A 48431-nucleotide genomic window follows, 5' to 3' on the forward strand; every position below is an offset into this window, starting at 1 on the left:
ACAAGATAAAAACAGAGTCAAACAACCTAATCACGCTGTCAATAGAGCGATTTTGAATACCATTGTCATTAACCTGATGACAAAGTATTACAAACAAACAATCAATCACACACAGCCAAATTTTATTCTGTTCTCATTTTCAAAATATCCTAACTATGAATAGAACTTAACATTACTGCCCTATGGGGGCGGGGTTTGGGGCAGTAATGTTAAGTTCTGTAAAAACCTTGTTTTGTCAAATTAGAAACGAAATAAAATTTGGACTTAAACCCTAAGGGTCTTGAAGACCCTTAGGGTTTGGGGCATAGGAAAAGGCAATGCCTTGTCCCTACATTTGCATTTGATTTTTAGAATTTAACATCACTGGGGTTTGGGGTGGGGTGCATTTAAGGCTTTTATTGTTGTAACAACGCCTCTCACTTCGGACAAGGCAATGTCTTGTCATTATATTTTTATTAAAAAAACACAAAATTTATTCACAAACGTTTTTATTTTTTATGTCATCTTTAAAATTCATAATATCGACAGCCCTACTTTTCGAAGGACTTGTCTTTACTTCGATGGCACAGGTGAGCGAAGTCAAAAGAAGGCATCAATTTTCATTTTACTACAATCGCAGTCAGCCCTTGGGCAAATTCAACCGCCAACAGCAGGGCAGGATAGAAGGCGTAGAGCTTAACCTTTTAAAATGGATAGGTAAGAAAGACCCCAACGACCCTATTTGGATAGGTTTGCAAGTGGGATACTACACCCTTTCCCAAAATAGAGAAAATTTTAGTGGCAATATGAGCGTGATTGCGCCCAATGGTAGCGTTATTGGTGCTTTTCCTGCCGATTTAGACTTGCACGTTGTCAATAGTCTGATAAGCCTGATGGCGCAAATGCGCATCACTTCGGCACAGTTTGATTATCGCCAAAGGCAGAAACTCTGCCCCTACTTCGATTTTAAATTGGGCTATGCTTTTTTGGCTACCAATGTTGCCGTTACGGATAAGGCACAAAATCCATTCCTGCAAGATAGCCCCCAACTTGTAGGGGAGGTATCGGGCGTGCATCTCGATTCAGGCTTACAAGCCTATTTCGGCTTAGGGCTAACCCGTCGCGTTTGGAAAGTAGTCAATTTTAGCATAGGCGGCGGCTTGTATCATACGGCAAAGATTGACTATTACAGCGGTAGGGAGTCTAATTTTTGGGTAGCACGCAACACAAGCAGCCGCTTTGAAAGCCAACAAATGACGGATTATCAAAACTTAGCCCTGCGCAATTTGGCTGCCCCCAGTAGCTCGCGTTTCAATCGCCTGACGGCAAATGTAGGCTTGACGCTCGATTTTTAGGTGCATTTCTTATTTTTTACTAACTTTGCTTTTTAAAATTCCACAAAGTTGTTGTTCTACCGAATATGATGACCTCGCAAGAAATCCGACAAACCTTTTTAGACTTTTTCAAAGAAAAAGCCCACCAAATCGTGCCTTCTGCGCCCCTTGTTGTCAAAGACGACCCTACGCTGATGTTCACCAATGCGGGCATGAACCCCTTTAAAGACCTCTTTTTGGGAAATAAGCCCATTACAGTACCGCGCATTGCCAATACGCAAAAATGCTTGCGCGTTTCGGGCAAACACAACGATTTGGAAGAGGTAGGACACGACACCTATCACCACACCATGTTCGAGATGCTCGGAAACTGGTCTTTTGGTGATTATTTTAAAAAAGAAGCCATCGAATGGGCTTGGGAACTGCTTACCCAACGCTACAAACTGCCCACCGACCGACTCTACGCCACTGTTTTTGGAGGAGATGCCGCCGACAACCTGCCCCAAGACACCGAAGCCGCCACACTTTGGGCGCAATTTCTACCCAAAGAGCGCATTTTGCAGGCTTCGAAAAAAGATAATTTTTGGGAAATGGGCGATACCGGTCCTTGCGGTCCTTGTACTGAAATTCACGTGGATTTGCGTTCCGAAGCCGAGCGAAAAGCCGTTGAAGGAGCTACCTTAGTCAATCAAGACCACCCACAGGTTATCGAAATTTGGAACTTGGTCTTTATGCAATTCAATAGAATGGCAGACGGCTCATTGGTGAAATTGCCCAAGCAGCACGTAGATACAGGCATGGGCTTCGAGCGGCTAACGGCAGCCTTGCAGGGCAAAAAATCAAACTACGATACCGACATTTTTCAGCCTACAATCCAGCATTTGGGCAAAAAAGCGAACCTTTCTTACGGTCAAGATACAAAAGCCGACATCGCCTTGCGCGTCATTGCCGACCACATTCGCGCTGTCGCCTTTGCCATTGCCGACGGAGAAATGCCTTCTAACAACAAGGCAGGCTATGTCATTCGCCGCATTTTGCGCCGAGCAGTGCGATATGGTTATACTTTTTTAGGCTTTCGCGAGCCTTTTATGTATGAATTAGTAGGGCTTCTTGCTATGCAATTTGCCGACGTTTTTCCCGAACTAAAATCGCAACAGGCTTTTGTAGAAAAGGTCATTCAGAGCGAGGAAGAAGCCTTTTTGCGTACCTTAGAAAATGGTTTGCGCCGTTTGGGTCAGATTTTCGAGCAAAATCAGAACGCTACTGCCAAAAAAATCGAGGGCGAATTAGTGTTCGAACTCTACGATACTTTCGGTTTCCCTGCCGACCTTACCGCCCTTATTGCGCGTGAAAATGGCTTTGACATCGATGAAAAAGGCTTCGAAAAAGCCATGCAAACCCAAAAAGAACGCTCACGTGCAGCCGCTTCTTCGGATAAGTCCGATTGGCAGGAATTGCAAGTCAGTGAGGGCGTGCAGGTAGAATTTTTGGGTTATGAAAGATTAGAAAGTCAGGCTAAAATTTTGAAGTATCGCCAAATCAAAGAAAAAAACAAAACTTTCTACCAAATCGTTTTAGACCAAACCCCCTTCTATGCCGAATCAGGCGGGCAAGTGGGCGATACAGGTCTGCTTGTGAGTGTAGAAGATGCCAGCGATACTATTGAAATTTTCGATACCCAAAAGGAAAATGATTTAATCATTCACCTAAGTACAAAACTGCCTAAAAACCCTTCGGCTACCTTCCGCGCTACGGTCAATGCCCAAAAACGCCACCACACAGCCAACAACCATTCGGCTACCCACCTTTTACATGCCGCTTTGCGCGAAGTCTTGGGCGAGCATGTGCAGCAAAAAGGCTCTTTGGTGAATGAAAATCTATTGCGTTTCGACTTTTCGCATTTTGCTAAAATGAGCGAAGAAGAAATTTTGAAGGTAGAAAGCCTTGTCAATCAGCGTATTAGAAAAAATATACTCTTACAAGAGATGCGCAACGTGCCGCTCGAAGATGCCAAAAAAATGGGCGCGATGGCTCTTTTTGGTGAAAAGTATGGCGAATTTGTGCGCGTCATTGTCTTCGATAAGGACTATTCCGTAGAGCTTTGCGGTGGCACACACGTAGCCGCTACAGGGCAGATTGGCTTTTTCAAAATCGTAAGAGAAGAATCGGTAGCGGCAGGCGTGCGCCGTATAGAGGCAATTACAGCCGAAAAAGCCGAGCAATTTGTACAGGAACAAAATCTTTTGCTCAATACGCTTAAAGAAACGCTTAAAAATCCGAAAGACTTAACCAAAACGGTTCAGGATTTGATAGAAGACAAAAAGCGTTTGGAAAAAGAAATTGAGCGTTTGCAGGCAAAAGAAATTGCGCAGGTTAGGGAAGCACTTCTCACGAAGGTAAAATTGCATCAAGGCGACATCAATCTAATTGCCGAAAAGGTAGAAGTTCCCCATGCGGAGGCTCTCAAAACCCTTGCTTTTGGCATTAGGCAGCAAATAGACCGCCTTTTTATGGTCTTGACCGCTGAAATTGAGGCGCGTCCGCATATTGCCATTGCCATTTCCGACAAACTGGTAGAAGATAAAGGCTTAGATGCTTCCAAAATCATCAAAGATTTGGCAAAACACATACAAGGGGGCGGCGGCGGACAAAAGTTTTTCGCCACTGCCGCAGGAAAAAATGCCGCAGGACTGAAAGAAGTTTTGGAAAAGGCGAAGGATTTGGTCTAATCTCAAAACAGAAAAAACTAACAGTTTTCAAAAGCTGTTAGTTTTTTTTATGTCCCTCGCCGTTGTCTGTGTCCTTCCTTGCCGTTGTCTGTGTCCCCACAGACGACTTGTAGGTTGCTTGTGCGACACAAGCAACGGCGGGGGGAAGTTTTGGAAAAGGCGAAGGATTTAGTATAATCTCAAAACAGAAAAAACTAACAGTTTTCAAAAGCTGTTAGTTTTTTTTATGTCTTAGTCTAATTTTGTGGTGCTAATCTTCCGCAGGCATCAGAAACGCCAGACCGATATAGATAAGGATAGAGGGCAGACCGATAGTGAAAAAAGAGGTGAGTACGAAAAGTATGCGAACAATGTTGGCTTCCCAACCAAAAAAATCAGCTACTCCGCCACAAATGCCCGCCAAGATACGATTGCTTGTAGATTTTTTCATGCGCAAAAATAAATAAGGATAGTAGAAAGACACTCAATAAAAAACGGTCTGAAAATAAGAAAAGTGCTTATACGGCTTTTTTCTAAACGGATAGTTTGCCAAAAGGTTGCGCCCCGAAGCAGGAATCTGAAAATCAGGCAGCTTATAGGTATGATGTTAGATTTTGGCTGAAAATGAGCTTGACAAAGACTCTTTTTTTACCTATCTTTGCAGGCTCAAAAAGTTTGCCTGCATAGTGGGCAAAAGCGATACACTGCCCCAATCGCCTCTGTCGAGATGGTCTTACCGCGCTTTTTTATTTTTCCAATCGCTCACCCTTTTCTTTTTCCAAATCCTTGAAAGACTTTAATCATATCCCCAACTATAAATCTACTAAGCGGCACAAGTTATCGAGCTTTAAGTTCAATTTACCCGACGAACTTATTGCCAAGTATCCGCTTCCTAATCGCGACGATTCGCGCATGTTGGTCTTACATAGGGAAACAGGACAAATCGAGCATAAGCAGTTCAAGGACATTCTCGATTATTTTGATGAGGGCGATGTCATGGTTGCCAATGATACGCTGGTCTTCCCTGCGCGTTTGTATGGGACAAAAGAGAAAACAAATGCCCGCATCGAGGTCTTTTTGCTGCGCGAACTCAATTCGCCTTCGCATCTTTGGGACGTTTTGGTAGAGCCTGCACGTAAGATTCGAGTTGGAAATAAACTTTTCTTCGGCGACGGGGAATTAGTGGCAGAGGTCATAGACAATACCACTTCGCGTGGCAGAACGATTCGTTTCCTTTTCGACGGCACAGATGAAGACTTTTACAAGACCTTAGACACGCTGGGGCAGACTCCTCTGCCGCGCGATTTGGGCAGAGAAGCCGAAGACGACGACAAGGAACGCTATCAGACCATCTTTGCCAAACACAAGGGCGCAGTGGCGGCACCTACGGCAGGTTTGCACTTCACCCCCCAAATTGTCAAGCGTTTGGCACTCAAAGGCATCGACATGGCAGAGCTAACCCTGCACGTGGGCTTGGGAACTTTTCGCTCGGTAGATGTAGAAGATTTGACCAAACACAAAACCGATTCGGAAAACTACAACATTCCACAGACCACCGCCGAACGTGTCAATGCCGCCTTAGACCAAAAAAAGCGCGTCTGCGCTATCGGTACAACGGTGATGCGTGGCTTGGAATCCTCCGTTTCTGCTATGAACCGCCTCAAACCCGTCAATGGCTGGACAGATAAATTTATCTTTCCCCCTTACGAGTTCAAAATCTGTAACGCTTTGATAACCAACTTCCATCAGCCCCAATCTACTTTGATGATGATGGCTTGCGCCTTCGGGGGATACGACTGCGTCATGGAAGCCTATCAAAAGGCAGTAGAAGAAAAATATCGATTCCTAAGCTATGGTGATGCCATGCTTATTATCTAAGTTTTTGTCTGATTTTTTGCCTAAGTTTTTATCTGATTTTTGGTCTAAAAACTGGATAAAATCCGCTCAAAAAGAACCTACCAAGCAGTTTGACTCTTTGGTAGGTTCTTTTTTTTGGATAACACCACAAAAAAATTTTAGTTTGGTTTAAAATCTACTTATCAAGATTGTAGCATAAACTCTTCATAAACTATCAGACCTAAGAAAAGAACCCAAATTAGAAGCGATACCACAAGTAGGAAAATTTGTCCGCCATTGAGAGATTTTCTATCCACTACCTCAAATTCGTCAGACGATTGTAACAAAGCAAAATTAAAGGCTTTCAGTGGCGGAACAAGCAAAAAAGTGCTTAAAAAAGAAACCATATTGTAGGGGAAAGATACATTAGCCAAAAAATAAAGAACGATAAAGCCCGCCGCAAATGAGTCGGCGGGATAATGCTTTTGGTAGCCCTGCTCCTGCGCAAAGGCTAAAATTCTTTTGAGTAGGGAGTGGAAATAAAAGAAAGCGAAGATGGTTCTTAGTACAGGATAAATATTTAGGTTGTCTTTTTGTTTGAGAAAACGCCAAGCCTTATACATCCACCAAAAATCGTATAAGCCAAATGTAGCAAATGAAAGTAGAATAAAAATCGAAACGCTCGTTGTCTGTTGTCTGTCAATAGAAAAGTGTTTTTTTCCTATTGTTCCACTGTCCAAAAAAGATTTTTCCTCTGCCATGACAATAAAATTTTAGAAAGTAAGATTATTTAAAGGCTGCAAACTTACCTAAAAAAAGTATTGTTGCAACAATAAAAGTCTAAAAAATGTATCCTACCCCAAATGTTAGAAGGTTCAAACCAAATTTTATTTCGCTCTAAATTTGAAAAGTCCGTACTACGTTTGTAGTACAGACTTTGTTTCTATACAAAAACCTACTTTTTGGCTTGCTGCAATGCCAGCAAAACCGCCGCTATGACAAAAAAAACGATTTCTATCAAAAGCCACTGTTTGCCAAAATCGCCCAACGCGCCTTCTACCCACTGCGTCAGCAGGCGCGAAAAAGCATACAGCCCCCAAATGAGCATCAGAAAAACAAGGGCTTTCCTTTTTTCTGTGCGTGCCAAAAAGATAAGATGTATCACAATGGCAAGCCCCACGCCCCCATAAATGCCGCGAATAGAGCTAAATGCGTCAGGATTAGGCAGGCTTACGCTGACCAAATCCATGACCGCCTGCGGATTGAAAAAAGCCAATAGGCTTACATAAAGAAAACTCAAAGCAGATAAGGCAATAAACGCCAAAGAGAGATAATTTACCGTTTTGTGAGTAGCAGACATGTGAGATAAAATTTGAGGTGAGAAAAAATGATACCCCAAAATTAGCGCGTAAGGGCGGCTAAAAAGTTGGCATTTGCCAAGATTTCGTCGCTAATCTTTGCTACTCAAATTTTAAGCAGGAAAAAAGCAAGATTTGAAAAAATAGATTTGAAAGAAATGACGTTGTTACAACGATAAAAGCCTTAAATACACCCCACCCCAAACCCCGCCCCCATAGGGCGAGGCTTTGATTCGGAATATTTTTTTTTGCATTTATGCAAAAAAAATGATTTGGTTTTCGAACCCTCCCCTATGGGGGCAGTAATGTTAAGTTCTTTAAAAAGCCTTGTTTTGTCAAATTAGAAACGAAATAAAATTTGGGCAGAAGCCTTTTTTTAGGTCTGAAAATCCTTTTTTATTTCAATCTTGCTGCGGACAAGGCAGTGCCTTGTCCCTACATTTGCATTTGATTTTTAGAATTTAACATCACTGCCCCAAACCCCGCCCCCATAGGGCGGGGCTTTGATTCGGAATATTTTTTTTTGCATTTATGCAAAAAAAATGATTTGGTTTTCGAACCCTCCCCTATGGGGGGAGGGCAGGGTGGGGGTTCAGCAGGTTTGCACCAAGCACAAAACCCCGTTTTTTGACCTTCTGACCGTTGTAACAACGGCGAAAAAAAATTGCTATCTTCTCTTTCTAAATCATAAACTTATTAAAAATTTTGCTAAAATTAGTCGCATCTATTCCCAAATAACTTGCTAAGTATTTATGTGGCACTAATTGTAACAAGTGAGGACTTCTCTGCAAAAGCAATCGAAACCTTTCCTCTGCATTGCATTGCAGTTGTTCGGCAAGGCGTGTGAGTACGCCCGAAAGAGCCATAAGTGTCGCCTTTTGTATCAGGGCTTGAATGGTGGGGTAGTCTTGCTGCAATTTTTCTATGCTTTCGATAGGGAAGCGCAAAAAATGAGATTCGGTAAGGGTTTCTAAATAAAAACGCGCCTCTTTTTTTAGCATCAGCGCATCTACGATTCCCGAAAAAGAGGGGGCATAGGTAAAAATGAGGACATTTTCCTGCCCATTTTCTTTTAGGTTGTAAATGCGCTGCACCCCATTCAAGACAAAATAGAGATATTTTTCCGATTCTGCCGCCCTTGTGAGCAGCGTTTTTTTAGCAAAAACGACCCTTTCGCCTGCCGCACAAAAAGCCTGCGCCGCTTCTTCCTCCAAAGGTTGGAATTTATCTAAGAAATGAAAAAACACCTCGCGCTCGGCAGCAGAAATTTTCATAATATTTTCAGGGCGTTTTCGTAACATTTTCAGAGCAAGTTCAAAACAAACTTCTAAGAAAGAGAAGGGCAATTATTTTCTTTCGGCAGGAATAGACAAAAATAAATTAGACTAAACATAATTTAGGCTAAAACAAGCGCGTCGCCCTTTAATACAGGCACGACATCGAAGCGGTCTGTTTCCAAACAAAAACGCATGTCCTCTTCGGCGTTCTCATTAGTGCGAACCAGTCTTTGATAGTGTGAAGCGGGTCTTAATGCCTCTAATAAATCGTGCTTTGCCTGCCCATAAAGCGAAAGACAAGCTAAGGCATCATCGCCGTCGGAATGAAAAAGCGAATTTTGCTCCTTCGTTAGGGCTTCGACCACTGCACCAGCAAAGAGCGCGTCTTCCATATTGAAGCGTCCCTTCCAACCTGCACAAAGCACCAAAATTGGCATCTTTTGCTGTTTTAAATAGCCTGTGAGTGCCGCCAAATTGAGGAAAGCCCCGATAACGACCTGCTGGGCATGGTGACGTGAGTATTGAATAGCCTGCGTGCCGTTGGTAGTGGTCATGACAATTTTTCTGCCGCGCTGTGTCATGTGTTCGAGTGGGGAATTTCCGATGTCAAACCCCTCTACTTGGATACCATTGCGCTCACCTGCCGCCACATAGCCTTTTTCACGCCATTTAAACGCCTCTAAAACGGTTGCGACGGGAATTACCTCGCTTACGCCACTGCCCAAACCTGCGACCATGCAGGAGGTGGCCCGAAAAATATCTGCCACTACTACGATTTTTCCTTTCAAATCATATAGGCGCAATAGGTCTGGAGTCAGACACACTTCTAAGGGAAGAGAAGACGTTGGGGTCATAACTTTATAGAAAGAAAAAACCCACAAGGCAATCAGAAGAAGCACTTGTGGGAGCTTGTGTATAAAACAAGTTGTATCATCAAAACAGTTGTGCTTACAAAAAAAAAGGACACAAACAAAAAGCTGCTTGGCGTGCGCATTTGCACTCCGCACAGGCTTGGGCTTAGTCTTGACGCTTCAATACGTCTGCCACTAATTGTTCTGCCACAATTTCCTCTCTGAAAGTGTAAGCACCCGTTTTGGGTGAGCGAATGGTGCGAATCACTTTGGCGTATTTTTGAGCACCTTCCTGACGAAGTTTCGCAACTACTTTCTTTGCCATAGTCGTATCAGATTTTGGAGATTTCGGATAATAAAAGTCGAGCCGCCATGAGCCTACTCGAAGGGTGCGCCTATGATAGCAGGGTGCGCATAGGAGCAGGGGAGCGCGTAAGGTATGGGCTACAAAGAGCCGCAGGCTTTACTTAATCTCGCGATGTGTGGTATAACGCTTCAAGATAGGGTTATACTTGCGAAGCTCTAAACGCTCGGTTGTGTTTTTGCGGTTCTTGGTTGTGATATAACGCGAAGTACCAGCGACACCGCTTGTTTTATGTTCAGTACATTCTAAGATGACCTGAATACGGTTTCCTTTTTTTGCCATGATTGTAGAAGATGAATAAAAGGGTTCTTCTTTTGAAAGGGTAAGAAGATTCGCCTGCATTGCCAATCGAGAAGGGGACTTGCAACGGCTTTGTGCTGCCGCGCTACACAAGTCTTTGGCAAAGGCAGAACGACTCTATAATGAAGGCTATGCCAACACGTCTTTGAGGAGCGTGCCGCGCTCTTTCGCGTCTTTCAAGACAGCTAAGATGCCTTTTTTGTTGATGGTGCGAAGCGCAGAGGTAGAAACGCGAAGGGTGATGTAGCGGTCTTCTTCAGCGATATAAAAACGCTTCTTTTGCAAGTTAGGGAAAAAACGGCGTTTGGTCTTGTTGTTTGCATGGGAAACGTTATTACCAACGCGAGGTCTTTTGCCTGTAATTTCACAAACTCGTGCCATTTTGCTTGGTGGGTTATCCGTTTTTAAAATAAGACTGCAAATATAGCAGCTTTTTTTCGAACCTACAAGCGAAAGACGGCTTTTTTCAGCCTTTTGCCGATAAAATTATTTTCTCTGAAAAATGTTTGAAAAAAAAAGACCAAAAGTAGGATTATCCAAAAATAAGCCGTATCTTTGTTGCAGGCATCAAAGCCTGTCTTACACGTTAATTTAACTTACTCAAATGAATCTCTATGTATCTAATCTACCTTACAGTGCTTCTGAGCAAGAGGTAGAGTCTCTATTTGCCGAATACGGCGACGTGGTATCTGTAAAAATCATTCTTGACCGTGAGACCCGTCGTTCGCGCGGATTCGGTTTTGTAGAGATGCAAAACGAAGAAGACGCATCTGCTGCTGTGGAGCAGCTCAATGGCTTCGAAATGAAAGGTCGTGAAATCCAAGTCAAAAAAGCTATCCCACGCGAGGAAGGCGGACGCGACGGCGGATACCGTTCTACATCACGTCGTCGTGATTACTAATCCGAACCAAATCCGAAGGCTTCATACAGAAAAGCCCGCGATTTTTTCCACTACGAAACCAAGGCAATTCTGAATATATTGCATTTGATATAGGCAAGAATTTTTCTCGTTTTGTAAAAAAGGGTTGTCTTTCTGAAAAGAAGGCAACTCTTTTTTCATGCGCCTGCCCTTCAAGCCTACATATTATCAAAGCATTGTCAAGGCATTGTCAAAGTATTGTCAAATTGAAGACAAAATAAAATTTGGATTGAACCCCATTTTTAGGTCTGAAAGCCCTTTTTTATTTTAATCTCACTGCGGATAAAGATAATGACAACGCACCGCGTTGTCCAAGTTGTCTAAACTATGCACGCATGAAACAACAACCTTTTTCAATTTTGCAAAGAGGACAAGGCAATGCCTTGTCCTACGTTGTTTTCGGTCTTCTCTATTTTATTTTTTGCTTTTGTGCAAATTTTCCCAGACAAAAGCCCAAATATCAGCCCATTCCTCAATTACTTTTGCCGTAGGCTTGCCTGCGCCATGTCCTGCCTTTTGGTCTATGCGAATCAAGACGGGATTTTCGCCCTTGTGTTTTTCCTGCAAAGTGGCGATAAATTTGTAGGAATGAGCAGGCACAACGCGGTCGTCATGGTCGGCAGTCGTAACCAAAGTAGCAGGGTAGGATACGCCCTCTTTGAGGTTGTGCAAAGGCGAATAATTGAGCAAGTTTTGAAACTCTGCCTCGCTGCGCTCGCTCGACCCATATTCCACTACCCATGCCCAGCCGATAGTAAATTTGTGAAATTTGAGCATATCCAAAACGCCAACCCCGGGAAGGGCTACGGCGTACAAGCCAGGGCGTTGTGTCATGCACGCTCCGATAAGCAAGCCCCCATTAGAGCGTCCCGAAATGGCTAATTTTTGAGGCGACGTATATTTTTCTTTGATGAGGTATTCGGCAGCGGCGATAAAATCATCAAATACATTTTGCTTTTTCAAGACCATGCCGCCTTTGTGCCATTCCTCACCATATTCGCCGCCGCCGCGCAAGTTCGGCATTGCATAAATGCCCCCTGCTTCCAAAAAGGGCAAAATTGTAGGGTTGAAAGAAGGCGTAAGGCTAATATTGAAGCCCCCATAAGCATAGAGGTAGGTAGGATTTTGACCGTTTTTCTTCAAACCCTTTTTATGAACGATAAACATAGGGACTTTTGTGCCGTCTTTGCTGGTATAGAAGACTTGATGCGTTTCATAGTCCGAAAAATTAAAGTCTATCTTGGGTTGTTCATACAAAGTAGAAGTATTTTTTTCTACTTCATAACGGTAAGTAGTGTTGGGATAGGTAAAAGAAGTAAAGCTATAAAAGATTTCCTTTTCGTCTTTTTTGCCCCCCAGCCGCGCAGTGTTCCCAAAGCAGGCAGCGCGAGGTCGCCAATTTTTTTGCCTTTGAGGTCATAGATAATCCCCTTTGAATTGGCATCTTCCAAATAAGTAGCCAAGATGCGGTCTTTGAGAATAGAAGCCGAAGTGAGTACGTTTTTGGTTTCCGCCACTACCGTTTCCCATTGGGTAGGATTAGCAGGGTCTATCAATACGATTTTATAGTTGGGCGCGTCTTTGTTTGTCATCAAATAGAGTTTGCCCGACTCGTGTTCGGCAATAATGGCAGGTTCGGTTTCGAAACCTGAAACAAGGGTCTGAAAGTTGGCGTTCTCCTCTTTTAAAGATTTGACGTATATTTCATTTCCCGAAGTGCCTTCGGAAGCAGACACGACTAAATAGTTGCCTTCTTCGGTTACGTAGCCGTAAAAATTGCGCAAGGGTTTTTCTTTGTTTTCAAAAACGACGACATCTTCGCTCTGTGCCTCACCCAAACGGTGAAAATAGACCTTGTGAAACTCGTTTTTTTGCTCTAAGGCTTTTCCTTCTTTGGGCGCATCATAGGCACTATAAAAAAAGCCATCTTGATGCCAAGAGATGCCCGAAAACTTTACCCACTCTATTTTGTCGGCTAATTTCTTTTTGCTCTCTGCGTCCATCAAATAAATGGTATTCCAATCCGAACCGCCTTTGGAAAGACTGTAAGCACAATATTTGCCATCTTCGGAAAAAGAAAGATTGCCTAAGGATACTGTTCCATCTTGGCTAAAAGTGTTCGGGTCTAAAAAGACTTCTGCCTTTTCTTTGTCGTCCTGATAGCGGTATAAAACGCTTTGATTTTGTAAGCCGTCATTTTTGTAGAAATAGTAGTAGCTACCTGCTTTGAAGGGTGCGCCAATTTTAGGGTAGTTCCATAATTTTTCCAAACGCGCCTTGAAATTTTGGCGTGAAGGCAGTTCCTTCAAATAATCCTGCGTTACGGCATTTTGCGCTTCTACCCAATCGGCAACCTGCTGCGCGTCAGAATTTTCGAGCCACTGATAGGGGTCTGCAATGGTTTTGCCAAAATAACTATCCTTGTGGTCTGTTTTTTGGGTAGTCGGATAGACAATTTTGCGCTGCTGTGCGGTAAGAGAAAGGCTTGTGCCTGCCCCGAAAAGGAAGCACAAAGTAAGGAGGCGCGAAAACTGCGCATAAGAACGGTGGTATGACATCTTTGCTATCTTGGTTTGTGGTTTGATGTGTAAAAGTTGTGTTATCAAATTTGAAGCGAAATAAAGTTTGGTTTTGAAACCCTCCCTGTGGGGGAGGGTAGGGTGGGGTTCATTCCTTTTTTATTTCCCTCTCACTGCGGACTCACTTCGGACAAGGCAATGCCTTGTCCCTACATTTGCATTTGATTTTTAGAATTTAACATCACTGAACTACCCTTTGAGGCAGGGTAGAGTTTTGGCAAGCGTTTTTTTAAGCACTTGAAATTGCTGGTGTTTTCTTTCCTTTTCAATAGGTAGGAAAAAAGTCTTCAAACTTTCAAAGGCTTGCGAAAATAGCTTTTTTTCGCTATAAATTACCCGCTTCTTCGGATAAGGCTACTTAGAAAGTATGAAATTTTGTAACTTTGTGAAAGTTGCCGTTTTTTTAGGATACCCAAAAAGAGCGGCAAAGCGAAAAATGGTCGCCTTGTTTTCTTTATTCTTGATGCTTACTTGTGCCTACCTTCAAATATGCCAAATCGCACCGCTTCTATTCGCCTACCCCTGATTGTGTTTTCTGCCTTAGCCATAGGGCTTTTTTTGGGTGCTAAACTGTTTCAAAATCCCACTTCCGAGCGCAAGAGTTTGAGTGCCGAAGGGGGCGGCAAAAAATTAAAGGAACTGCTGCAATTCATAGAAAACTACTATGTCGATACCATAGCCGTAGAAAATCTTACCGACGAGGCAATCGTGGCAATTCTAAAAAAATTAGACCCCCACTCTTCCTATGTGCCACTCAAAGACCTCGAATTTTATCAGGCACAACTTCAAAATGGCTTTGACGGCATTGGCATAGAGTTTAGAGTGGTAGAAGATACACTTCGCATCATGGCGACCCTACCCAATAGCCCTGCCGAAAAAGCAGGCTTGCAGGCAGGCGATAGGCTTGTCGCGATTGATGGCGAAAACATTACTGCCAAACAATTAGAAAGCCATGAAGTCTTCGACCGTTTGCGCGGAAAAAAGGGGACGAAGGTAGTTTTGAAAATAGAACGTTTCTATCCGACCAGAAAAATACTGACCCTGCCCGTTGTGCGCGATAGAATCCCTACCAAAACCGTAGAAGTAGCCTATCTGCTTGATGCCAAGACAGGTTATATGAAAGTGAGCCGCTTTGGAGAGGATACCTACAAAGAATTTAGGGCGCAACTAAGCACTTTTGTAGTGGAAAATAAAATCGACCGCCTCATTTTAGACCTGCGCGACAATAAGGGCGGCTATTTAGACCGCGCCGTCAAGATGGTAGATGAAGTATTGGCAGGCGAGGAGCTAATTGTTTATACCGAAGGCAAAAATAAGCGTTTTAATAACCGCGAATATGCCCAAGAAGAAGGGCTTTTTGAGAGCGGAAAACTTATCGTTTTGATAGATGAAGGCAGTGCCTCCGCCTCTGAAATTGTGGCGGGTGCGCTACAAGACCACGACCGCGCCCTTTTGGTAGGGCGGCGTTCTTTTGGAAAGGGTTTGGTACAGAAGCCGATGGAACTGCACGATGGCTCGGAAGTGCGCCTGACCATTTCGCGCTACTACACCCCCAGCGGCAGGAGTATTCAGAAGCCTTATAGCGATAGTAGCGACTATGAGGCAGAGTATTTGGGGCGTTATGAAAATGGCGAACTCTATCATTTGGATAGCAATAAATTTGATAAAAATCAGATTTTCAAAACCAAAAAAGGGCGAACCGTTTATGGCGGCGGCGGCATCACGCCCGATATTTTTGTGCCTGCCGATAGCACTTGGTTTTCGCCACTCCTACAAAAAATACACGAAAAGGGCATCTTGCGCGATTTAGCGGTGCGCTATTGGATAGCAGAACGGCAGCAATGGTCGGAAAAAGGTTTCGAGGCTTTCAAAGAGAACTACCGCCTCCCTGCCGACTTTAAACCGCACCTCTTGCGCTACCTAAGCGACTACAAAATAGCGGCTACGCCCCAAGAAATAGAAGTGCTTTTGCCCAAGATGCACTTAGAAATACGCGCTGAAATTGCCTATCTGCTTTGGCAATATAGCGGCAAACTACAAATTTTGCACCCTCACGACCCTATCATGGAAGCCGCCCTACAAAATTGGGACGCTGCCTTTTAACGTCTGCTTTCTATTTGAACCACAATCAGCCTTAGGCATGCAAGCAAACTATTTCAAAATCTCTTGGCGAAGGCTTTGGCGCGAAAAGTTTTATACCTTTATCAATATCTTGGGACTTTCGGTAGGAATTGCCTTTTTTACGGTGCTTTTTGTGCTTGTGAGGCGCGAATTTCAATACGATACGTTTCACAAGAAAAAAATCTATCGCATTGTAGAAAACATCGAGCGCAACGGAATCGGCGAGCGAGCCGCCACAGTGCCTTATCCTTTGGGGGAGAAATTGGCACAGACCTATCCTACTCAAATACGCCAAACGGTACGCCTTTTCGATTACCAAATCCCTTTCACAACCCTCTTTGTAGAAAATCAGAGCTACAACGAACGGCACTTTTTCTTTGCCGATAGCAATTTTTTCGACTTCTTCGAGCTGCCACTCTTTGCACCCCAAGACCCCAATCTGCGCCGTAATTTATTGTCAAAGCCTAATTCGGTTGTGATTTCATATCAAACGGCACTCAAATATTTCGAGACACCCGACTGCATAGGCAAAACCATTTCCTTTCAAGGCGACATCCCCCTTACCATTACAGGCGTTTTAGCCGACGAGCAGCCACTTTCTCATTTAGAACTCGACTTGATTGCCTCCTTTTCCTCTTTGTATCAATATCCTATCTACAACCACCTCAATCAATGGATTTGGAATCCTTGTTGGACATATATAGAATTTCACGAAGGCTATAGCCCACAAGATTTAGCCTTGCTGCCCAAAGGCAACTTGTCGCATTTTATTAAGACTCACTTTCCCGAAATTTTAAAAAACTTTGTAGAATTAGAATGGCAGCCCATCGAGGAAATTCACCTACATTCACACCGCGACTACGAAATGGTAGGCAATGGCGACATTCGCTATGTCTATATTTTTATTGGCATTGCCTTTTTGGTGCTTGCCTTAGCAGGCATCAATTTTATGAACCTCACAACGGCAAAAGCCTACAAACGCGCCCCCTATGTCGCCATTCAAAAAGCCTTAGGTGCAAGCCGCTCAACCCTGATGGGGCAGTTTTTTTGTGAAACTTTTTTTGTCGTTCTGATTGCTACTTTTTTTGCACTTATTTTAATAGAACTTTTCTTACCCCTTTTAGAACTCTATTTTACGACACAAGGTTTTTTCCTTTCCTCTGATTCCTTTTTGAAAAGCAACGACACCTACGCCGACCAAACCCTAACACGCCACCTGCAAAACTCGAATTGGATACAAATTGCCCTGCTAACGGGCTTGCTCTTGGGCTTGGAATCGAGTATCTACCCTGCTATTTATTTTTCTTCTTTTCGTCCGAATTGGTTTTTGCAAAAGACGGTTTCTATCCAAAGGCGAAGCCGCTTTTTTAGAAACGCCTTAGTAGTGATGCAACTTACGATTTCTTTCTTTCTGACCCTTAGCACCCTTACGACCTATCAACAACTTACTTTTTTACAAAATAAAAGTTTGGGTTTTGAAACCAAAAATATTATCGTCATCCCTATCGCCCATACCAATTTGGCACTGCAATATGAAGCCTTCAAAGAGGCTCTTTTGAGTGAGGAGGGCATCGAGTATATCACAACGGCAGAGGAAATTTTGGGAAGTGCGCATCAAACACGTGCCTACAAAGCGAGCTATTTTTCTGATATACAACAAGATAGCGATTCTAATTTTATCTTTTTCCCGTCCTTGGCGGTGCGTCCCGATTTTATAGAAACTTTCAACATCAAAGTTGTGGCAGGGCGGAGTTTTGATAGAGAGAATCGCTACACTACGCGCTCTTTTAAGGCACTCGATAGCTTAGGGCGTTTTTTAGTGCCTGTTTCTCACGACGATACCACAGCCGTTATCGTCAATGAGGCAATGGTGGCACATCTGGGGTGGCAGTCGCCAGAGGCGGCGATAGGCAAAAGTTTTTCGAGCTTGCGCGGGCAGGAGCGTATCGTGGGGGTGGTAGAAAATTTCCACTTCGCTTCTTTACACAGTCAGGTGCAGCCCTTCGTTTTAGACCTACTTTCCGAAAATGGACGTTTTCGGTCTATGAAATATCTTTTCATTCGGATAGACCCCAATAAAGAAAGCGAGGCTTTGCTCAATATTAGCAAAATTAGGCGGCGGTATCTATCCGAAACCCTGCGCTTTACCTCCCTTTCATACAGTCTGGAAAAACTCTATCAGCAGGAGGAGCGATTGGTGAGCGTTTCCAAGATTTTTGCGCCCCTTTCCCTTTTCCTTTCAGGATTGGGCTTGTTTGGGCTGGCAGCTTATATTAGCGAGCAGCAAAAACGAAATATTGCCATTCAGTATGCCTTAGGTGCAACTTTTATTGAAATATTGATTTGGCTAAATAGCGATTTTTTCAAAGTCATTGGGCTTAGTTTGCTCTTGGGAACGCTTAGTTCATTTTTCATTTTAGAAAATTGGCTTACTTCTTTTGCTTACCACATCGAACAAAGTTATCTCTTTTATCTTTTTACGGCGATACTCATTGCCTTTCTCTCTTTGCTCATCATCAACCTCAATGCTTGGCGCGTAGCTTTGCGCCCACCTATTGAAACGATAAAAAAGGCTTCCTAAGCATTTGGGTTCATTTTTTTGAGTACCTTGTTTTGGGTTTGATGTTTTAATCTTGAAAACATAAAATTATACAAAAATGAAAACTTCTTTTTTTCCTAAAAACGAAAACTTTGTAGCCGATACGGTCTTGATGGTCAGACCCCTGCATTTTGGGTACAATGCGCAAACGGCAGAAAGCAATCACTACCAACAAAAACCAGACGAGGCGGCTACCGAAATTGCTCAAAAAGCCTTAGCCGAAGCCGACCTTTTTTGTCAGCAACTCAAAGAGGCGCAAATCGAGGTGCTTCGCTACGACGACTTGCCCGAAACCCCTGACGCGCTCTTTCCCAATAATTGGATTGTTTTTCACCGTTGCGGCAAAATTTCGCTCTTTCCGATGGCTGCCCCTAATCGCCGTTTGGAAAGGCGTTTGCAAGTAGTGTTAGATATTTTAGAGGAAAATAATTTTTTCTATCAAAATATTTTTGACTATACAAGTTATGAAAATGAAAATCAATTTTTAGAAGGAACAGGCAGCCTTCTCATCGACCGCCAAAATCGAGTCGTCTATGCGGCACGTTCCGAGCGCACGCAGGAAGCCCCTTTGCTGCATTTCTGTAAAGATTTTAACTACAAACCCATTCTTTTTGATGCCTTTGTAGAGCCAAATTCGGAAAATAGGGTCTATCATACCAACGTCCTGATGGCTTTGAGTCCGAAAGTGGCAGTCATTTGTTTAGAGGCAATTCCCGAAGGAGCAGAAAAGACGCAACTTTTAGAAACCCTTGCCGATACAGGAAAGCAGGTTCTACCTATTTCCTTTGCCCAAAAGCAAGCCTTTGCAGGAAATTTACTATTTTTAAAAAACAAAAAAGGAAAACACTTTTGGGTGCTTTCTCAAACTGCTTTTGAGGCTTTGCAGGAAACACAAAAAGCAACTTTGGCGCAGGAAGGCGATTTTATTGTGGCTGCCATTCCGACAATAGAAAGAATAGGTGGCGGCAGTGTTAGGTGCATGTTGGCGGAGGTTTTGAATCCTAAAAAGTAAGGAGATAAAAAACTATTTTATTGATTATTTATCAAGAAGTTTTTAGTAAATAACTGCCAATTTCTTTTTTCTATGTTTCTAACACAAATTTTATCTTTTAGAAATAGAAGATAAAATTGTAATAAATTTAATTCGTTATCATCAAAATTTCCTACATAAGGCGTAGGGTAGATGGCGTTGCCAAAATTTTGCTTCACCTTTTCAGGAGTGTCATCTACTATTAAAACCCTATCAAGATTGTAACCTTGTTTTTTTACTTTTTTTAAATTTTTAATTTGATAATAGTAATCGTTTTCTTTATTATTTTTAAAATAAGCGTCGTGATAGAATCTGTATTTGGTAGTACAGCGACTTCTGCCCCAGACAAAAGAGAGTGGAAAATTAGCAGGAAAAACACGCTCAACCATTTGTTCTACATAATCGTCGGAAGCAGACGACCATACAGCTACCTCGAAATGTGGTTGTATAGTAGCTAAGAAAATTTCCAGATAAGGTCTTTTGTAGACTTGATAGTCGCCAAGCAAGAAATCAGCAGTAATGCCTATCTCTTCTCGACTTGCATGGATAAGTGTTTCATCTAAATCGAGAATAAGAAGCGTTTTATCTTCGTTTTTGTATTTCATTTTAATAATTAAAATAAATGAAACAGTTATATTAGCAAAATAAATCCTAAAAAATAAAAATCAAAAACTAACAGTTTTTGAAAACTGTTAGTTTTTGCAACAACTAAACGCCAATCCTGCGCTCCCTATTTTTCCCAAGGCTTTTGCTTATTGTCGCCTTTTTCCATTTCGCGGACGCGGTCTTTGTCTTTGAGCAGCTTCGAAACGGTGTTGTAAGGTCCTGCAATGATGGTCTGCCCTTCTTCTAAGCCTGAAAGGATTTCGATGTTGTCAAAATCATTGATGCCCGTCTTGACCTCGACCATCTTAACGGTATTATCCTCATTTTTCACAAAAACAACTTCTAATAAGTCGTCGGTGCGTGTTTTTTCGGCGGCAGGGTCTTTTTTGTTTTGCAAAGCCTCCTCTTTTTCCTTCGGCAGACGCGCCGTAACTGCCGAAATAGGCACAGTTAGGATATTATTTTTGCGCTCGGTAATGATTTCCACACTTGCCGACATACCAGGGCGCAAGGGGTAGCGATTTTTTTCCGTAACCAAATGTTGGTAAGATTCGGCTAAAACCTTGACGCGCACCTCAAATTCGGTAACGCCATCTACCGAAGCCGCCGCATTGAGGCTATTATTGATGGCACTATTGCCAATAGAAGTAACAACGCCCCTAAACTTTGTATCGGGGTAGGCATCAATTTCGATGATGGCGGTATCGCCCGAAGTGATGCGCACCACACTGTTTTCATTTACTTTTACGCGCACTTCCATGTTTTGCATCTCGGCAATGCGGAGCAGTTCAGTACCTGCCATTTGCGCCGTTCCAACTACGCGCTCGCCCTTTTCTACCAAAAGAGCCGAAACAATACCACTTTTAGGCGCGAAAAGTGAAGTAAAAGAAAGGTTCGTTTGGGCTTCGCTTACAGTAGCTTCTGCACTCTGTACGGTGTAGCGTGCCGCTTCTACCGACTCTTCGGCAGCCCTTATATCGGCTTGCGCTACTTCAAAATTAGTCTTGGCGGTTTGAAATTCTTGCTCGGAAATGACTTTTTCTTTGAAAAGTCCCTCGCTGCGGGCAAATTCTGCCTTCGCACGCAAATACTGCGCCTTAGTTTGCTCCAAACGGGCATTTGCCTGCGACACGTTTGCCCTTTGGCTATTGAGGGCGGCTCGCGCTCGCTCTACTACATTGACGTAATTATCAGGACGAATTTTTAGTAAAAAATCGCCTTGTTTTACCGAATCGCCTTCCTGAATGGCTAACTCTATAATCTCTCCGGGTACGTCGGGTGAAATTTTAATCTCCATTTCGGGCTGGATTTTCCCTGATGCACTGACACGCTCGATGATGTCGGCTTTTTTGGCAGTTGCGAAAGTAACCTCTACACCCTCTTCGGTCTTGATGACCCCGCTTTTACGCGCGACCACCGCCAAAACTATCAAAAGCACTATCACACCAAGCGCATAATAAAGTTTTTTATTGTTCTTTTTAGGGGAGTTTGCCATAGAAGGAAATAAGTTTTGTTCTTTGAAAATAAAAAAGAGGAAAAGAAAGTTTTTTTTGTGGTAAAATGAGGGTAGCCTCACCGCTTTTCAATAGGTAGTCATAATTTTGATTTTATTACGATGCCTACACAACTTGTGGGGCAGCCGCAAAAACGCAAAAAGCGCGATTGCCTTTTCTATGAAAAAATGTATTTTTGTGCAAAAAAATGGATAAAGACCAAACTTAGCTATCTCAAAAAAAGTATAAGAAAAAAGCAAAGTGAGATAGACTTTGGCGTTGTTGCAACGGACAGAAGGTCAAAAAATGGGGTTTTGTGCCTGCCGCAAACCGCCTGAACCCCCACCCTGCCCTCCCCTCATAGGGGAGGGTTCAAAATACAAATCATTTTTTTGCATAAATGAAAAAAAATGATACCAAATCAAAGACCCGCCATATAGGGGCGCAGTGATGTTAAGTTCTGTAAAAAATCTTGTTTTGTCAAATTTGACACAAAATAAAATTTGGACTGAACCCATTTTTGGGTCTGAAAACCCTATTTTATTTCAATCTCACTTCGGACAAGGCAATGCCTTGTCCCTACATTCGAACCTGATTTTTAGAATTTAACGTTACTGCCCTGCAAAGCCGCCCCCTGCGAAAAAACACTTCATTTTTTCAAAAAAATAAAAAAGCAAACTTAAAATCTACAATGTTAAACTATTATGCCTTACTCGGACTTAATTTTAATGCCAACGCCGAAGAAATCAAAGCCGCCTTCAAGCGTTTGGCAAAAAGTTATCACCCCGACCGCAATCCAGAAAACCCTGACGCAGAGGCACAGTTCAAACTTATCAATGAAGCCTATCAAACCCTATCAGACCCTTTCCGAAAAGGTATGTACGATATGGAATTGTTGGCTTTTGTGCAAAATCTAAAAGCCCAACAAGCCCTTGCCGATTACCAAAAGGCGCAAGCGCGTCCCACACAAGCCTATCAAAATCAGGATTCCGCGCAGAGTAGCCCACAGGAAAGAAAGTGGGAACGGAAAGCCTCGCTCTATACCCTGCTTGGCTTTATCTTTATTTTCGGACTCTCTTGGTTTTTGCATCACTATATTCCACGTTGGGCTTCGCAGCACAAACTGACACAGGCTCGCTACTGGTATTACGAAAAGCAAGACCCTTTGGAGGCAGTCAAATGTATTAGTGATGCCAATTATTATTTGGAAGATAACGCAGAAGCAGACTATTTATTCGCGCTTATTTTGCAGCAACACTACAAAGACTACAAAAATGCTATCGCATACTACACACGCGCCATTGCGCATAGTGAAAACAGCAGCCAAAAATCGGTCTATTATCAAGAAAGGGCATTTTGTTATGTCCAACTTCGCCTTTTTAAAGATGCCGCCACCAATTACGACTTTGCCATCAGACATGCCCCAAACAAAGTGGAACTTCTGCTCACACTTGCCGATTTGTACCTGCAAAAATTACACGAATACGAAAAGGCGCAACATTATTACGAACGCGCCATTTCAAAGGCAAAAGACGACCCTGCCCCCCTTATTGGCAAATTAGTATCGCTTTTAAAACAAAAGAAATACGAAGAAATGCTCCCTTTATTTCTACAAATAGAAAAACTCCCGACACCAGAGCCTGCGCTCTACTATTACAAGGGCTTTTATTTCTATGAGCATCAAATGAATCACGACCAAGCCTGTTTTTATTGGGCAAAGGCGCGTCAGATGGGCTACCAAGCGGCAGAGCGTCCGTATCAAAGCACTTGCATGGACAGAGAATAGCCAAAAAAGTTTGGCTTTTTTTCGACCTTTTCTCGACCTTTTCTCAATATTTTGGCAACATTTTTTTCTGTTGCGTATTTTTTGTATCTTGTCCGTATCTTCAAATGTTATTCGAAAGCGCATGAGCGATACAAACTACCACAAAGAAATTGCCTTTGAAACCGATTGGGCAACGGTTGCGATTCTAAGAACAACGCCCCACGAGGACGTGCCTGAACAAAAGGCAATTTACCTCAAATGGAAAGGAGTCGTTTCGCGAGAGGACTTTCAAGCTACCTACGAAAAGGCAGGCGAGATTATGATTGCCCATAAATGCAAAAACGTGCTTATCAATTCGCGAGAGTTGCTCTCCATCGACCCTTTGGCACGCGCCTGGACAGCCTCGCGCTTCTATCCCAAAATCATTCAGGCTTTGGGGAAAGGCTGCAAAGGGGCAGTGATTTCGCCCAAATCTTTCTTTGCAGGCGCGGTGAGCAAGATTTTGGTAGCCTCCTTCAAAAGGCAAGATGAGCATTTTCAATTCCAATATTTTGAAGGCGAAGAAGAAGCGATTTTATGGATTTTAGGACTTATTTAAAAGAAAAAAAGAGCTATTTTTTAAGCAAAAGATGTTCTATATCCTGTTTTACGCCTTCTTGGGCAGGCGTGCGCATGCGCTGATAGACAAGTTTGTGGTTTTTGTCTAATAAAACCGCCGTAGGGGTATGCGCAAGATTATAGGCACGCACCACCAAATCGAAGGGTTCGGCTGTGCGCAAATGCAAACCTTTCCATTCGATAGGCGCAATAAGTTTTTGCCAAATGCTTTGATTTTCATTTAAAAAAACACTGACAAAAACAATCTCATCTTTTTCAAATTCTTCCTGCAAACGCCGCAACGCATAAAGTTCGGCGCGACAGCTTGTGCAGCCATACGACCAAAAATAGAGATAAACAGCCTTCTGCTTAAAATTTTCTAAGGTATAACGCCTACTTTGGATATCGAAAAGGGAAAAATCGGGGGCAGCACTTCCTACCTTCAAACGGTTCTGTTTTTGGTAAAATTCTTTTAAATCTTTTCCATATTCGTGATGTTCATTTTTTTGTAAAAAAAGTGCAATCTCGGCAGATAAAGACTTGGAAAAGCCATTGCGAATGGCTTCGGCTAAAAGGCTACTTTGCAAAAAAAGACGCACCTGCTGATTTTTGATTTTGGCTTCTGCCTGCTGCAATAAAAAACGGTAGTAAAATTGCGTCTTGGGTGCATAAAAAATGGGGTACGCTTTCAGATATTCCCAATGCAAGAAATTTTTTAGAAAATACAAATAGCTATCAGAATACAAAATTTGCGGACTTTCTAATGCAATCTCTTCCAAGAAGAGATAATAAAGGCTATCGGGCAATACGGGATTTTTTTCGTTTAGAAGGGCATGAAAATAAGGAAAATGAAACAACTCATTTGCCCAAAGGTAGTCTATTTCTGCCGTTGCGTAGAGGGCAAAAGAGGTAGAAATGGGGTTGTTTTTTTCGTAAGTATTTAAAAAACGCTGCTGCTCTTTGCGCTTTTTATCTACATATTGTCTAAACTGTTTAGGCGCAAGTTGTTGATACTTAGTGGGATAGAGGCTTTGATTTTCACCTGCAAACTTCTGCTCAAATTCTTGTAAATAACGGTTTTCTTTCGCACCCAAACCCTCGAAACGCAGGCTATAACGCAGCGAACTATCGCCTTGTAGGTCTATCCAGAGGCTATCGCCAGGGTGAATAAAGAGTTTGAGCGGCTTTCCCTGCCAATAGAAACGGGCGAAAAGCGGCTGTCGTAGGCGAAACTTGATTTTAAATTCGGAAAGCGAGTCGAGATAAAAAGGAATTTGGACGGCTTCGGCAAAAGGCGCGTCAGGGTTATAGACCAGATAGCCGATAGGCTCTTTGGCTTCTTTTTTAGTCGGCGTGGAAAGTGCCTGCTTTTGAGCGACCTTATCTTCGAGGAAGCGGATTCTGCCTTGCAAAAGTGTGGGCGTTTGGGCAAAAAGTAGGCTATTTTTTTCCGAAAAAAAAGAAAATAGTATCAGAAATAGACAAAAATAAGAATAGGTTTTGCAGATTGTCGCGGCGTTTTTGGCACTGAAAAAAGACCGCGTAAGATAAAAATTCATAAAAAGAAACATAAGGGCAGAATAGAAAGAAAGGGGATTTTTTTGGGTATCAATTTTGAGCAGGTTTCAAGGCACTACGGGCAGCTACTTTTTAAGGCAGGCTTTCGAAGCCCAAAATACGCTAAAAAAAGTGAAAAAAGCCTTGTTTTCCTACTTATCAATCTTTTTTCATACCTTAGCGACAACAAAAATGCCGCAAAATCAGTATCTTTGCTTGGTCTTTTCTTTTCATTCACCTTAGTTATACCTACAAATGTTGAAACAAATCACCTCCATATTATCCCTTTTGTTTGTAGTAGGTTTGCTCGCTACCGCCTGCGCCTCCTCGGATAAAAAAAATAACACTGTCAGCAGCGGAGAAAATCAGCCTACCAAAGAAGAAGCCACCGCTTCTATCGCTTCTACCACGACGCAAACAGCCGCCACAGAGCAGGCAGCCCCAAAAGATGACGACCACAAAATCTTTATCAGCGATACCAACGAAGATGGCACGCCTCGCACCTTCGAGCAGGCTTTAGCCTCTTTGAAGGGGAAGGTAGTTTATGTCGATTTCTGGGCAAGTTGGTGTCCGCCCTGCCGCCAGCAAATGCCGTATGCCAAGACTTTGCATGGGCAGTTCGAGGGCAAAGAAGTTGCGTTTCTCTACATCTCCTTCGATAGAACAGGCGATGCTTGGAAAAATGGCATCAAGCAAATGGACATCAATGGGTATCATTTTTATCCAAAACCTGAACAACTTTCAGCAGTAGCCCAAACCTACAACGTGATGGGGATTCCGCGTTATATGATAGTTGATAAGTCGGGCAAGATTGTCAATGCTGACGCGCCGCGCCCTTCTTCTTCTGAAATTGTGGGACTTCTGAATAAGTTGTTGTAAGATTTTGCCACTTTCCCTTCTTTGAAATTTGAGATAAAGGCATAGTGGAAAAAAATTCGCTATGTCTTTTTTTATTTTTAAATCGTGCAAACAGATTCAAAATTATTTTACAAATCATTAAAAAGTATCTTTATGAAAGACTTATTTCAAGACCTGCTGACTTATAGCCATCATTTCAATCAGGCTTTTTCGGCTCTTTTGGCAGAAAATCAAGCACTTATTTCTCAAAAAGCCCACCTTTTGCAGAGCCATCTGCTAAATGCACATCAGGTTTGGAACAACCGCATCTTACCACAAGAAACAATCTTTGGGGTGTGGCAGCCGCAAGCAATGACAGACTTCGCCGCCATAGACCGCGCCAATTATACCCACTCTTTACTTATTCTCGATACCTTTGATTTAAACCAAATTATTTCCTATCAAAATAGCAAAAGTGAGCCTTTTTCCAATAGCGTGCAGGAGATTTTCTTTCACATCATCAACCACACAACGCACCACCGCGCCCAAATCACGACAGAATTAAAAAATAGTGGCATAAAAACCCCTATTACAGATTACATTTTTTACAAGAGGTAGTTTTTTTTAGGCGTTAAAAATACTTTGAAAATCGACAACTGGATTCAAAGTTTTTTTCCTATCACCTTTAAAAGCATATTTTTTAATGTAATCACTTGTAAAAAAAGTCATTTTATCTGTACGAATTTCAAACTGATTCCGATATATAGGATTGCTCTTGATGACGTTACGTGCCTTAGGCTCATATAGATAAAATAAGTAATACCTCTCTTTACCTACTTCAATATCTAAATGGCGTAATGAACGTAGCAAATTAATAAGATATTCTATAAAAAGAAAACTGCTTTTTAGTTGAAACTCATAGTCATTAGGACTTGGATTAAAAGATTTTATTTCGCAACAATGAATATCTATTTTATTTTTTGATTCTACTATTACAACAAAGTCAGAAGCTTTATTTCCTATATCAGAACTTTTATTCAAAAATTGATTGCGTAGTTCTCCATCGTCAAGCGTAAAGACCAATATCTCACTTGGTGTTTCTTGAAAAGTAATTTGTTTGAGCAAAGCGTCTTTCTGTTTTTCCTTGACTTGGAAAAAAGAGGTTTGTATTTCACATTTTCTCAAAAGTAGTTCTTTGTTGATAAGATTTTGTATCTCTTCTATGGCTTTTTTCATAAAGAAGGTAAGTTTATTTCAGGATAATTTATATCATCGATAGCATCTGCTAAATAGTTTGCTATATGATTTATTTTGTCAGCTTCAGCGTCGAAGGTTGTCATGAGCATGCCATACTCGTTGAAAGATACAGGAACGAGCGTTCCTTTTTTTTCCGCTTCTGTATAAGTGAGATAAGCCTTAATTTCTTGTTCATATAGGACATCATTTTCAGAATATCCCATTTTTTTTAGGATTTCAAATCTCTGGCTTTCCTTTATTTTAGATAACATAAGACAATTATTTATTTCTTTTACTAAATAATCGCTATGTGTTGTTATCCAAACTTTTATACCTAATCTAACCATCTTAACAAAAAGGCGTGCCATTCGAACCTGATTAGCAGGGTGTAAGTTCAATTCTGGTTCGTCTATAAACAAAAGACTATCCTTTTGCGCTTGATGCCTGAGCCAAAAATAAAGGTGCTGCAACGAGCGTACCGAAGTAGATGCTAAATAAGAAGGCATTTTTTGCTTGGATAATAACTCTTTTATCCAAACTTCATCTCTTAATATTTCATACTTAACTTCTAAAATATTTTCTATTTCTGTTAAAATTTCATTTTCGTTTTGTGTATTTTTATCAACTAAAAAGCTACTGTTTAGTATAATATTATTTGTCAGATTGCGTGCAAAAGATATAAGTTTTTCTATTGGCAGGGGATATCTGGGCTTATTTTCCAAGAGTTTTAAGTCCTTCGTATATTGTAACTTTTGTAGTAAATAGGCGTTGTGTTCGTCAAGAGCTTTGTAGAAGAGTTCTATACTGTCTCTTTGAGCAGGCAGTAAGAAAGTCGTATTTTTGTGGGGCAGAAAACTACTGAATAAGAAATAAAGTCCCCAAGCTGGCGAAAGGCGCGTTGTTAGGAATACAAACTCATACAAGCCTGCCTTTTTAAAAATGCGTAGGTCAGAATTTTGAAAAATCAAGCCATCCTCTGGTTCTTTGTACTTGATTTTCAGATGAGTCTGCGAGAAGAAGTCAGGCTCAGATGCAAAGATGACAGGTATATAGTTTTTATATTGAGCCGCAAGTTTATCTAAAAATTTCTGTATATCAATCTCTTCTATGCCAATTCTTAAAGAAATTGGCGGCATATCTTCCTCAAAGGGTTTCTGGAACTTCTGATAGGCTGTGGGTCGTAAAAACTCCGCTAAATCGGCTGAACTTATTGGCTCATCTCCCTTGAGCCAATCAATGCCTTTCTGCAATAAACCCCATATCGCATAAGTCAGATAGGTTTTTCCTGTATTATTTTTGCCACAAATCAAGGTAAGGTTACCTATCTCTATCTCTGCTTTCTCAAGCACACTCAAATTTTCAAGTTCAAACTGTACCATAGGTCGTAATAGGTTAATTCCCTTGCAATAATACATTTTTTTATCCACACCTCTCACCTTGTGGCGTTAAACTTTATTAAAAAAAGACCCATGTAGCTACAACTATCTTTTTTAAAAACTAATTTTGTAGCCCCTTGTTGTAAAGAGAGGACATAGCTGCAAATGCAGGTTTCAAACTTGTAAGAAAGCAGTCGCTTTCAAAACTAATAAGGCTGCAAAAGGAGGCTCACCCTTTCGCTTTTGCCACTACTAATACTACTTTTGCCACTACTACTGTTTTGATACAATGATAAACAATGATAATCTTCGGAAAGGACTTATCGTTTCCCTCAGTCTTGTCGTACTTGTGGGAGGAGGTTATGCCCTTATGAACTACTTAGGAGGACTAAAAAAACCACAGGAGCAGCGCAAGCCTGTCGCTGCCAAAATCTTTGTCCAGACGCGCAAGGTTAGCCCTGCCGAGGTACAGACGCAAATAGTTACTTACGGACGAGTGGAATCTGCCAAACCCGTCGATGTGGTAGCCGAAGTTTCGGGTAGGCTTTTAGCAGGCAGCATTCCCCTGCAAGTGGGTCAGAAAGTGCGGGCAGGGCAGCTACTTTTTAGCATCAACAAACAAGAGGCACTTTTGAGCCTACAAGCCCAAAAAAGCAACTTTATTCGCGATATTGCCCTTATGCTACCCGATTTGAAAATCGATTACAATGAGAGTTTTGAGGCTTGGCAGAGCTATTTTCAGAACCTTTCTGTGGAAAAACCGCTGCCCGAACCGCCGCAGGCGAAAAACAACAAGGAAAAAACCTTTATCGCCGCCAAAGGTATCAATAGCAGTTATTACAACATCAAGAGCCAAGAGGCGCAGTTGGAAAAATATGCTGTCGCCGCACCCTTTGATGCCATTATCAGCGAGGTCTATATGCAGGCAGGGTCGAGTGCCAATCCGGGGGCGAAAGTGGTGCGCTTGCTCCGTTCCGACGAGTTAGAATTGCGCGTTCCGATAGAAGTAAGCGACGTGAATTGGATAAAATTAGGAACAACCGTTGCCGTTTCTTCGGAAGATAGACAAAAAGAATGGCAAGGGAAAATCGTCAGAATTAGCGAAATTGTCAATCCTGCCACACAGTCCTTAGATGCCTTTGTAGCCATTACCAACAACAAAGAAAGCATCTACGACGGCATGTATTTGCGTGCCAAAATGCAGGGCGCAAAGGTAGAAGAGGCGATAGAAATTCCGCGCCGCGCTCTTTTCAATGAAAATCAGGTTTATATCGTTTGGCAAGATTCGGTCTTGAAAAATCAGACTGTTCAGATTCATAAACTCAATCCCGAAACCGCCGTTATTTCAGGTCTTGCTCCCAATAGCGATTTGGTAATCGAGCCACTTATCAATGCCTTCGATAACATGCGCGTGAGCAAAATCGAAGCCCAAAATCCTGAAAAGAAAGCGCAAGGCACAACAAGTGCCGTTCAGTCTGCCCAATAAGAAGCGGCTCTTTCTTTTGTGGTGCTATGTCTTTTGAAATTATCCTTTTCCTGCAAAAAGATGAGATACAAAAAACAGTCTGTAAAAACTAATCTGTAAAAGATAATCCGTAAAAATATGAGAAAGTTAGTGGCTTATTTTGTCAAATACCCCATCTGGGGCAACGCCATCATCGTAACGATGCTCACTTTTGGCTTGATATGTTATTTTTTCGTTATCAAACGTTCCTTTTTTCCCGAAATAGACCCCACTACTATCAATATCACCGTTGCCATGCCGGGGGCTGCGCCCGAAGAGATAGAAGAAGGGGTTACGACCAAAATAGAGCAATCGCTCAAAGGCATCGAGGGCATCAAGGAAATTACGTCTAATTCGTCTGAAAATTTTGCCAACATTACCGTTCAGCTCCTAAGAGGCACAGATGCCGATAAAGCCTTAGCCGATGTCAAGAACGCCGTAGATGGCATTAGCTCTTTTCCTGCCACTGCCGAGCGTCCGATAGTAGCCAAAATCCGCCCGCGCAGTAGGGGGGTGAATATGGCTTTGAGAGGTGATGTAGATTTGGCAACTTTGAAGAAATTTGCCGAAAATATAGAAGACGATTTGCTCAACTCAAACGACATCTCACAGGTCAATATCACAGGCTACCCTGTGCGCGAAATCTCGATAGAAGTAGATGAAGCGACGCTGCTTCGCTATAATTTGCGCTTCGACCAGATTGTGAGTGCCGTCCGCCTCAATAACCGCGACATTTCGGCAGGTGCTATCAAAACCATAGACGAAGAAATCTTGTTGCGCTCGCGTGCCAAAGGAAAAACGCCCGACGAAATTGGTAGCATCACCCTACGTGCCAATGCAGATGGCAGCAAGGTCTATTTGCGCGATGTCGCCACTATCGTAGAACAATTTGCCGACGACCCCAACGCCCTTTTTATGGACGGCAAAAGAGCCGTTTATTTTGAAATAGCCAAATTGCCCGAAGAAGACCTCCAAAAAATATCGGAATATTGCAATCAGTACATTGAAAAATTCAACCTTGCCAATAAAGAAGTAGAGCTTGTGATGAGCTTCGACTTTTTTAGCCTCCTAAGTCAGCGTTTGAACATGCTGATAGAAAATGGCGTAGTGGGTTTGGTCTTGGTCTTGGTCTGTTTGGGCTTATTTTTAAGCGTGCGCCTCTCTTTTTGGGTAGCAGTAGGGATTCCCATTTCCTTTGCGGGCATGTTTATTTTGGCGGCTATGATGGGGCTGACTATCAATATGATTTCGCTTTTTGGTATGATACTCGTAGTCGGGATTTTGGTAGATGATGGAATTGTAATCGGTGAAAACATCTATGCCCACATAGAAAAAGGCAAAACACCAACGCAGGCAGCGATAGACGGCACTTTTGAGGTCATGCCTTCGGTCTTTACTTCTGTCCTGACTACCATTGTTGCCTTTTTGCCTATCGGCATTGGCATCGAGGGCTTCGACTTTCTCCAAGAGATGGCTTTAGTCGTGATTCTCTGTTTGGCGGTTTCGCTGGTAGAAGCCTTTTTTATCCTACCCGGTCATATTTCTGAAATGGAAATGAATCAGAAAGAAAACCGTTTTCGCAAAGCCCTCAATGGTAGCATCGAATTTTTGCGCTACAAAATTTACGCACCCGTTTTACAAGCCGCTCTCCAATACAAATACCTAACGGCGGCTCTGCCGATTGTCTTTGCGATGATAGTCTTGGGTATGATAAATGGCGGACTCATACGGACGACCTTTTTCCCGAACATTCCCTTCGATGAGTTTCAAGTCAATTTAGCCTTTAAAGCAGGCACACCCGAAGAAAAGGTACAAGCCTATTTGGAAAAGTACCAAAAAATCGCGTGGGAACTCAATCAGGAACTCAAAGCAGAATACAAAGACGAAGAAGACTTTTTTAGCCATATCTTCCTAACCATTGGCAGAACCTCCGATGGTAGCGAGGTAGGTTCGCATGCAGGACACCTTTCCATTTCGCTACAAGAGATGGATAGGCGCACCATCAGAAGCGAAGAAATCGCCAACCGTTTGCGCGAAAAAATCGGCAAAGTACCCGAAGCCGAAAAGTTTATCGTAGGAGGCGCAAGCCGCTTTGGGAAACCTGTTTCTATCCGCTTGATGAGCAAGGATATTACGGTGCTTAATAAAGCCAAAGAGGAGGTAAAGGCAGAGCTTGAAAAATATGCTGCCCTCAAAGACATTGCCGACAACCTACGTGCTGGACGCAGGGAGCTGCAAATAGAGCTAAAACCCGAAGCCTATTTCTTGGGCTTGACGCATGCCGATATTACCAACCAAATCCGACAAGGCTTTTTTGGCGAAGAAATCCAACGCCTGCAAAAGGGCATCGATGAGGTTCGTGTTTGGGCGCGTTATCCCGAAGACAACCGCAATACGATAGGGCAGCTCGAAAATATGCGCATCAAGACCGCCGATGGAAGGGAATTTCCTTTCACCGAACTTGCGACCTACTCGGTAGAACGTGGTATTACAGACATTCGCCACTACAACGGCGCAAGAGAAGTAGCCATCGAAGCCGACCTTGCCGACCTGAAAGCCTCTGTCCCCGACATCATCGAGCAGCTCAATAGCACCATTTTGAGCGATTTGAAGCAAAAATATCCTTCTCTGCGCATCGAATTTGGCGGGCAGCAGCAGCGAAGCCGCGACTCACAAGCCTCGCTTATCTTTACTTTGCCCATTGCCATTTTCATCATTATCCTCTTGGTTACGCTTACCTTCCGCTCGCTGCCACAGGCTTTGATGATAGTAGGGGTCTTAGTGCCGCTTGGTTTTTTCAGTGCCGCCTTGGGGCATTTCTTTCACCCTACGCACCAAATTTCGCTTCTTAGCTTTTGGGGTATTTTAGCCCTTTCGGGCGTTATTATCAATGATGCCGTTGTATTTGTGGATAGGTTTAATGCGTATCTACGCGAGGGCAATTCCTTAGTAGATGCGGCTTATTTGGCAGGTTTGGCGCGTTTTAGAGCCATCTTGCTTACCAGCATCACGACCATTGCAGGGCTTGCGCCGCTGATTTTAGAAAAAAGTTTTCAAGCGCAATTTCTTATTCCGATGGCAATTTCGGTAGCTTATGGCGTGGGTATTGGTACGATTATGACCCTTGTTATCTTCCCTGCCATCATAGCCGTTATCAACGACTTACGCCGCGTTTTGGTTTGGCTACCGCGCTACTACAAGCACCTACTTTCCCCTGCTCACTATCCTAATCATTTTCCTACGGCGGAAGAAGTAGAGCCTACCATTCGCGAAATGAAACGCCTCCAAAAGGAAAAGGCGCAGCAAAGTTTGATAGAAAAAAACCTATAAACGGCTTTCATAACCCTCGCCGTTGCTTGTATCCGCACAAAAATAGCGCGAAGTTATGGCTTGGTACTGCTGCAAATTTTATCTCAATCCAACTTAGGGCAAGGCAATGTCTTGCCCTACAAAGTTCCACAAAAGCGGCTTTTTATGTGAAGGTGTTGTTTTTCTCTTGCAGGTGCAAAGCCTTCGACAAGAGAGCGGTCTTTTTTAAGGTTCATTTGCAAAAAATTGTATTTTTTTAAGCCCGACTAAAAACATTGTAAGAAAATTAGCGTTATACAAAGAGAAAATAGTAAAAAAATACGCGATAGGAGCGGCTTTTTCTCTCCAAAAAGACATCAAAACGCGAAAAAAAAGAGAACCTCTTGCGGTTTCCACCGAAAAGTTACACCTACTTTTTCTGCAACGTTCTACAAATCTTGTGCGTAACGTTAAAAAAGACTAACTTCGCAGCACGCTTAAAGAAACATAGATTTATTCTAAATAAGTCGTTTTTCTTTTCTTAGGAGCGTCTAAAAATCGGTCTATCTAAAAGGCTTTGCACAGCTTACTTTGTATGGTTCAAAAAGGCAAGTCCCCTGCAAAAGCTATTGTATTTTTCATACTCACGTCATTAAAATCGGCTCTTATTCGGTTTTAATGTACTACAATCAACCCAAACCAATCAAAAAATGAGACGTTGGACACTACTTTTAACACTGCTATCGCTTGTTTTTCTGCAAACGGCTTGTTTTGAAAAAGATGCCGAAGAGGTTACTTGTCAGAAAGAAGTAGCAGAAAAACTCACAGGTAGGCACGAAAAGAAATGGCAAGTGGTTTCTTTCAAAGTAGAAAATTCCGAAACTTGGAATCCTGCCACTATGAAAGAAAGGCTGGTTTTGAATAGCCAAAACGAAGCGAACCTCCTGCAAGAGTTTCAAGACCTCAATGCCAACTATGCCCTCTCTTGGGAATTTCAGGAAGAAAACAGGCTTTTGGTCTTATACGACCGCAAGACGCAACTCGTTTTTAATACCTTCCAAATAGAAAGCATCGACGAATCGCAGATGGTACTTTGGGCGGAGGAAAATTCGCAGTATGCCTGCCAAGATTGTGCCGAATGGAATCAGAAGCCGCAAAAAATCCGTTTGGTGTATCAATTAGTTAGATAAGAGTCATCTTAAAATCCTAAAATCGTTATCCTTATTTTCCACCTATTATGCTATTTCATAGTTCTAAAAAATGTAGGCTACGGATTTTATCTTTTCTTAGCCCTCCCTTTTCAAGTTCTTAAAAACGCCGTTTGTAACACAAACGGCGTTTTTTTGTGCCACTTTCCCAAAAGGCTTGTAGCGACAAAGTTAAAAAACTTGATTTAAAGAACGTACTAAAACTTCGAATCCTGATAAAAACTTACATGTGTAAAGATTTAGGCTTATTCTACTTTTTCAGAACGCTATCCAAATAAGTCGCTACCTTGCGATACAAATGGATTCTATCCTTGCCCCTGACATTGTGTGGGTGTGAAGGATAAGGAAAATAATCTAATAAAACGCCTTCTTTGATGGCTTTTTCTACCAATGCAAAAGTATGCTGTGGCACTACGACATCATCTTGCATGCCATGGATAAGCAACAATTTGCCTTTTAGTAGGTGAATTTTATTGAGCAAACTGGCATTGAGATAGCCCGTTGGATTTTCTTGTGGCGTGTCCATGTATCGCTCGGTGTACATTACCTCGTAAAATTTCCAATCCACAACGGCTCCGCCTGCTACGCCTACTTTGAAAACGTCAGGGTGTTTGAGCATCAGCGAAGTAGTCATAAAACCACCAAAACTCCAACCAAAAACGCCCATCTTGTCGGTATCGACAAAGGGCAAAGTTTTGAGATATTCTACGCCTACCATCTGGTCGGCTACCTCGTTTTCACCCAACTTTCTGTGAATAGACTGCTCGAACTTTGCGCCACGATTTGCCGAACCGCGATTGTCGAGTGAAAAGACCACATACCCTTGTTGCGCCATATAGAGCATAAAATAGTCGGCAGCATAGCGAAAACTTTGATTGATGAGCTGCAAATGAGGACCGCCATAGACATAAACCATAACGGGATACTTGCGGCTTGGGTCAAAATTTGTCGGCTTTATCAGGCGGCTGTATAGCGTCTGTCCGTCGGCTGCTTGGTGCGTTTGGATAGAAATTTCGCCGATTTCGTATTTTTCCAAAGGATTTTTAGATTGCTTTACAGTGGCGATACGCTGCCCTGTTTTTGTATCTAAAAGCAAAGCCTCAAAAGGCACTTCGGGGCTGCTATACGTATCTAAAAGCAAAGTGCCGTCTTGATTGAGCTTGCCCCCATGCACGCCTGCCTGTGTGGAAAGTTGTGTCGTTTTTCCTGTCGCAATTTCTGAAACAAAAAGATGACTTTCTAAGGGTTTTCCAAAGTTGGCTACATAGAAAACGCGCTCGCCCTTTGCATCAAAACCCAACAATTCCAAGACCTGCCCTTCTCCCTGACTAACGGCACGAATGAGTTTGCCTTCGGTATCGTATAGATAAAGATGATTAAAACCATTGCGCTCACTTTGTACCAAAAATTGATTTGGATTTTGGGGTAAAAAAGCGAGGGGGTGCTGCGGCTCTACCCATTCTGTGTCGTTTTCTTTAAAGAGTTCTTTCAGGAATTTACCATTTTGGGCATCATACACGCGCCATGCAGCCTCATCTTGCGCTCGATTGACGACTGCCAAATAGATTTTTTTGCCGTCAGGACTCCACGTAAGATTGGTTAGGTACTGTTCAGAAGGCTCGCCTGTTTGCAAATAGACCGTTTTTTGACTCTTGACATCAAAAACGCCTATCGTAACCTGCTGACTTGTTGCCCCTGCCATGGGGTATTTGATAGGTGCGTGCGTAGCCGTAGCGGGAGCGTAGTCTGCAAGCGGATAGCTCGTTACGCCGCTTTGGTCTATGCGCGAAAACGCCAACTTGCTGCCATCTGGCGACCAAAAAGTGCCTTTTGTGATGCCAAATTCGCTTCTATGCGCTGCCTCGCCATAAGAAATTTCGAGCGACCCATCTTTGCTTACCGCCATCTGGTTTCCATTTTGGGCGATAAAAAGGTTGTAATTTTTGGTATAAGCCACTGCACCACTTTTGGCATAGTCTTTATTTTCTGCGCCGCTCTCTATTTGTGTTAGGGTTTCGATGCTTTTGGTATCGATTTGATAGCTTAGATAGAGATTATCATTTTCAAACCTAATTTCATTTTTGCTTGCCCAAACAAACTGCGGATAGGTGAGCAAAGGCTTCCTACCTGTGCCTGCCAAAATCTGACTCAAATCTTCGAAGGTGAACAAAAGTTCGGTTTTGCCCTTGTCGTCTATCTGCATCAGTCCTTTTTCATAGTCGAGGTATGAAATAAAATTCGTTTCAGGGCGTGCCTGCGTGCTATAAACCGCTTCGGGGTAGAGCAAATGATTGGTTACAATCTCTTCGAGTGTCAATTTTTTCTTCTCTGTTTGCGCCGTAAGGGTTTGTGCCTCTACTTGCTGCAAAGAAACAGAGCCTAACAAAGTGGTGGCGCAAATGCAAAGGGCAGAAAACGCCAACTTTTTTGTACGATTTTTTAGATTCATCTTTAATTAGTTAGAAATATAGTTGAAGGTTTAAAGCGAGCGATACATCTTCACATGGGGGATTCCCACTTCGAGGAAGGTATCGCCTACGGCTTGGTAGTTTAATTTTTGATAAAAAGAAAATGCCACCTGACGCACATGTGCCTCCACATAGTCATAACCCTGCGCTTTTGCCCATTGGTGAGCCGCTTGAAGAAGTTTAGAGCCATAACCGCTTGCCTGCTGTTGAGGTCTTACGGCTACCTGTCGCATTTTCAACTTTGTATCAGAAAGTGGTTTTAGAATGAGTGTCGCAAGCACTTCGCCCTGCTCTTCCCAAATACAATGAAAGCTATCGGCTTCTTGGTCTAATTCTTCTTTTGTAAAATCTAAGCCAAGCGGTAGGCGCAAGACCTCGCGCCGCAAGGCTACGGCTTGCTTGTATTGAGGGCTTTGATGGGGTACGGTTCGAAATGACATACAGTTTTGCGTAAGAATTGGATACAAAAGCCGCCTATCAAAGAGATAAGCAGAGATAAGCGACTCTTTTTGATAACGCTTTAAACGACTTCTAAAATACTTCGGAAGGCGACAAATTTGCCTTTATATTTTTCGTTGGTCTTGGCTTGCAGCGCAGGGGCGGCATTTTTTTGGTAGGATTCCAAATCTGCCAGCGTCTTGCAGGTGTATTGTATGGCGTAGGTAGTGCCTTGTGCCTCGGCACTTTCGGTGAGCAGGCGCAGCATTTTGTTTTCGGTAAAATAGCCTGTCTGCATCACTTCGGGGATATGTACCGCCTTCATCCATTCGAGCCACTCCTGATGTACCTCGTCGGCGATATTGATGGTTACGTTGTAAATAATCATAGTTGAAGAAGAGAAGTATCGAATCAATAGAAAAAACAAAGAAGGCACTTTTTGGGCAAACTGCCAAAAAAAGGGGCGTTTTTTGGGAAGGGATTTAGCTTTTAGTAATCGTAAAGCCACCGTCTTTTCATAAGAAAATATTTATATAATTTCAAAAAAATAATCTTATTTTAATAAAAATATTCTAATAGATACGATACAAAAAAAACAACCCCCTACCAAAAGTAGGGGGCTGTTTGTGTAAAGACTAAAAACCTACAAAGTTTGCGTTAGATATTGCGAACCCTTACGCAATGGGTTCTTTTCGCGGTTCTGTGTTGGGATTTTTGGGTTCTACTTCGGGCGTTTGGACAACAAAAGGCTTGCTTTTGGGTGCGAAAAGACGCGCCAACTTATCTGCCAAAAGGTACATCACAGGTACAATGACCAAGGTAAGGAAGGTGGCGAAGACCAAGCCGAAAATTACCGTCCAAGCCATAGGTCCCCAGAAGATGGCGTTGTCGCCGCCCATGTAAATATCGGGGTCGAAGCTGGCATAGAACTTAAAGAAGTCGATGTTTAGCCCTATCGCCAAAGGCACTAAGCCCAAAACAGTCGTGATGGCGGTAAGCAAGACAGGGCGCAAGCGTGTATAACCCCCTTCTACCAAGACTTCAATTAGGTCGGCATCAGAGAGAAACTCGCCTTCCTCTAAGCCCCTTTCCTCGCGCTTGCGCTGCCTGACCGAATCGGTGTAGTCTATCAATACGATAGCGTTATTTACCACAACGCCCGCCAAAGAGATAATCCCGATACCCGTCATGATGATAACAAAGTTCATATTGAAGATAGCCAATCCTAAGAATACGCCAATGGTACTCAAAAGCACCGAAGTCATGACGATAAAGGGCTTGACTAAGGAATTGAACTGCATGACCAAAAGCAAAAAGATGGCACTCACCGCAATCAAAAGCGCGTTGCGAAGGAAAAGAAACGACTTTTGTTGTTCTTCCTGCTCACCTGTGAATTTCCACTGATAGCCTTCGGGCATCGGATAGGTAGCTAATAGCGTCTTGATTTGCTCGACAATTTCGTTGGCATTGTAACCTTCCACTACATTCGAGCCAATGGCAATCATACGCTTCAAATCTTTGCGCTTAATAGAGCCAAAAGAAGAACTATAATCTACGGTCGCGACTGCCGAAATGGGAATTTGACGGTACTGCCCCCTATTGTCGCGAAACGTAATGACTTGGTTCATCAAGGTAGAAAGATTGTAGCGATACTTTTCCTCCAAACGCAATTGGATAGGATAATCTTCGTCTTTGTCTTTAAACTTGGAAACCTCCTTGCCATAAATTGCCGTCCGCAAGGTAGTGGCAATGGTGAAAGTAGAAAGTCCGTACAAACGCGCCTTATCTCTATCGATGGTAAGCAAGAGTTCGGGCTTACCCGTTTCAGCATCTAACTCTAAATTGTCTATGCCTGCGATACCTTCCCTATCGATAAAGGCTTTGATATTTTCCGATACTTCTACTAATTTGGTGTAGTCATCACCCGTAACTTCGATATTGATAGGCTTGCCCACAGGCGGTCCTTCTCTATTTTTTTCGGTCTTGATGGTAATGCCTGACACGTTTTTGACGCTTTCGGCTAATTTTTTCATCACATCAGAAGTAGCTACCTCGCCTCTTAGCTCGAAATCTACGAAGGCTACCGCAATTCGCGCCTTATTGGGCGTTGCGCCCCCTGCGCTACCCATTGCCTGATTGGGGTCGCCCGAACCTGCACCGACATTGGTAATGACCGATTTGATAATGCCCTTGTAGGGTTCGAGGGTCTGATAGATAATTTTTTCCACTTCTTTTGCCTTTGCGTCCATCGTATAAATATCCGTACCCAAAGGAGCTTCCATGTACATATACACAAAAAGCGGCTCATTAGAAGGGAAAAGCTCTACTTTCGGCTGACGCAATCCCACTAAAAAGATACTTCCAAAAAGCAAGAAGAACATCGAAACAAAGAGAAAATAAGGCGTTCTGCCCTTTAAAGCAAAACTAAGCAAGCGCAAATACAAGCCTTCCACAACGGTAAGCACCTTATCCTGAAAAGCATGTGCCAAAGGCGAAAGCACATAGACATTGCCCAGCGCAATAAGCGCGTAAGTCATCAAAAGGTTAGGAACGGTATAAGTGTCGTTGATAAAATAAAGCGGCAGAGCCAAACCCATGGCGACCAAACTGCTCACTAAAATTCCTTTGTTGATGGTCTTTTTCGTGCCTTTGCTGCTCGTGCGCATAAACGCCTTAGCAAACACAGGATTGATAACCAAGCCTACAAAAAGCGAAGATGCCAGTACAATAATCAGCGTAATGGGCAGGTATTTCATAAATTCGCCCAAGATACCGCCCCAAAAAGCCAGCGGCACAAAGGCAGCCAACGTAGTGGCAGTAGAAGCGATAATCGGAATCGCCACCTCGCCCACACCATATTTGGCGGCTTCAAAAGGGGTATAGCCCTGCTCCATAAGGCGATAGGTATTTTCCACTACCACAATCGCATTATCTACCAGCATACCCAAAGCCAGAATAAGGGCAAAAAGCACAATCATATTGATAGTAACGCCCATCATATTCAAGACCAAAAAGGAAAGGAACATAGAAAGCGGAATGGCAACCCCTACTAAGGAGGCATTGCGAAGCCCTAAGAAAAAGAGAAGCACGCCCACTACCAAAAGTACGCCCGAAATGATGTTGTTTTCCAAATTGGCGATTTGCTTTTTGATGTTTTCCGACTGGTCGTTGGTGCTAACAATCTTCAAACCCGAAGGGAAACGCTCTTTTTGGGCTTTCTCTAAAATAAGGGCAATCTGCTCGGCAGCACTGATAAGGTTTGCACCACTGCGCTTTTTCACTTTGAGCGAAATAACAGGCTTGCTATCCTGCTGCATCTCATCACCCTTAGCCAAACGCGCAATACTTTTGCGCTCTACGTAATTATCGCTCACCTTTGCCACATCTTTGAGATAAACGGCATCGGCGTTTTCTGATTTTACGATAATGGTTTCAATTTCTTTGACCTTCGAAAACTCACCATCTACGCGCAAAGAGCGGCGATAGCCCGAATTGAGAATTTCGCCTCCCGAAGCCGTTAGGTTTTCGCTGGCAATGGCATTTTCAATGTCCGAAAAAGCCACTTTTCGCGCCGCCATTTCATGCAAATTGGCGTTGATTTGAATTTCACGCTCCAAATCGCCTGTGATATCTACTTCCGAAATTTCGGGCAGAGCCTCCATTTCATCTTGCAAATATTCAGCATACTCTTTGAGCTTCGAAATTTCGAAATCGCCCGATAAGTTAATCTCTACGATAGGAATTTCGGAAAGGTCGAGTTCCATGACCGTCGGTTCGGTATCTAAATCGTTGGGCAAATCCTTTTTAGACTTATCTACGGCATCTTTGGTATCTGTTACGGCTTTGCTGATTTGCACGTCTTCATTAAATTCTACCACAATCGCCGAAGCGTCTTGCACCGAAGTAGAAGTAATTTTCTTGACCCCTTTCAAAGATTTCAACTCTTTTTCTATGGGGCGGCTAATCAGGTTTTCAATATCCACAGGCGAATTGCCGGGATAGACCGTTTGCACATACACCGTCGGCATCTTGATTTCTGGAAACTGCTCCTTAGGCATGCCAATGTAAGCCATCAGACCCGCCACCACGATAATCGCCGTCAGGATAAAAACACTCGTGGCATTGCTTAGGGAAAAGGTAGAAAGCCCGAAAGTTTTGAGTTGGGGTTGTTTTTCCGACATAAAATTTGAAAAATAATAAGGTTGGAATCTATATGCAAAAGTGTGAGAAAGAGGCTACTTTCAGAGGCGCAAGACATCGCCTGTAATGACCTCGTTGTAGCCCTTGACTATCACCTGCTCACTACCCGTCAAGCCACTCTTGATGAGCGTCTGTCCGTCGTAGGAAATACCTGTTTCTACCACCACTTTTTTGGCAAGCATTTCACTGCCTTGCTTTTCGGCGATATAAAGGAACTTATTGCCATCTGTACCTAACTGCACCACGTTGGTAGGCACCACGACGGCATCTTTTTGGGTAAAGTCATTGATTTTAACCGTCGTTACGGCATTGGGTTTGAAGTTGCCATCTTTGTTGTTGATGTCAATTTGAATCGTAAAGGTGCGATTGGTAGGATTGATGGCTTGGCTCACGAAAGAGATTTTTTCCTTCTGCTCTACATTCATGGCAGGCATCGAAACCGTGACCTCATCACCTTTATTGACATCGGCAAGATAGGCTTCCGAAACCTCCGCCGTTACAGTTACTTGGCTCAAATTGACAATTCTAACCATCGGCGACATGGGGCTTCCTATTTCGCCTTGTTTGGCAAAAACGGCATCAATCACGCCCGAAATAGGGGCAGTAACGACGGCTTTCCCCATTTGGGTCTTCAAAGCGAGGATATTTTTTTCCAAGCTCTCCTTCTGGTTTTTGGCTTGTAGGTATTCTATTTCCGAGCCGATATTTTGTTTCCAAAGGTTTTGGCGTTTTTCAAAGAGCGTATTGGCAAGTTCTAAGCGCGTTTCTAATTCCGCAATTTGGGTTTGCAGAAGGCTCTGGTCGAGGATAGCGATAGTCTGCCCTGCGCTTACATTCTGCCCTTCTTTTACCAAAACAGACTTGATAACGCCCTGCATTTCAGGCATGACGTTGATGTTTTGGTCAGATTCTACCGTACCCTGCACTTCTATAAAGTGTAGAAATTCTGTCTTGGCAAGTGGCAATAGCTCTACAAGTTTGCGCGTCTGCGTTTTTTCTTCTGCACCCGCTCCTACTTCGCGCTCTAAGGCGGCAATTTCTTGTTGGAGCGTAACTAAGGCTTTTTTCTTTTCTGCAAGGAGCGTTTGTTTGTCTTTGCCTTCGCTTGAACAAGCCCAAAGACTAAGCGCAAGAAAGGCAAGGCTAAGGAAAGTAAGATAAGAACGGCGTTTCATATAGGAATGGGAAAAAGTCGAGTGGAGTTTGGGGAAAATAAAAGAAGCAAGAAAACAAGAGAAAAGCGTTTAGAAAAGCGTGCCTTTTGCCTTTTCCAAATCAATTTTGGCAATAATGGCATCATAAAGAGCCGCATAGTAGTTGGTTTCGGCTTCTTTGTAGGCAGTTTCGGCATTGGTAACTTCCAAATTAGAGCCTACGCCCTCTTGGTATTTTACCTTCGTTACGCGGAAAATTTCCTTTGCCAGTTCCATGTTTTCTCTTTGGAAAGCGAGTTTGTCGAGGCTATTTTTCAAAGACAGGGTTGCCTGATTTGCTTGTAACAGAGTGGCACGCTCAAATTCGGACATCTGATTGAGCGTCTTTTTGCGCTCTAATTTGCCCTGCTGTATGAGGTACATTTTTTGCAGCCCGTCGAAGATGGGAATATTGAGGCTCAATCCGAAAGAGCCATTTCCTATCCACCTATCGGTAAAAAGGGGCAGCAAGGCATCTTTGACATCAGGCGAACCCATACTGGAGCCGTAATTGGCAAAAAACGCCAAGGTAGGCAAATAGCGCATCTTATACTCTTTCACCTGCAAATCGTTGAGCGAGAGTTGGGTCTGCAAAAGGCTGTACTCTATGCGTTTGGTAGGGTCTATTGCCATTTCCAAATCCACATTTTGAAGCTGCACATCTTCAATTTTGCCCTGAATCGTCAATTCGTCTTCGGCACGCAAGCCCATTTGAAATTTGAGCAAGTCTTTACTCAATTCTATCAGACGGCGGAAATTTTCCTTTTCCATCTTCAAATTATTGACACTCACCCGAATACGGTCGGCATCTATCTTTTCGGCGAAACCATTTTGATACAAAGCCTGCGTCTGTTTGTATAGCGAATCGAGGCTGCGGAGGTTTTCTTCCAAAAGCGTGTAGCGTTGTTCATTGATAAGGACGCTATAAAAAGCCTTGCTTACATTTTCCGCTACCTGAATTTGGGTCTGGGTGATGCTTTTTTCGGTCAGTTGCGTATAAGTAGAAGCCGCCTTCAAACCCAAGAAATACGAGCCACTGAAAATAAGTTGTTGTAACTCCACTTTTGCCTGCCCGATATATTGGGGCTGAAAAGTTACGGGTACGAAGGTATTAGGCTCTGCGTTGGGGTTTAGAAATTGAGCAGGCAAGAAATTGACAGGTATCTTAAAGTTATCGATGACATTGAGCGAGGCATTGACTTGGGGAAGCCCCACAGAACGCACTTCGCCTACACGCGCCTTGGCGATTTCATTGTCTATCATCGCGTTTTGCACGCTCAAATGGTTCTTGACCGCATATTCTACACAGGCTTGCAGCGTCAGGTTTTCTAACTTTTGTGCCTTTTGAGCAGGCAAAAGTGAATCGAGCGTCTGCGTATCTTGGGCTTTCAGACCTGAAAAAGCGGCAAAAAAGCCAACAATCCCTAACCAAAAAAAAAGACTTCTGACGAAAGTCAGCCTTGCGATACGGTCTATTTTTTAGTGAGAAAAGCATAAAACGAGGAAAAAACTGCATAAAAGTTGGAGCAAGAGAAAGGAGTGAGAAATGGGTGTAAGTAGTGAGAAGCACAAGAGGGGGATATATCAAATGCTATTAAATGCTGCCAAAGTCCTACATAAATAAAGCGATTAAAGGTAAGCAACTTCAAATAAGTAGCATTTTGGCTCGAAAAACTACATTAGAAGTCGGGAAATTGTTCCTTTAAATACTGCGCAAAAATTTCATAGCCCTTGGGCGTAACAATGCCAAAGATAAAGTGCTTGAAAAGCTGTATCTGTACCGAAGGAATGTGAAACTCTTTCTGCGGAAAAACAGTAGGGTTGAAGCCCATCTGCACTTCTTCCATGCGCAAGACCGCCATCACAAGTGGGTCTATATCAGGGCGATACAGTCCTTCCTGAATACCGCGCTGCATATTGGCTTTTACATTTTCCGAAAAGCGTTTTTCCTTTTGCTCTAAAAATAAAGACCACGCCTTGGGGTAGTATTTCTGCAAATCGTACAATATAGAAGGGTGGAAACTAAGCATAAAACGCTGGTTGTGCTGCATAATGCGCATCACTTCGGCAAGTGCATTTTCCGCCTGCACAGCGGCATTCGAAATGCAGCCTATCTCCTCTTCTAAATGGTGCTTGACACAATGAAAGATAAGGTCTGCCTTGTCTTCAAAGTATTGGTAAATCGTCTTTTTAGACACAGAAAGGCGCGTCGCAATTTCGTCCATCGTTACGCTGCGCAAACCGTATTGCCAAAAAAGCTCCTGCGCCTCTACCACCATTTTGCGTTGCTGCTCATCGAGGGGGGGGACTATCTCGTCGGCAGTTTCGTCAAAAGGCGGCAAAGGCTCGGCTTCGGGCTTCAAAAAAGAATCCTGCTTTTGAGGTTTCTCTTCGGGAAGGGGAGCGGTATTATCCGCGTGCGAATTTTCCATGACACAATTTAGGGAGAACAAAAACAAGCGGTTGGAAAGACTTTGTGGGCTTTGTTGCAAGGGAGGTTCAAAACCTCTGCAAAACTAAGGAAACTTTTTAGACTTACAAAGTTTCCTTAGTTCCAAACGGTAAAAAAGTTTTTTTGTTCGCCTTTTCGCGATTTTTTTTCAAAAAAATGGGTCTTTTGCATCGAGCAGCCTCACAAAAACGCAAAATAAAATTTGGACTTAAACCCTAAGGGTCTTGAAGACCCTTAGGGTTTGGGGTATATGACAAATCACTGCCTTGCACCTACATTTGACTCTGATTTTTAGAACTTAACACCACTACCCCTTCATTTGTCTTAAATTAGCCCTTATCGTGTTGGCACTTTTTTCGGAAATGTTCGGGCGTTTGTTCGGTCATTTTTTTGAAAAAGCGAACAAAATAAGAAACTTCATTGAAATTCAAGCGGTGCGAAATCTGCCCTACGGTTTCGTCTGAATAAAGCAAAAGGCGTTTTGCCTCTAAAAGTAGCCGCTCGTGTAGCACCTCGCTTGCCGTTTTGCCCAAAACGCGCTTACAAATCACGCTTAGGTGTTTAGAAGAAAGCGACATCAGGTCGGCATATTCTTGTATGCTTCTAATTTTGAGAAAATGCTTTTCTACCAAATTTTGGTAGGTGAAAGCCTGCTGCTGCAAATGCGATATATTTTTAAAATAAGCTACCTTTTGTGCCTGCCTGCGGCTGGCTTGGGTGAGCAAAAGTTCGATATAAAGCCGTACCATATCCATTTTAAAAGCCTCCTCTTGGTTCTGCTCTTGATATATTTTTTCAAAAATATCTACAAAAAAAGTTTGAGAAGTTTCATCTTCTAAGTATAAAACAGGATTTTTTTGAAGGTGTTGGAAAAAAGGCGACTCCTTCAAATGAATTGCCGAGCGATTGAGCGAAAAAAAATCATTCGTAAAAAAAATAGAATACCCTTTGACATCAGGCGAAAGTTCCCAAGCATGCACCTGACCGGGCAAAAGAAAGAAAAAAGTATGAGATTTAATTTTATATTCGTGAAAATCTATAAAATGCTTGCCACTACCTTCGGTAATATAGAGAAGGTCGTAAAAATTATGGCGATGCGGGCGATTCGCAAACTCGAAATGTGCCACAATATCTTCGACACGCTTAATTTCAAAGTCTGCTTTTTTTTCTTGCTGTTTTTCCTGAAAACTATCGATACAATAAATCGGGACGCTTTCGGCGTTGGGGTTTTTAGGGTTTTTCATATCAGAATAAAAAAACGGTAAAAGCGATTTTTGTTAGGAGAGGCGAAGGAGCATCAAAAACCAAAGGCTTGCATTTGAAAACATACAAACATAACGATTTTTTTTCATATTTCAAAGTGCCGCTTGCTGACAAACCGAACAAATCCCTCGCAACAAAAAAGTAGCGTCTTCTACCAAATAACCCTTCGGAACGACATAAGTGGGCTTAGGGACATTAGAAAGACAATAAATATTCTGACAGACCTTACATTTAAAGTGCAAATGTTCGTCTTGATGCGCATCTGCTTGGCAATGTTCGCGACAGAGGGCGTACTTGCTCTGCCCCGAATCGTCTAAAACGCGATGCAAAATGCCACTTTCCTCGAAAGTCGTCAGGGTGCGATAAATCGTTACGCGGTCGAAGGTATTGCCTACGGAGTCTTCTATATTTTGGTGCGAAAGGGCAACATTTTCATTGATAAAAATTTCTAACACTGCCAAACGACAAGGCGTTTTGCGAAGTTGGTGGCGTTGTAAGAGCTGTAAAGGCTTCATAATCAGGGTACAAGGGGGAAAGAAAGTTCGAATTTAACAAAAAAGCGGCGAAATACCTCGAAATGTGTAATTTTGTGAGTGCAATTTGATACTTCATCATTTTATGCAGCCTTTGGCAGGCTACCACACAAGGGCGGCTTTTTCTCTTTTTCCCGTTTCAATTTCTATGACAACGCACACTGCTTCTCGCCGTTTAAAGCAAAAAAGGCTCTGGCTCGCTTTGGCTGCCCTTTTTGCCCTTCTTTTTTTTAGTTTGAAAGAAAAACCCACTTCCCAACACAATCAAGTTGCACCCTTTGGAACAGAAACAGGGGATTCGCTGCCTACACACAACAGCCAAAAGCCGCTTTCTGACGCTGAAAAAGGCATTTTAGCCCTTGCGCGTGCCTACCCCGACTTTTTCGAAATCGCAGACCAAGTGCCTACCCAAAATGTTTTGGTGTGGAAAGATGGCACACGCCTACCTTATGATGATGGCAGAGAAAAAAGCCCCCAAGAACGCTTAGAAAACCCCGATTTGGAAGACCAAATGCAGTATTATCCAAGTGGCAGGCTCGAAACGCCTCCACAAAAAGGAGAGCAGGCAGGTAGAATCCGTTATGAGCCATTTTTCAAAAAAATGTACGGCAATTCGGCGGCGCAGGTTGCTCAAAAATTGACAACAGTAGTATGGCTACCCAAACACATTGGTACAAAATTGCAAGTAACTACCGTTAATCAAGTACATCAAAAAGTGAAAACACTTTCCTTACAATTAGATAGTTTGGTGAGCCTACGCCCCGATTTGAAAAAGTACCTGCAAAATCCCGGTGGTACTTTTAATTGGCGCAACATCAGTGGCACAAACCGTTTGAGTGCGCATAGTTTCGGCATGACGCTCGATATCAATACCACTTATTCGCACTATTGGCAGTGGAGTGCCAAGACAAAAGACGAAAATGCAACACTTTCCTATCAAAATCAAATTCCGATGGAAATCGTCGAGCTTTTCGAGGCGCAGGGTTTTATCTGGGGAGGCAAATGGTATCATTTTGACACGATGCACTTCGAATACCGCCCTGAATTGTTACTTTTCGCTCAAATGCGTTAAAAGACAAGAAAACACAATAGTTTTTATTTGAAAAACACAAAAATCCGTCTTAACCTGTCTAATCTGTGTCGTCTGTGTTCTGAAAAATAG

Annotated in this window: 39 protein-coding genes and 1 pseudogene; 15 read left to right on the top strand and 25 right to left on the bottom strand. The window is 42.8% G+C overall.

Features of this window, described 5'->3' with window-relative positions; translation table 11 throughout:
• Positions 1–497 precede the first annotated feature (497 nt).
• Together G500_RS0106620 and alaS are read left to right on the top strand one after the other, a co-directional pair.
• Positions 498–1334 (top strand): hypothetical protein, encoded by an 837-nt coding sequence (locus G500_RS0106620; RefSeq protein WP_027002008.1) that lies wholly within the window; start codon positions 498–500, stop codon positions 1332–1334.
• A gap of 68 nt (positions 1335–1402) precedes the next feature.
• Entirely contained in the window at positions 1403–4042 is a 2640-nt protein-coding gene (gene alaS / locus G500_RS0106625; protein ID WP_027002009.1) for an alanine--tRNA ligase, read from the top strand.
• 37 nt (positions 4043–4079) lie between these two features.
• On the opposite strand, the gene G500_RS25645 is transcribed toward alaS, so the two are convergent.
• Positions 4080–4250, bottom strand: coding sequence for a hypothetical protein (locus tag G500_RS25645; protein WP_154657052.1), 171 nt, complete (start codon positions 4248–4250; stop codon positions 4080–4082).
• Positions 4251–4292: 42 nt separating this feature from the next.
• Entirely contained in the window at positions 4293–4472 is a 180-nt protein-coding gene (locus G500_RS0106630; protein ID WP_035756524.1) for a PspC domain-containing protein, read from the bottom strand.
• A 335-nt stretch (positions 4473–4807) separates the two neighbouring features.
• Here G500_RS0106630 and queA point away from each other — a divergent pair, with 335 nt between their 5' ends.
• Entirely contained in the window at positions 4808–5899 is a 1092-nt protein-coding gene (gene queA / locus G500_RS0106640; RefSeq protein WP_245574469.1) for a tRNA preQ1(34) S-adenosylmethionine ribosyltransferase-isomerase QueA, read from the top strand.
• A gap of 161 nt (positions 5900–6060) precedes the next feature.
• Here the strand turns inward: queA and G500_RS22600 are convergent, their stop codons facing one another.
• The 7 genes from G500_RS22600 to rpmB all read right to left on the bottom strand — a co-directional run bounded on the left by G500_RS22600 (position 6061) and on the right by rpmB (position 10388).
• A complete protein-coding gene (locus G500_RS22600; RefSeq protein WP_051203340.1) occupies positions 6061–6618 on the bottom strand; it encodes a DUF4234 domain-containing protein in 558 nt (185 codons plus the stop codon).
• A gap of 194 nt (positions 6619–6812) precedes the next feature.
• Complete coding sequence (locus G500_RS0106655; RefSeq protein ID WP_051203341.1) at positions 6813–7217, bottom strand: DUF4345 domain-containing protein; 405 nt, start codon at positions 7215–7217, stop codon at positions 6813–6815.
• Between the two features lie 678 nt (positions 7218–7895).
• A complete protein-coding gene (locus G500_RS0106665; RefSeq protein WP_035756512.1) occupies positions 7896–8489 on the bottom strand; it encodes a Crp/Fnr family transcriptional regulator in 594 nt (197 codons plus the stop codon).
• 122 nt (positions 8490–8611) lie between these two features.
• Positions 8612–9346 (bottom strand): 2-phosphosulfolactate phosphatase, encoded by a 735-nt coding sequence (locus G500_RS0106670; RefSeq protein ID WP_035756514.1) that lies wholly within the window; start codon positions 9344–9346, stop codon positions 8612–8614.
• Between the two features lie 163 nt (positions 9347–9509).
• Positions 9510–9668, bottom strand: a complete 159-nt coding sequence (locus G500_RS25455) for a DUF4295 domain-containing protein (RefSeq protein WP_086047838.1) — start codon at positions 9666–9668, stop codon at positions 9510–9512.
• 138 nt (positions 9669–9806) lie between these two features.
• Entirely contained in the window at positions 9807–9989 is a 183-nt protein-coding gene (gene rpmG, locus G500_RS0106685; RefSeq protein WP_027002016.1) for a 50S ribosomal protein L33, read from the bottom strand.
• 147 nt (positions 9990–10136) lie between these two features.
• Positions 10137–10388 carry a 50S ribosomal protein L28 gene (gene rpmB / locus G500_RS0106690; protein ID WP_027002017.1) on the bottom strand — a complete coding sequence of 84 codons (252 nt, stop codon included), beginning with the start codon at positions 10386–10388 and terminating at the stop codon, positions 10137–10139.
• Between the two features lie 223 nt (positions 10389–10611).
• Between rpmB and G500_RS0106700 the strand changes: the two genes are divergently transcribed.
• On the top strand, positions 10612–10908 hold the full coding sequence (locus tag G500_RS0106700) for an RNA recognition motif domain-containing protein (protein WP_027002018.1): 297 nt from the start codon (positions 10612–10614) through the stop codon (positions 10906–10908).
• 432 nt (positions 10909–11340) lie between these two features.
• On the opposite strand, the gene G500_RS26360 is transcribed toward G500_RS0106700, so the two are convergent.
• Positions 11341–12183 carry a prolyl oligopeptidase family serine peptidase gene (locus G500_RS26360; protein WP_245574470.1) on the bottom strand — a complete coding sequence of 281 codons (843 nt, stop codon included), beginning with the start codon at positions 12181–12183 and terminating at the stop codon, positions 11341–11343.
• Between the two features lie 48 nt (positions 12184–12231).
• Positions 12232–13484, bottom strand: a pseudogene (locus G500_RS26365) (prolyl oligopeptidase family protein); the annotation flags it as partial.
• Between the two features lie 510 nt (positions 13485–13994).
• On the opposite strand from G500_RS26365, the gene G500_RS22610 reads away from it, so the two are divergent.
• From G500_RS22610 to ctlX, 3 genes are all read left to right on the top strand, one after another.
• Positions 13995–15608, top strand: coding sequence for a S41 family peptidase (locus G500_RS22610; protein WP_035756516.1), 1614 nt, complete (start codon positions 13995–13997; stop codon positions 15606–15608).
• A 37-nt stretch (positions 15609–15645) separates the two neighbouring features.
• Positions 15646–18207 carry an ABC transporter permease gene (locus G500_RS0106720; RefSeq protein ID WP_027002019.1) on the top strand — a complete coding sequence of 854 codons (2562 nt, stop codon included), beginning with the start codon at positions 15646–15648 and terminating at the stop codon, positions 18205–18207.
• Positions 18208–18283: 76 nt separating this feature from the next.
• Positions 18284–19237 carry a citrulline utilization hydrolase CtlX gene (gene ctlX / locus G500_RS0106725; RefSeq protein WP_051203342.1) on the top strand — a complete coding sequence of 318 codons (954 nt, stop codon included), beginning with the start codon at positions 18284–18286 and terminating at the stop codon, positions 19235–19237.
• Positions 19238–19254: 17 nt separating this feature from the next.
• On the opposite strand, the gene G500_RS0106730 is transcribed toward ctlX, so the two are convergent.
• Positions 19255–19860 carry an HAD family hydrolase gene (locus G500_RS0106730; protein WP_027002021.1) on the bottom strand — a complete coding sequence of 202 codons (606 nt, stop codon included), beginning with the start codon at positions 19858–19860 and terminating at the stop codon, positions 19255–19257.
• A 125-nt stretch (positions 19861–19985) separates the two neighbouring features.
• Positions 19986–21356, bottom strand: a complete 1371-nt coding sequence (locus G500_RS0106735; RefSeq protein ID WP_027002022.1) for an efflux RND transporter periplasmic adaptor subunit — start codon at positions 21354–21356, stop codon at positions 19986–19988.
• A 689-nt stretch (positions 21357–22045) separates the two neighbouring features.
• Between G500_RS0106735 and G500_RS24875 the strand changes: the two genes are divergently transcribed.
• Both G500_RS24875 and G500_RS0106760 read left to right on the top strand, forming a co-directional pair.
• Positions 22046–23140: a DnaJ domain-containing protein gene (locus tag G500_RS24875; protein WP_027002024.1), complete on the top strand. Its 1095-nt coding sequence runs from the start codon at positions 22046–22048 to the stop codon at positions 23138–23140.
• 121 nt (positions 23141–23261) lie between these two features.
• Positions 23262–23717 carry a hypothetical protein gene (locus G500_RS0106760; RefSeq protein WP_154657054.1) on the top strand — a complete coding sequence of 152 codons (456 nt, stop codon included), beginning with the start codon at positions 23262–23264 and terminating at the stop codon, positions 23715–23717.
• Between the two features lie 13 nt (positions 23718–23730).
• Here G500_RS0106760 and G500_RS0106765 read toward each other — a convergent pair whose 3' ends face one another.
• Positions 23731–25275, bottom strand: a complete 1545-nt coding sequence (locus G500_RS0106765) for a TlpA family protein disulfide reductase (protein WP_161626094.1) — start codon at positions 25273–25275, stop codon at positions 23731–23733.
• Between the two features lie 253 nt (positions 25276–25528).
• Between G500_RS0106765 and G500_RS24880 the strand changes: the two genes are divergently transcribed.
• Complete coding sequence (locus G500_RS24880; protein WP_086047839.1) at positions 25529–26152, top strand: TlpA family protein disulfide reductase; 624 nt, start codon at positions 25529–25531, stop codon at positions 26150–26152.
• A gap of 132 nt (positions 26153–26284) precedes the next feature.
• Positions 26285–26728: a DinB family protein gene (locus G500_RS0106780; protein WP_027002029.1), complete on the top strand. Its 444-nt coding sequence runs from the start codon at positions 26285–26287 to the stop codon at positions 26726–26728.
• 6 nt (positions 26729–26734) lie between these two features.
• Here G500_RS0106780 and G500_RS0106785 read toward each other — a convergent pair whose 3' ends face one another.
• Positions 26735–27346 carry a hypothetical protein gene (locus tag G500_RS0106785; RefSeq protein ID WP_027002030.1) on the bottom strand — a complete coding sequence of 204 codons (612 nt, stop codon included), beginning with the start codon at positions 27344–27346 and terminating at the stop codon, positions 26735–26737.
• Positions 27343–28725, bottom strand: a complete 1383-nt coding sequence (locus tag G500_RS0106790) for an AAA family ATPase (protein WP_027002031.1) — start codon at positions 28723–28725, stop codon at positions 27343–27345. Before G500_RS0106790 ends, G500_RS0106785 begins: the two co-directional genes overlap by 4 nt.
• Positions 28726–29011: 286 nt before the next feature.
• Here G500_RS0106790 and G500_RS0106795 point away from each other — a divergent pair, with 286 nt between their 5' ends.
• The 3 genes from G500_RS0106795 (at position 29012) to G500_RS0106815 (ending at position 34704) form a co-directional block, all read left to right on the top strand.
• Positions 29012–30208, top strand: coding sequence for an efflux RND transporter periplasmic adaptor subunit (locus tag G500_RS0106795; RefSeq protein ID WP_027002032.1), 1197 nt, complete (start codon positions 29012–29014; stop codon positions 30206–30208).
• 117 nt (positions 30209–30325) lie between these two features.
• Complete coding sequence (locus G500_RS22625) at positions 30326–33556, top strand: efflux RND transporter permease subunit (RefSeq protein WP_035756519.1); 3231 nt, start codon at positions 30326–30328, stop codon at positions 33554–33556.
• A gap of 668 nt (positions 33557–34224) precedes the next feature.
• The gene (locus G500_RS0106815) at positions 34225–34704 is read left to right on the top strand and encodes a hypothetical protein (RefSeq protein ID WP_027002033.1); all 480 of its coding nucleotides are present in this window, start codon (positions 34225–34227) and stop codon (positions 34702–34704) included.
• A gap of 268 nt (positions 34705–34972) precedes the next feature.
• Here the strand turns inward: G500_RS0106815 and G500_RS0106820 are convergent, their stop codons facing one another.
• The 9 genes from G500_RS0106820 to G500_RS0106865 form a co-directional block, all read right to left on the bottom strand.
• Positions 34973–37171 (bottom strand): S9 family peptidase, encoded by a 2199-nt coding sequence (locus G500_RS0106820; protein WP_051203343.1) that lies wholly within the window; start codon positions 37169–37171, stop codon positions 34973–34975.
• 30 nt (positions 37172–37201) lie between these two features.
• On the bottom strand, positions 37202–37630 hold the full coding sequence (locus G500_RS0106825; protein WP_027002035.1) for a GNAT family N-acetyltransferase: 429 nt from the start codon (positions 37628–37630) through the stop codon (positions 37202–37204).
• A gap of 80 nt (positions 37631–37710) precedes the next feature.
• Positions 37711–38016, bottom strand: coding sequence for a DUF4286 family protein (locus G500_RS0106830; protein WP_027002036.1), 306 nt, complete (start codon positions 38014–38016; stop codon positions 37711–37713).
• 286 nt (positions 38017–38302) lie between these two features.
• A complete protein-coding gene (locus G500_RS22630; RefSeq protein ID WP_086047841.1) occupies positions 38303–41809 on the bottom strand; it encodes an efflux RND transporter permease subunit in 3507 nt (1168 codons plus the stop codon).
• A gap of 60 nt (positions 41810–41869) precedes the next feature.
• On the bottom strand, positions 41870–43003 hold the full coding sequence (locus tag G500_RS0106840) for an efflux RND transporter periplasmic adaptor subunit (protein WP_027002037.1): 1134 nt from the start codon (positions 43001–43003) through the stop codon (positions 41870–41872).
• A 69-nt stretch (positions 43004–43072) separates the two neighbouring features.
• A complete protein-coding gene (locus G500_RS0106845; RefSeq protein WP_051203344.1) occupies positions 43073–44377 on the bottom strand; it encodes a TolC family protein in 1305 nt (434 codons plus the stop codon).
• Between the two features lie 323 nt (positions 44378–44700).
• Positions 44701–45453, bottom strand: coding sequence for a TetR/AcrR family transcriptional regulator (locus G500_RS0106850; protein WP_051203345.1), 753 nt, complete (start codon positions 45451–45453; stop codon positions 44701–44703).
• A gap of 349 nt (positions 45454–45802) precedes the next feature.
• Positions 45803–46717, bottom strand: coding sequence for a helix-turn-helix domain-containing protein (locus G500_RS0106860; protein ID WP_027002040.1), 915 nt, complete (start codon positions 46715–46717; stop codon positions 45803–45805).
• Positions 46718–46828: 111 nt separating this feature from the next.
• Positions 46829–47251 (bottom strand): Fur family transcriptional regulator, encoded by a 423-nt coding sequence (locus G500_RS0106865; protein ID WP_035756521.1) that lies wholly within the window; start codon positions 47249–47251, stop codon positions 46829–46831.
• An 85-nt stretch (positions 47252–47336) separates the two neighbouring features.
• Here G500_RS0106865 and G500_RS22635 point away from each other — a divergent pair, with 85 nt between their 5' ends.
• Positions 47337–48341 carry a M15 family metallopeptidase gene (locus G500_RS22635; RefSeq protein WP_211220142.1) on the top strand — a complete coding sequence of 335 codons (1005 nt, stop codon included), beginning with the start codon at positions 47337–47339 and terminating at the stop codon, positions 48339–48341.
• The last annotated feature ends 90 nt before the right edge of the window (positions 48342–48431 follow it).

Origin of the sequence: Hugenholtzia roseola DSM 9546, assembly GCF_000422585.1 — a bacterium.
Lineage (GTDB): Bacteria > Bacteroidota > Bacteroidia > Cytophagales > Bernardetiaceae > Hugenholtzia > Hugenholtzia roseola.

Bases quoted from the DNA above. Each gene is read 5' to 3' on its own strand.
- G500_RS0106620 (WP_027002008.1), top strand. From the start codon at position 498: ATGTCATCTTTAAAATTCATAATATCGACAGCCCTACTTTTCGAAGGA.
- alaS (WP_027002009.1), top strand. From the start codon at position 1,403: ATGACCTCGCAAGAAATCCGACAAACCTTTTTAGACTTTTTCAAAGAA.
- G500_RS0106630 (WP_035756524.1), bottom strand. From the start codon at position 4,472: ATGAAAAAATCTACAAGCAATCGTATCTTGGCGGGCATTTGTGGCGGA.
- G500_RS22600 (WP_051203340.1), bottom strand. From the start codon at position 6,618: ATGGCAGAGGAAAAATCTTTTTTGGACAGTGGAACAATAGGAAAAAAA.
- G500_RS0106655 (WP_051203341.1), bottom strand. From the start codon at position 7,217: ATGTCTGCTACTCACAAAACGGTAAATTATCTCTCTTTGGCGTTTATT.
- G500_RS0106665 (WP_035756512.1), bottom strand. From the start codon at position 8,489: ATGAAAATTTCTGCTGCCGAGCGCGAGGTGTTTTTTCATTTCTTAGAT.
- G500_RS0106670 (WP_035756514.1), bottom strand. From the start codon at position 9,346: ATGACCCCAACGTCTTCTCTTCCCTTAGAAGTGTGTCTGACTCCAGAC.
- G500_RS25455 (WP_086047838.1), bottom strand. From the start codon at position 9,668: ATGGCAAAGAAAGTAGTTGCGAAACTTCGTCAGGAAGGTGCTCAAAAA.
- rpmG (WP_027002016.1), bottom strand. From the start codon at position 9,989: ATGGCAAAAAAAGGAAACCGTATTCAGGTCATCTTAGAATGTACTGAA.
- rpmB (WP_027002017.1), bottom strand. From the start codon at position 10,388: ATGGCACGAGTTTGTGAAATTACAGGCAAAAGACCTCGCGTTGGTAAT.
- G500_RS0106700 (WP_027002018.1), top strand. From the start codon at position 10,612: ATGAATCTCTATGTATCTAATCTACCTTACAGTGCTTCTGAGCAAGAG.
- G500_RS22610 (WP_035756516.1), top strand. From the start codon at position 13,995: ATGCCAAATCGCACCGCTTCTATTCGCCTACCCCTGATTGTGTTTTCT.
- G500_RS0106720 (WP_027002019.1), top strand. From the start codon at position 15,646: ATGCAAGCAAACTATTTCAAAATCTCTTGGCGAAGGCTTTGGCGCGAA.
- ctlX (WP_051203342.1), top strand. From the start codon at position 18,284: ATGAAAACTTCTTTTTTTCCTAAAAACGAAAACTTTGTAGCCGATACG.
- G500_RS0106730 (WP_027002021.1), bottom strand. From the start codon at position 19,860: ATGAAATACAAAAACGAAGATAAAACGCTTCTTATTCTCGATTTAGAT.
- G500_RS0106735 (WP_027002022.1), bottom strand. From the start codon at position 21,356: ATGGCAAACTCCCCTAAAAAGAACAATAAAAAACTTTATTATGCGCTT.
- G500_RS24875 (WP_027002024.1), top strand. From the start codon at position 22,046: ATGTTAAACTATTATGCCTTACTCGGACTTAATTTTAATGCCAACGCC.
- G500_RS0106760 (WP_154657054.1), top strand. From the start codon at position 23,262: ATGAGCGATACAAACTACCACAAAGAAATTGCCTTTGAAACCGATTGG.
- G500_RS0106765 (WP_161626094.1), bottom strand. From the start codon at position 25,275: ATGAATTTTTATCTTACGCGGTCTTTTTTCAGTGCCAAAAACGCCGCG.
- G500_RS24880 (WP_086047839.1), top strand. From the start codon at position 25,529: ATGTTGAAACAAATCACCTCCATATTATCCCTTTTGTTTGTAGTAGGT.
- G500_RS0106780 (WP_027002029.1), top strand. From the start codon at position 26,285: ATGAAAGACTTATTTCAAGACCTGCTGACTTATAGCCATCATTTCAAT.
- G500_RS0106785 (WP_027002030.1), bottom strand. From the start codon at position 27,346: ATGAAAAAAGCCATAGAAGAGATACAAAATCTTATCAACAAAGAACTA.
- G500_RS0106790 (WP_027002031.1), bottom strand. From the start codon at position 28,725: ATGGTACAGTTTGAACTTGAAAATTTGAGTGTGCTTGAGAAAGCAGAG.
- G500_RS0106795 (WP_027002032.1), top strand. From the start codon at position 29,012: ATGATAAACAATGATAATCTTCGGAAAGGACTTATCGTTTCCCTCAGT.
- G500_RS22625 (WP_035756519.1), top strand. From the start codon at position 30,326: ATGAGAAAGTTAGTGGCTTATTTTGTCAAATACCCCATCTGGGGCAAC.
- G500_RS0106815 (WP_027002033.1), top strand. From the start codon at position 34,225: ATGAGACGTTGGACACTACTTTTAACACTGCTATCGCTTGTTTTTCTG.
- G500_RS0106820 (WP_051203343.1), bottom strand. From the start codon at position 37,171: ATGAATCTAAAAAATCGTACAAAAAAGTTGGCGTTTTCTGCCCTTTGC.
- G500_RS0106825 (WP_027002035.1), bottom strand. From the start codon at position 37,630: ATGTCATTTCGAACCGTACCCCATCAAAGCCCTCAATACAAGCAAGCC.
- G500_RS0106830 (WP_027002036.1), bottom strand. From the start codon at position 38,016: ATGATTATTTACAACGTAACCATCAATATCGCCGACGAGGTACATCAG.
- G500_RS22630 (WP_086047841.1), bottom strand. From the start codon at position 41,809: ATGTCGGAAAAACAACCCCAACTCAAAACTTTCGGGCTTTCTACCTTT.
- G500_RS0106840 (WP_027002037.1), bottom strand. From the start codon at position 43,003: ATGAAACGCCGTTCTTATCTTACTTTCCTTAGCCTTGCCTTTCTTGCG.
- G500_RS0106850 (WP_051203345.1), bottom strand. From the start codon at position 45,453: ATGGAAAATTCGCACGCGGATAATACCGCTCCCCTTCCCGAAGAGAAA.
- G500_RS0106860 (WP_027002040.1), bottom strand. From the start codon at position 46,717: ATGAAAAACCCTAAAAACCCCAACGCCGAAAGCGTCCCGATTTATTGT.
- G500_RS0106865 (WP_035756521.1), bottom strand. From the start codon at position 47,251: ATGAAGCCTTTACAGCTCTTACAACGCCACCAACTTCGCAAAACGCCT.